Here is a 45379-nt window from a genome sequence, read left to right as displayed (position 1 = left end):
GGTGTTAATCCGCCCCCCCGATCTCCTACTTCACAAGAGGGCGAAGTCGACACTCCCTCCCCTGGCAAGGGGAGGGTCGGGGTGGGGTCATTGGCATGCTGACTCATAGCGCCCCCAGAAAATCGGTAAGCGGGCTGGAGGCTTGGGCCTGCAGGGCGCGGGCGCCGAGACCGGCTTCATAGGCGCTGCGCCCGGCAGTGCAGGCCAGCGCAAAGGCGCGGCCCATGGCGACCGGGTCGCCGCTCACCGCGATGGCGGTGTTGACCAGCACGGCATCGGCCCCCAGTTCAAAGGCGGCGGCCGCATGGCTCGGCGCACCGATCCCCGCATCCACCACCACGGGCACATTGGCCTGCTCGATGATGATGGAGAGAAACTCCCGGGTCACCAGCCCCTGATTGGAACCGATGGGGGCGCCGAGCGGCATCACGGCGGCGCAACCCACCTCTTCGAGCCGTTTGCACAGCACGGGGTCGGCACCGCAGTAGGGCAGCACCACAAAGCCCTCTTTCACCAGCTGCTCGGCGGCTTTGAGCGTCTCGATGGGGTCTGGCAGCAGGTAGCGGGGATCGGGGTGGATCTCCAGCTTCAGCCAGTTCGTCCCCAGCGCCTCGCGGGCGAGGTGGGCGGCAAATACCGCCTCGGCGGCGGTCTTGGCCCCCGAGGTGTTGGGCAGCAGCTTGACCCCGAGTTTCCGAAGGGGCGTGAGGATATCGTCGTGGGCCTTGCCCGGTTCGAGCCGCTTGATGGCCATGGTGACCAGCTGGGAGCCGCTCGCCTCGATGGCGGCGGCCATCAGTTCCGGGCGGGCAAACTTGCCGGTGCCGGTAAAGAGGCGCGATGAGAAGGTGTGATCGGCAATTGTCAGCATGTCAGCCTCCGGCCACTGCGATAAGAAGAGATGAGGCCCCGCCGCAAGGCAGAGCGCGCGAAGATGGGACTGCGAGCATCATGGATCAGCCTCCCGCGATGGCGGTGAAGAGGTGGAGTTCATCCCCGTCATTGAGACGGGTCTCGGCCCAGCGGCTACGGGGCAGCACGGCGCCGTTAAGGGCCACCGCTACCCCCTGAGGGGGAATCTCCTGCACCGCCAGCAGCTCAGTCAGGCGCTGGCCGGTGGGCAGCGTCAGCTCGATATCGTTCAATCGGATCTTCATGGTTAATTCTCCAGGGCCGGGTGGGTGCTGCCGCAAACCGGGCAATCGGGGTCGGGAGCCAGCGTGAGGGTCTGCCACTGATGGGTCAACGCATCGAACCGGCGCAATGTGCCCGCCACCGGGCTGGGGCGCCCGAGCAGCAGTTTCAGTGCCTCCAGCGCCTGCAAAGAGCCCATCACCCCCACCAGCGGGCCAGTGACGCCACTGGTCTCGCAGCTCTGGGAGAGCTTGGTATCCAGCGGATAGAGGCAGGCGTAGCAGGCGTGATCCGTGCTGGTGCGCGCCATCAGCTGCCCCTGCCAACCCACTGCGGCGGCACAGACCCAGGGCTTGCCCTGGGCCACGCAGGCGGCGTTGATGGCCTGGCGGGTGGCGAGGTTGTCGCAGCAGTCGATCACCAGATCTGCCTCGGCCACAAACTCCGGCAGGCTGGCGGCATCGAGTCGCTGGTTGATGGCAATCAGCTCCACCAGCGGGTTGTGGGCGGCCAAGCGCTCGCGGGCCAGCTCCGCCTTGGAGTGGTTGACCGCCTCGCTATCGAACAGGATCTGGCGCGGCAGGTTGCTGGAATCCACCGTGTCGCCATCGGCCAGCCACAAGGTGCCCACCCCGGCGCCGGCCAGATAGAGGGCGAGCGGCGAGCCGAGCCCGCCGAGGCCCACGATCAGCACGGATTTATCTTTCAGCCGCGCCTGACCGGCTTCCCCCACTTCCGCCAGCATCAGTTGGCGACCGTATCTGAGGTATTCCGCATCAGAGAGCATGTTCAGCCTCCCGTATAACGGTGGCCGAGCGCGGCTCATCCCCAGCCCCCACGGCGGCGAGCAGCCGCTCGGTCGCGCCCTGCCAGTCATCGCTCGCCGTGATGGCCGAGACCAGCGCAATGCTGCCGACCCCGCTTGCCTTGACCGCCGCCACCCGCTCCTCGCTGATGCCACCGATGGCCACCGTGGGCCACTGCGCCATCAGGGCGCGGTAGTGGTGCAGCCGCGCCAGCCCCTGGGGGCGCGAAGGCATCGCTTTGGTGTTGGTCGGGAAGATATGGCCGAGCGCGATATAGGAGGGGGCCAGCTCGCGGGCCCGCATCAGCTCGAAGTAGCCGTGGGTGGAGATGCCAAGGCGCAGCCCCGCCGCCTGAATGGCGGCGAGATCGGCGGTCTCCATATCCTCCTGCCCCAGATGCACGCCCCAGGCCCCCGCCTCGATGGCCTGCTGCCAATGGTCGTTGATAAAGAGCCGCGCCCCATGGCGGCGACCGAGCGCGACCGCATCACGAATGGCCGGCGCCACCTCTGTGGCGGGCAGATTCTTGATCCGTAGCTGGATGGTCTTGACCCCGGCCCCCAGCAGGCGTTTGAGCCACTTGACCGAGTCCACCACCGGATAGAGGCCGAGGTTGTGTTCGGTCGGCGCAAAGGGGCCCTGCGGCAGACGGGCGCTGCTTGTTTCATACAATCCGAAGCGGCGATCGAGCGGTGATCCCGCCAGCACGGCACGGGGGAAGTGGGCAAGATCGGCGGGCCAGCCCAGATGGGCGATGGGCCCCGGACCTGCGCCCACTCCTTGCGCCGCCGCCAAGCCCTGTTGCAGGTAGGCGCGCGCCAGGGTGATGGCGTCCTCCACCGGATAGTCCTGCGCCACCACGGCGGCGATGGCGCTGGCGTAAGCGCAACCGGTGCCGTGACCGTGGCGGGTATCGAGGCGCGGCGCGGCGAGCCAGAATTCGCGGCTCTCGTCCTGGTAGTAGTCGAGGCAGAGATCCCCGCCCCATTCAAGGTGGCCCCCCTTGACCAGCACGGCACGGGCGCCGAGTTCGCGCAGCCGCCGGGCGGCGAGGCGCACCAGCTCGGGACTGGTGGCGGGCAGGCCGGTCAGGGCTTCCAGCTCGGGACCGTTGGGGGTGATGAGCGACAGACGTGGCAGCAGGTGCTCGCGCACCGCCACCAGCATGCCGGGCTCCGCCATGGGGGTGCCGGTGCTGGCGATGGCCACCGGGTCGTAGACCACGAAGGGAGCCTCGACGGTCGACAACCTGCGTGCCAGCACCTCCACATGCAGCCGGGTCGGCAGCAGGCCGATCTTGATGGCGGCGGGTGGCAGATCCAGCCCCAGGGCATCGATCTGGGCGGCGAAGGTCTGCATCAGCACGGGGTCGACCATCTTCACCGCCACCGAGTTCTGGGCGGTGATGGCAGAGATGACCGAGCAGCCGTGCACGCCGAGGTCATGCATCGTGTGCAAGTCGGCCTGAATGCCGGCCCCGCCGCCGGAGTCGGACCCGGCGATGGTCCAGACCACGGGGCGGGCCTGCGTCACGGCGGACAGGTCGGCGGGGCTGACAGCCCCGCGCTCGCTGCTCACGCCTCCTCCCCTGCGGCCTGCTTCAGGGTCGCCGCCTGATGGTAGATCTCGCCGCCGGTCTCCTTGAAGGTTTCAGCCATGCGGGCCATGCCGCTCTCGACCTCGGCCACCACCCGCTCCTGCTGACCGTCCATGCCGACCAGCTTTATCTCTACGGCTTCCAGCTTGGCGGCGTAGTCGCGCACGTCCTGGGTGATCTTCATGGAGCAGAACTTGGGCCCGCACATGGAGCAGAAGTGGGCCACCTTGCCGGACTCCTGGGGCAGGGTCTCGTCGTGGTAGGCGCGGGCGGTGTCGGGATCCAGGGCCAGGTTGAACTGATCCTCCCAGCGGAACTCGAAGCGCGCCTTGGACATGGCGTTGTCGCGGATCTGGGCGCCCGGGTGACCCTTGGCCAGATCGGCGGCGTGGGCGGCGATCTTGTAGGTGATGAGCCCCTGCTTCACATCCTCCTTGTTGGGCAGGCCCAGGTGTTCCTTGGGGGTCACATAGCAGAGCATGGCGCAGCCGTACCAGCCGATGAGCGCGGCGCCGATGCCGGAGGTGAAGTGATCGTACCCCGGGGCAATGTCGGTGGTGAGCGGGCCCAGGGTATAGAAGGGCGCCTCGTGGCAGTGCTCCAGCTGCTCGGTCATGTTGCGCTCGATCATGTGCATGGGCACGTGACCAGGCCCCTCGATCATCACCTGCACGTCGTATTCCCAGGCAATTTTGGTGAGCTCGCCCAGGGTGCGCAGCTCGGCGAACTGGGCCTCGTCGTTGGCGTCATAGACGGAGCCCGGACGCAGACCGTCACCCAGCGACAAGCTCACGTCGTAGGCGGCGCAGATCTCGCAGATCTCGCGGAAGTGCTCGTAGAGGAAGTTCTCCTTGTGGTGGGACAGGCACCACTTGGCCATGATGCTGCCACCGCGCGAAACGATGCCGGTGAGGCGCTTGGCAGTCATCGGCACGAAGCGCAGCAAGACGCCTGCGTGGATGGTGAAGTAGTCCACCCCCTGCTCGGCCTGCTCCAGCAGGGTGTCGCGGAACAGCTCCCAGGTGAGATCCTCGGCGATGCCGTTGGTCTTCTCCAGCGCCTGATAGATGGGCACGGTACCGATGGGCACCGGGCTGTTGCGCAGGATCCACTCGCGGGTCTCGTGGATGTAGCGGCCGGTGGAGAGATCCATCACGGTGTCGGCGCCCCAGCGGGTGGACCAGACCAGCTTCTCCACTTCCTCTTCGATGCTGGAAGTGACCGCCGAGTTGCCGATGTTGGCGTTGATCTTCACCAGGAAGTTGCGGCCGATGATCATGGGCTCCGCTTCCGGGTGGTTGATGTTGCTGGGGATGATGGCGCGACCGGCGGCCACCTCATCGCGCACGAACTCGGGGGTGATGTTCTGGGGCAGTCTGGCGCCAAAGCCCTGACCCGGATGCTGGGTGCGCAGGAGCTCGGAGCGCACTCGCTCGCGGCCCATGTTCTCGCGGATGGCGATAAATTCCATCTCGGGGGTGACGATGCCTTGGCGGGCATAGTGCAGCTGGGTGACCCGGCGGCCCGGCTTGGCACGGCGCGGTTTCGGCAGATGTTCGAAGCGCAGGTGATCCAGCCCCTCGTCCGCCAGCCGCTCCTGAGTGAAAGTGGAGCTCAGCCCCTCCAGCGCGTCGGTGTCATCCCGCTCCAGCACCCAATTCTCCCGCAGGCGCGGCAGACCGCGGCGCACGTCTATGGGGGCGGCCTCTTCCCCATAGGGGCCCGAGGTATCATAAACCGGCACCGGCTCGTTGGGCTCGAACTGGGGAGCGTCCTTGGTGCCGCCGACGAAGGTATCGGCCAGCTGGATCTCCCGCAGGGGCACCCGGATATCGGCGCGGGAGCCTTCGATAAAGATGCGGCGGGAGTTGGGGTGAGCCATCCCCTTGAGGTTGTCGATAAAGGTCTGGGCGCTGGAGCGCTGCTCGCGGCGGCTGGATTTGGTGGTATCAGAAACATTGGTAGACATAGCAAAACTCACATTAACTGGTTGAAGTTATGGGTGTTTGCTTGTCTGGAGTTCGAGGAGAAGATGAACTTGCGGCGGGGTGTGCTCGGGGGAGTGAGTCGGGCATGGATCTTCCCTGCTCTGCCGTCCCTCTGCCCTGTGTGGCAGATCCGCAGGCCTGACGGCCCGGCGGGACAACCTCCCCCTGTGCGCCTGTGCCAGCCAGAGGCGGTCTGCCTCCAGCTGGCGGGAAGGTGTGCCTTCCCCGGCGCGGTAACCCGCAAGTTACCCTTGTTTCCCTTCGCAGGTCTTAACCTGATCAGGTTCCACGGATCCCGAATTAACGGTCTCAGCTTAGCGTCGTTCGACGGTCAGCACTCCGACAAGATGTGCGCCAGTATAAGTGGGGAAATTTAAAGTACAAGCCATTAACAAGGGGAAAGGGAGAGAGGTCTCACTCTTCGGCGTCGAGGGGATCCTCGGGGTCAGGAATGAGGATATCGGTGAGGCGGCCCTCTTCATCCCGGCTCAGCACCAGGCGGCGACCCGGTTGCAAATCGGCGGCGCTGCCGTTGATCCAGCGAGTGTCAGCATCAAACACCAGCACACCGAGATCCTGTAGCAGCAATGCCTGCTGATTATGGGTGAGCAGTCGATCCTCCGCCCGCCGCCAACTGGCCCCGAGCGCCGGATCCGGCACCCCGTCGAGCACCCGGATCGTCTCGGCGACGCCGTAGCGGCTCTGGATCGCGAGGTGCATGCCGGGCACGAGCCCGTCCGGCTGCGCCACGCCGTGCAGTTCGGCACTGCCGAGCTCCAGCTCAGCCCCCTGGAATTGCAGGCGCACCCCGTCGTTGTGCTCCAGCTCCACCAGCCAGAGCTCGGCGTCGTCGGCAAGGGTGCAGAAGGGCAACAGCAGCAGGCAGAGTGCGGTTCGGGTCATGGCAGGCGGTCCGGGGTCACGGGGTGAGGTTTAACTATGGCCCCGGACGGGCAATTTTTCCCGGTCCGCCCTGACCGATCAGTCATCCTCCCGGCACTGGCTCAGGCGCATGCCGTCAAACTTGCACTCCAGCTCCAGCCAGCGTCCCTCGAACGGGGAGAGGCTCCCATCCGAGGTGACATAACCCCAGATCCGCCCCCCTTCCACCGGCCCTTCCAGTTCCATCTCGTCCTCCTCTTCCAGCGCCTCCACCTCGCGAACGAGCCGCCGCGCCCCTGCCGCCGTCTCCTGCACGACCCCTTCCAGATCGACCCAGGTCCCGCCGAGATCGTCCTCATCCAGGCCATCCTTGAAGCGGGTGCGCTCATCGATCACGAAGGGAATGCCGTTGACCATCAACTGGCCAAGCTGCCAGGTGGTGCGGCCCGTGAGCTTGAACTCGGCCGCCTGCACCAGACCAAAAGGCAATAGAATCAATAACCAGAAGGCGCAGAGAGACTTCTTCATCGGGGATCCTCGGGGTTACACTGGCACACAGGATGACCCATCCGGTGTGAAATGGCCGTGAAATAGCGGCACAGACCAGGAGATCAGAGCATGAAAATACTGGTGGTGGAAGACAGTCCCCAGGTGGCGGAGACCATCATGGACTATCTGGCGCTGGCCGGGCACAGGGTGGACTGCGCCTATCATGGCCAGGCCGCACTGCAACTGCTGGCCCAGGAGCGCTTCGACGTCATCATCATGGACGTCATGATGCCGCGCCTCGACGGCCTGCGTACCGTGGAGCGGCTGCGTGCGGACGGCATCGCGACCCCGGTACTCTTTCTCACCGCCCGCGACAGCCTGGAGGACAAGCTGGCAGGCTTTCGGGCGGGGGGCGACGACTATCTGGTCAAGCCGTTCGCCATGGAGGAGCTGGAAGTGCGCCTGGAGGCCCTCAGCCTGCGTGGCCCCAGAGGGGACATGGGCGTGCTCTGCTTTGGCGATCTGACGGTGGATCCCGCCAGCGGCCGCGCCACCCGCGCCGGGGTGGAGCTCAAACTCGGCAAGATCCCGTTCCAGATCCTCACCCTGCTGGTGAAGCGCGCCCCCCAGCTGGTGACGCGCCAGGAGGTGCTCGACACCGTCTGGGGCGACGAGGAGCCCGACTCCGACGCCCTGCGCAGCCACATCTATGCCCTGCGCAGCGCCCTCGACAAGCCCTTCCCCACCCCCATGCTGGAGACCCTGCACGGCCAGGGCTACCGGCTGGTGACCCCATGACGAACCCGACGCCGCCCCTTGCCTCCGGTCTGCCGAGCCTGCGCCGGCGCCTGGTGCTGGCGCTGGGAGGGGCCGGTCTGCTGCTGCTGGTGATCCTGAGCCTGCTGATGGTGGTGGCCGAGAACAAGATGGAGGAGCTGAGCCTGCGCCACTGGCTGGAGGCGGAGGCAACCCGCTATGACGACGACTGGTTGCGCCTCGGAATGGCGGCCCCCGCCCCCAGCCCGCGCCAGTTCTCCAGCTACTGGACAGAGGCGGGCCGCCTGCCCGCCTGGCTCAAGGCCTACCAGAGCCCCGGCTTCTTCGAGCATCAGCTGGGCCGGGAGGACAAGCACTTCCTGGTACGCGCCCACCCCTCGGGTCAGGGGCTGCTCTATCTGGTGTTCAACGACGATGCGGACGACTACCTGGACCCTTACGAAGCCAAGCTGCATCTGGTGACCCGCCTCATCGGCCTGGCCCTGCTGCTGGGGAGCCTCGCCTTCGGCATCTGGCTGGTGCGTCACATCACCAGGCCGCTGGAGCGGCTGCGCCAGCGAGTCGCCCACCTCACCCCGGATCAGGGGGACTTCGTGCCCGATGCCCCCTGGCAGGAGCTGCGAGAGATAGAGCAGGCGCTGCTGGCGGGCAAGCACGAGGTAGCCGCCGTGTTTGCCCGTGAACAGGAGTTCAGCCGCTTTGCCAGCCACGAGCTGCGCACCCCCAACATGGTGATCCAGGGATCCGCGGCCCTGCTCGGCAAGGTGAATGACCTGCCCGCCCCGGCGGCCCGCGCCGTCAGCCGCATCCGCGCCGCCGCCGACGAGATGGCCCTGCTCACCGAAACCTTCCTGCTGCTGGGACGCAAGGAGGCCGTGGAGCGCCCGCCCCAGCAGGTGGCGCCGCTCATTCGCCGGGAGCTGACCCGCCTCGCCCCCCTGCTGCAACGGGAGACGCTGGACATTCGCCTGCAACTGGACGAGGAGAGCGAGGTGCAGGCCCCCCTCTCCCTGCTCGCCATCGCCCTCGGCAACCTCTTGAAAAACGCCCTGAGCTACGCCGAGGGGCACATCGAGATCACCCTGCACGAGCAGGTACTCACCATCAGCAACCCCACCGCCGCCGCGCCGGATCAGATCCTCGGCTACGGCTGCGGTCTCACCATCATCCAGCGCATCTGCGAGAAGCTGGGCTGGCAGATTGAGACCCATCTGGTGGAAGGGGTCTTCAGCGCCCGGCTGGTGATGATCCCCGGCGCCCCCGGGGCGGTATAACCCCCTCATTCCCGGCCCTTCTCCCCGGCTGTTCAACACAACGGGAGAAGGGAGACAGTTCCCGGCAAGCCCGCTGCCTTCCAGCCCCCCCCAGATAGCAACAAGGCGCCCGAGGGCGCCCTGTGTTTACCTGTCTGACACTCGTTTGGGCCTCATTCCGCCGGCTTGTGCTTGCGGCTCGCCTTGAGCTCGAGGAACTCGATGATCTTGCCCGCCACGTCCTTGCCGGAGGCAGCTTCCACCCCCTGCAGACCGGGGGAGGAGTTCACCTCCAGCACCAGCGGGCCGCGGGCGCTTCGCAGAATATCCACCCCGGCCACGTCCAGCCCCATGATCTTGGCGGCCTGCACGGCGGTGGCACGCTCTTCCGGCGTGATCTTGATGGCTTCGGCGGTGCCGCCCCGGTGCAGGTTGGAGCGAAACTCCCCCGGCTGGGCCTGGCGGCGCATGGCGGCCACCACCTTGCCGTTGACCACCAGGCAGCGGATATCGGCACCGTTGGCCTCGCGGATGTACTCCTGCACCAGGATGTTGTTGTTGGTCTGGATAAAGGCCTCGATGACGCTCTCGGCGGCCTTCTGGGTTTCGCACAGCACCACGCCAATCCCCTGGGTGCCCTCCAGCAGTTTCACCACCAGGGGGGCGCCCCCCACCATGGTGATGAGATCCGGTACGTCGTGGGTGCTGTGGGCATAGCCGGTCACCGGCAGGCCGATGCCGTGACGGGAGAGCAGCTGCATGGCGCGCAGCTTGTCCCGGGAGCGGGAGATGGCCACCGAGCTGTTGAGAGCCATGGTGCTCATCATCTCGAACTGGCGCAGCACGGCGGTGCCATAGAAGGTGATGCTGGCACCGATGCGCGGGATCACGGCGTCATAGCTCTCCAGCTCCCGTCCTTCGTAATGGATGGAGGGGCTGTGGGAGGCGATGTTCATGTAGCAGCGCAGGGTGTCGAGCACCTCGACCTGATGCCCACGGGCCCGGGCCACCTCGACCAGACGGCGGGTGGAGTAGTTGTTGGGCTCACGGGATAAAATGGCAATATTCATGGAAATGGCAGACCTGATAATCGGACTGGAGAGTATAAGGTGCCATGAACGACTGGCAACGCCAATCCTTTCCCCTCACCATGCGCGGTTCTGCAAGAACGGGCAAAAACCGAGAGTGCCGCACTCAAGAACGGACCGTTCTGCAAGACGGCGCCAGCCACCAGCCCTCATGCCGGATGGCGCACAGCGACGTCAATGGGGGCCGCGCAGCCCTTGCTGCAACTCAAGCAGCAGGGCGACCTCCTGCAAACGGCGCGCCGTGGTGCCGGCCCAGCCTCCCAAAGGCACGGGGGCCAGCAGGGTCTGGGCGATGCAGTGGCGATAGAGGGGCCCCTCATGTTGCCAGCCCCGCATCCCGTCGACGTCGTGATGGTGCAACCACTCCAGGTTGCCGCAGCGAAGCAGCTCGATGCGCCGCCCGTCCTTGAGGTGCAGGCAAAGCCCCTTCTTCTCCACCCCGGGACCGGCATACTTGTCGAGCCAGAGGGTCAGGGGCACCCCTGCCGCCTCGCCGCGCAGGCAGGCCCGCCCCTCGGCGGTCTCCAGATCCCCGCGCCGGATGGGCTGCCCCAGCCGGTCGCAGACGCCCTCCGCGATCAGGTGCAGGCGGTCGTCCCCACCCAGGGCCACCAGCAGCTCCCGGATCATCGCCAGCAGATGGGTACCGATGTCGAGGATCACCCCGTCTGGATGGCGCAGGACCCGCCGATCCGGCTCCCCGGTGGCGAAGTTGAGGGCATAGGGATGCCCCGTCTCGTCCAGGCCGCAGGGTTCCAGCAAAAAGCCCTCCACCGCGCTGATATCGGCGAGGGTGGCCAGCCCGCCCCCGGCGCCGTCTGATTCCCGAGGCTGCCAGCCTTCATCCAGTTTGCCGCTCAGCAGCAACTGCTGGACGGCATTGCGGGCCATCCAGTGATCCAGCGCCAGCACCCTGGCCGCGACCTCGGGGTCCGCCAGCAGGGCGCGCAGGCGATCGTGCTGGGCCAGGGTGGCCACCACGGGTTTCTCCACCAGAATGAGGGGAATGGCGCTGGCCAGTGCCTGCTCCAGCACGGGCAGATGCAGCAGGGAAGGCGTGGCGATCACCAGCCGATCCAGGGGTTCGGCCAGCAGGGCTTCCAGGGTCGAGGCGGACATGACGCCGGGCAGGGTGATGGCGGGATCAAAACCCCATATCTCGGTATTTTCCGCCAGTGCGGCGAGTGCAGGCAGATAGGCTGTCTGCACCACGGCCCCCAGACCGACAAATCCAATCTTCATGGCAACCTCGATATGGCGTGCGTACCCGGCGTCTGCCCCGCACCGCGTGAGGCGAGGCAGACGGGGATCAGTGCAGGTTGGGTCCCAGCCAGCGTTCGGCCTCTGCCAGGGTCATGCCCTTGCGCACGGCGTAGTCCTCCACCTGATCCTGCTGGATCTGGGCCACCGCGAAGTACTTGCTGTCGGGGTGGGAGAAGTACCAGCCGGATACCGCCGCCCCAGGCCACATGGCGTAGGACTCGGTGAGCTGCATGCCGATGGCCTGCTCCACGTCCAGCAGCTCCCAGATGCTCCCCTTCTCGGTGTGCTCCGGGCAGGCCGGGTAACCCGGCGCCGGGCGGATGCCACGATAGTTCTCGCGGATCAGCTCCTCGTTGGAGAGCGCCTCGTCCGGGGCATAACCCCAGTGCACTTTGCGCACCTGCTCGTGGAGGTATTCGGCAAAGGCCTCGGCGAGGCGATCGCACACCGCCTGGATGAGGATGGCGTTGTAGTCGTCGTGGTCCGCCTTGTAGGCCTTGGCGATGGCCTCCTCGCCGATGCCGCCGGTCACCGCGAAGGCGCCGATCCAGTCGGGCTTGCCGCTCTCTTTCGGCGCCACATAGTCTGCCAGACAGTAGTTGGGGAAGCCCTGCTTCTCGCTCTGCTGGCGCAGGTGGTGCAGCACCTTGCGCACCTGGGTGCGGGTCTCGTCGGTGTAGACCTCGATGCTGTCCCCCACGGCGTTGGCGGGGAACAGGCCGACGATACCGGCGCAGCGCACGCTCTGATCCTTCTCCAGCTGATCCAGCATGGCGTTGGCGTCGGCGTAGAGGCGCGTCGCCTCCTCCCCCACCACCTCATCTTCCAGGATGCGGGGGAACTTGCCCGCCAGCTCCCAGCTCAGGAAAAACGGCGTCCAGTCGATGTAGGGGCGCAGCACAGAGATGGGCACGTTTTCGAAGGTCTGCACGCCGGGCTCCCGGGGCGCCGGGGGCTCATAGCCCACCCAGTCCAGCTGATGGCGGTTGGCGCGGGCATGGGCCAGGCTGACCGGCTTGGAGCGCGGCTGCTTGCGGGCATGCTGATCCCGGGCAATCTCGTACTCCTTGTCGATGCGGGCGACGAAGGCGGGCTTGAGCTCCGGGCTCAGCAGGCTCTGGGCCACCCCCACGGCGCGGGAGGCGTTGGAGACATAGACCACGGGCTCGGAGTAGTTCTGCTCTATCTTCACCGCGGTGTGGGCCTTGGAAGTGGTGGCTCCGCCGATGAGCAGCGGCAGCTTGAACCCCTGACGCTCCATCTCTTTGGCCACGTGCACCATCTCGTCCAGGGACGGAGTGATGAGGCCCGACAGGCCGATGATGTCGGCGTTCACTTCCCGGGCCGTCTTGAGGATGGTCTCGCAGGAGACCATGACCCCGAGATCCACGATCTCGAAGTTGTTGCACTGGAGCACCACCCCGACGATGTTCTTGCCGATGTCGTGCACGTCACCCTTGACGGTGGCCAGCACGATTTTGCCGTTGCTGGAACCGCCGGACTTCTCCGCCTCGATATAGGGTTGCAGGTAGGCCACCGCCCGCTTCATCACCCGGGCCGACTTCACCACCTGGGGCAGGAACATCTTGCCGGCGCCGAACAGATCGCCCACCACGTTCATGCCGTCCATCAGCGGCCCCTCGATGACGTGCAGCGGCTTCTCGGCCTGGGCGCGCGCCTCCTCGGTATCCTCCTCGATGAAATCAGTGATCCCCTTGACCAGGGCGTGTTCGAGCCGCTTGCCCACCGGCCAGCTGCGCCACTCCTGATCCCGCGGATCCTCCGCCTGGGCACCCGCGCCGCGATACTTCTCGGCGATGGCCAGCAGTGCCTCGGTGGCGTTGTCGTTGAGGTTCAGCACCACCGCCTCGACCTTCTCTTTGAGCTCGGCCGGGATGTCTTCGTAGATGGCAAGCTGGCCCGCGTTGACGATCCCCATGTCCATGCCGTTCCTGATGGCGTGGTAGAGGAAGACAGCGTGGATGGCTTCGCGCACCGGCTCGTTGCCACGGAAGGAGAAGGAGACGTTGGAAACGCCGCCGGAGATCATGGCGTGGGGCAGGTGCGTTTTGATGTCCTTCACCGCTTCGATGAAGTCCACCGCGTAGTTGTTGTGCTCGTCGATGCCGGTCGCCACCGCGAAGATGTTGGGGTCGAAGATGATGTCTTCCGGCGGGAAGCCGACGCGGTCCACCAGAATGCGGTAGGCGCGCTGGCAGATCTCGAACTTGCGGGCCCGGGTATCGGCCTGGCCCACCTCGTCGAACGCCATGACGATGACGGCGGCGCCGTAGCGGCGCAGCAGTTTCGCCTGTTCGATGAATTTGTCCTCCCCCTCCTTCATGGAGATGGAGTTGACCACCGGCTTGCCCTGCACGCACTTGAGGCCCGCCTCCAGCACCTCCCACTTGGAGGAGTCGATCATCACCGGCACCCGGGCGATGTCCGGTTCCCCGGCGATGAGGTTCAGGAAGCGCACCATGGCCGCCTCGGCGTCCAGCATCCCCTCATCCATGTTGATGTCGATGATCTGGGCGCCGTTTTCCACCTGCTGCTTGGCCACATCCAGGGCCTCGTCGTAGAGCCCTTCTTTTATCAAGCGCTTGAACTTGGCCGAACCGGTGACGTTGGTCCGCTCACCCACGTTCACGAACATGGAGTCCGCCGTGATGATGAGAGGCTCCAGGCCCGACAACCGGCAGGCCACCGGCAGATCCGGCAGGGCGCGGGGCTTGATGCCCGCCACGGCGTCCGCCATGGCGCGGATGTGGGTTGGGGTGGTGCCGCAGCAGCCGCCCACCAGGTTGAGAAAGCCGCTCGAAGCCCACTCGCGGATATGCTCCGCCATCTCGACCGCGTCCAGATCGTACTCGCCAAACGCATTGGGCAGACCGGCATTGGGGTGGGCGCTGACATGGGTCTCGCTGATGCGGGACAGCTCCTCCACGTACTGGCGCAGCTCGTCCGGCCCCAGCGCACAGTTGAGGCCGAAGGAGACCGGTTTGACGTGGCGAAGGGAGTGGTAGAAGGCCTCGGTGGTCTGGCCCGAGAGGGTACGACCGGAGGCGTCCGTGATGGTGCCGGAGATCATCACCGGCAGGCTGTAACCCAGCTCCTCGAACACCAGGTCCACCGCGAAGGCGGCCGCCTTGGCGTTGAGGGTGTCGAAGATGGTCTCGATCAGGATGATGTCGGCACCGCCCTCGATCAGGGCGTGGGTCGATTCGGTGTAGGCGGCCACCAGCTCGTCATAGGTGACGTTGCGCTTGCCCGGGTCGTTCACGTCCGGCGAGATGGAGGCGGTACGGTTGGTGGGACCCAGAACCCCTGCCACAAAGCGCGGCTTGGCTGGCTCTTTGGCCGTCCACTCGTCCGCCACGGCGCGGGCCAGGCGGGCTGCCTCCCGGTTTATCTCGGCCGAGAGCGCTTCCATCTCGTAGTCCGCCATGGCGATGCGGGTGGCGTTGAAGGTGTTGGTCTCGAGGATGTCGGCCCCGGCGGCACAATACTGGTCGTGGATCTCGCGAATGACGGCGGGACGGCTCAACACCAGCAGGTCGTTGTTGCCCTTGATGTCGGTATGCCAGTCGGCAAACCGCTCCCCCCGATAGTCCGCCTCACCGAGTTTGTAACCCTGGATCATGGTGCCCATGGCCCCGTCGATGATCAGGATCCGCTCCTTGAGACAGGCTTCCAGCCTGGTTGTGACATCCGCTTTCTTGTTCGACTCTCTGCTCGACACCGCTCGTACCCCTTACATCCATGCAACTGCGTGATGCCCATCCTAGCAGCAATCAAATTAAATGGAAATCTAGCCGTCTATCTGTCCATGACAACGATTAAATATAACCATAAATAGGTAATGAGCATGATCTAACCCGGGAGTACCCTATGCCCGTCCTCAAGAGGGATACGTGCTTGCTGTTTACCAAAGAGAAAAATAACTATGAGCGTCTACTACACACTCTGCTTCCTGGCAGCGTTGGCGATCTTCATCGCCTTTGCCAACCAGTATGTTGTGAAGATCCAGACCACCATCGCCATCACTGCGGGCTCCATGCTGATCTCCGCGCTGCTGGTGCTGTTTGGCAAACTGGGTTGGTTCAATCTGGAGCCTCTCGCCATCAAGACCATGGAGAGCATCGACTTCCAGAACTTCCTGTTGAAGGGGATCCTGGGCTTCCTGCTGTTCGCCGGCGGCCTTGGCATCAACCTCAAGGCGTTGCGTAGCCAGAAGTGGGAAATCACCATTCTGGCCATAGCCGCCACCCTGCTCTCCACCTTCCTCATCGGCTACGGCTTCTGGTTCATCGCCAAGCTGCTGGGCTGGGATGTGCCGCTGGTCTACTGCATGTTGTTCGGTGCCCTGATCTCCCCCACCGACCCCATCGCCGTACTGGCCATCGTCAAGAAGATGAAGGCGCCACCCCAGATCGCCATCCAGATCGAGGGGGAATCCCTGTTCAACGACGGTGTCGGTCTGGTCATCTTCGCCACCGTGTTTGCCGTGGCCTTTGGCGGCGTGGAGCCCACCTTCGGCAGCGTGGCCGGTCTGTTCCTGCATGAGGCTCTCGGCGGCATCCTGTTCGGGGCCGTGCTGGGTCTCATCGCCCACGTGATGATCAGCGCCACCGACGACGGCTCCCTGGAGCTGCTGCTGACCCTCTGCATCCCGACCGCGGGCTTCGCCTTCGCCAACATGATCGGCGTCTCCGGCGCCCTGGCCATGGTGGTGACCGGCATCATGATCGGCAACTGGACCCGTCATTCCGGCTTCTCCGAGCAGAGCCAGCACCACCTGGATCACTTCTGGGAGTTGATGGATCAGTTCCTCAACGCCCTGCTGTTCCTGCTGATCGGTCTGGCACTGGTGCTGCTGGACCTCGACTGGCGCGACTGGATCCTGCTGGTCATCGCGGTGCCGCTCTGCCTGGCTGCCCGCTTCATCAGCGTCTCCCTGCCCTATGTGACGTTCCGCAAGTTCCGCAGCTACAACACCTTCTCGGTGCGCATCCTCACCTGGGGCGGCCTGCGTGGCGGTCTGGCCATGGCCATGGCCCTGGCACTGCCATCCGGTGTCATGATGATCCCGGAGCACAACGTCGATCTGCGCCAGGTGATCCTGGTGATGACCTACTCGGTGGTGATGTTCTCCATCGTGGTACAGGGCATGACCATTACCCCCATGATCACCGCCGCCAAGAAGGCCTGCGGCGACGCCTGAGCCCGTCCCTGACCGGCAATGAAAAGGGCTCCCTCGGGAGCCCTTTTGCCGTCCCCGTGGCCGTGAAAAACAGGGAATGACTGGGTGAACGCACAATTAGTGTTTGCTTTTTACACATTTCGAGGAGAGAATGCGCGCCGGCTAGTTGATCAGCCCTGATTATGTTCGCAATGCTTCACCTCACGATGAATCCTGCCAGTACCCGCATAACCTTCTTCTGATTTACTCGCCTTGAGAACCGTTCAGGCTGTCTGCCTGCGTTGCCCGGCTCTCACGGTGCAGACCCGATCTGCCCACTCCCAAGTAGCATCATGCATCCGCGTGGTCCTTGGCGCCTTCCTTGAAAGTGCAGACGCCCCTGAACCGGGCTGGGTATTCCTGCGCGCTCGTCCGCCATCGTGCTGACCGCGCCCATTGACCTGACATTTGCCAATACAAGGAGCAAACACTTAATTTATATAGAGAAATACCATGATGAAACACGTACAAATCCGCAAACCCCTGCGTCGCAGCAAACCCATCAACCTGCCCGTGCAAGAACACGACGACGATGCGTTCCTGATCCAGTTCAGCACCCGCTTCAGCGGCGGCTTCGCCATCTCCTGTGATGGTATCGCCGGCGAGTTCTCCATCGAAGAGCTCAACTGACTTTGCCTGCCCACCGGCAGAGCCCGATGCAGACAGGCCGCAACTCACGGCGGCCTCCTTGCCTGACGTCATAGTCTGCATGGTCCCACCACCCGAGCGATGACTAGACCCCGCAAGTCTCCTTGTCCGGCGCCTCCAGCAGCAGGCACTCCTCCTCGCCGGCTCCCAGCCTGACCCGTTTGCCCTGACTCAGCCCCAGCTTGGCGAGTAGCCGGACCGAGCGCTCATTGCCCGGGGTGACGATGGCGACCACCCGCTCGATACCGAGCCGTTCACGGCCATCTGCCATGGCCGCCCGCGCGGCCTCGATGGCATAGCCCTGGCCGCGCCAGGCGGGCAGGAAGGCATAGCCGATGTCTTCACAGGGCAGGGTATCGCGCTTGATCAGACCACAGATGCCGAGCCTGGCCCCGTCTTCCCGCCGCACCACCAGATAGAGTCCGTGACCGTGGCGGGCATAACTGACCGCAGGCCCCTGCTGGATATAGTTTTCGGCATCCGCCAGGGTACGCACCCCGCGATCGCCGATGTAGCGGTGAAAATCACCATCGTTGAGCAGTTCGAGAATGAAGGGGGCATCGACAATGGTCAGTTCGCGCAGTTCCAGGCGCTCGGAGAGGATCATGACATGGGCTCGTTCGGCAGAGAGAGTGTCCAAGACTGCTCCCGCCCCGCTTCCTTGGCAAGACCCGGACGATATTTTCGCCCCGGGAGCCGCGTCCCCGCTATACTGCCCACCCCATGGAACAGGCAGGAGAACGGCCATGACCGATACCCCCGAATTTTTTGATGAAGAGACACTGCTGGAGATGGTGGAGAACCAGCTCGCCGACGGCCATCCCCTCCAGGTGAAAGCGACCCTGATGCGCCTGGTGATGAAGGGCACCCCGCGGGAAGAGGCGCTGCAATACATCGCCTGCGCCCTGGGCGCCGAACTCATGGCCATGGAAGCCGAACAGGGCCCCTTCAACCTCGTCCGTTACGGCGAGTTTCTCGACAGCCTGCCCGAGATGCCCTGGGCCGAATGACCAGGGCCGATTAGGCAAGCCCCGGCGCCAGCCATTATCATTACTGCCACCACCAATGACGGGAGTATGGGGATATGCGCTGGCAAGATCGCCGTGAGAGCAACAATGTGGAAGACCGACGCCAGCAAGGCGGCGGCAACGGGGGCGGCGGCCTGCCCATCGGTGGCAAGGGGCGTCTGATCCTGCTGGTGGTGGTCATGGTGGCGGGGTACTACGGCGTGGACCTCGGCCCCCTGCTGCAGGATCCGGCCCCGCAGAGCCAGCCCCAGCGTCAGAACTCGTCCCAGGCTGCCAACGATCCCCTCGCCCGCTTCACCTCGGTGATGCTCGCCTCCACGGAGGACGCCTGGGGTGAGATGTTCCAGCAAAGCGGCAACCACTATCAGGCCCCCAGACTGGTGCTCTATCGCGGTGCGACCCGCACCGGCTGCGGCCAGGGGCAGTCGGTGATGGGGCCCTTCTACTGTCCGGCCGACAGCACCGTCTACATCGATCTCTCCTTCTATCAGGACATGCGCGACAAGCTGGGGGCCGACGGCGACTTCGCCCAGGGCTATGTGATCGCCCACGAGGTAGGCCACCACGTGCAGAACCTGCTCGGCATCTCCACCAAGGTGCGCCAGCAGCAACAGGGGCTGAGCCAGGTCGCCCAGAACCGGTTGTCGGTCAAGCTCGAACTCCAGGCGGACTGCTTCGCCGGGGTCTGGGGCCACTACATGGAAAAAGAGCAGGTGCTGGAGCGCGGCGATCTGGAAGAGGCGCTCAACGCCGCCCAGGCCATCGGCGACGACAGGTTGCAGCAGCAGGGTCAGGGCCGGGTCGTTCCCGACAGCTTCACCCACGGCACCTCGGCCCAGCGCCTCACCTGGTTCAAACGCGGTTTTGACAGCGGCAAGCCCGCCAGTTGCGACATCTTCGCCGCCCGCTGAAGGGGGCAAACGCAAAGGGGCCGATTCCTCACGGAGCCGGCCCCTTTCCTTTCTCACCCGAGGGGGTCTTCCCTCATTCGGGATCCTCCGCCAGCAGATCGGTGAAGACGAAGCCGTCCCGCAGCACCGTTTCCCCCACCCGGATGGGCAGGGGATGCAGGAACATGGGGCCGTCCCAGGCCAGGGTGTGAAATTCCCCGTTCTCGCCGCAGGGATCCACCCCGGCGGGCAGGGCAGCCAGCAAGGCCGGGCCGAATTCATGACCACCAAACCCGGCGTCCAGCTTGCCCGGATCCAGGGTGCAGACCCTGGCCTTGAGCCCGGCGTCGATCATCGCCTGCGCCAGCTCGGTCGTGTCGCTGCGCCAGAGCGGGAAGAGCGGCGTGATGCCGGTCCCCGCCAGTTGCCGCTCCCGATAGGCGCGCACATCCTCAAGAAAGAGATCCCCGAACGCCATGTGGTGAATGCCCTTGGCCTGCACATCGGCGATGAAGCCCGTCATGATGCGCCCATACTCCTCGTTGCTGCAGGGCCAGGGCAGGTCGATGGTGATCAGCGGCAAGCCCACGCACTCAGCCTGTGCCAACAACAACTGCTTGCGCACCCCGTGCATGGCCACCCGCTCGAACGCCTGGTTGAGGGTGGTGAACAGCCCCACCACCTCGATGGCCGGATCCTCGCGCAGGCGATGCAAGGCCCAGGCGCTGTCTTTTCCGCTGCTCCAGGAGAGCAGTACCTTTTTCTTCGTCATCATCTCTCCAGCTACTTGCCGCACCGTGCTGCAAGACAGTGTTGCGAATTGTGCGATTTACATTGCGGGACACAAAAGCATACCCTCGTGGGTGAGCGTATCCCCGCAGCACACCGGGGAGAATAACTAAAAAAACGATGGGAAACATAAGGATATGAGTAAAGTCAGCACATCGCACGACCACGGTCGCCCCCTCAATCGACAGGATTACAAAACCCTGAGCCTGGCGGCGCTGGGCGGCGCCCTCGAATTCTACGACTTCATCATCTTCGTCTTCTTCGCCGTGGTCATCGGCGAGCTCTTCTTCCCGGCCGACATTCCCGAGTGGCTGCGCCAGTTCCAGACCTTCGGCATCTTCGCCGCCGGCTACCTGGCTCGTCCCCTGGGGGGCATCATCATGGCCCACTTTGGCGATCTCATCGGCCGCAAGCGGATGTTCACCCTCAGCATCATCCTGATGGCCTTGCCGACCTTGCTGATCGGCCTGCTGCCCACCTACGCCGTGCTCGGCATCGCCGCCCCCCTGCTGTTGCTGCTGCTGCGGATCCTGCAAGGGGCCGCCATCGGCGGGGAGGTCCCCGGTGCCTGGGTCTTCGTGGCCGAACATGTGCCCGCCCGCCGGGTCGGTGTCGCCTGCGGCACCCTCACCGCGGGGCTGACCGCCGGCATCCTGCTCGGCTCCCTGGTGGCGACCGCCATCAACCGTGGCATGAGCCCGGGCGATGTGAGCGACTGGGGCTGGCGTCTGGCCTTCGTGCTCGGCGGCGTGTTCGGCATCGTCGCCATGTACCTGCGCCGCTGGCTGCACGAGACTCCGGTCTTCGCCGAGATGCAGGCCAACAAGTCCCTGGCCGAGGAGCTGCCCCTCAAGACGGTGCTGCGTGAACACAAGGGCAGCGTCGTCGTCTCCATGCTGCTGACCTGGCTGCTCTCCGCCGGCATAGTGGTGGTGATCCTGATGACCCCGACCTATCTGCAGAAGGTCCACGGCATCAGCCCGGCCGATGCCCTGACCGCCAACTCCCTGGCCATCGTCGCCCTCACCCTGGGCTGCATCGTCTATGGTCGCCTGATCGATGCCATCGGCAGCGGCCCTACCTTCATCCTGGGCTCCCTGCTGCTGGCCGGCGCCACTTATACCTTCTACCACAGCCTGGCAGTCGGCACGGATCAGCTGGTGCCCCTCTACATGCTGGCGGGCTTTGCGGTGGGGATCGTCGGCGCCGTGCCCTACGTCATGGTCAATGCCTTCCCGCCGGTGGTGCGCTTCTCCGGGCTGTCGTTCTCCTACAACGTGGCCTACGCCATCTTCGGCGGCCTCACCCCCATGCTGGTCACCCTCTGGATGAAGGAGGACGTGCTGGCCCCCTCCCACTATGTGGTCAGCCTGGCCGCCCTCGGTTTCGTGCTCGGCATCTGGCTCTGGCTGCGCCAGCGCGGCCAACGCCAGGCCACCCCGCAGGCCGCCTGATCCTTCCCAAGCAAGCCCCGCACTGTCGGGGCTTGTTCTTTGCGGATATCATCGACCGGGTGGCGGTCCGCTGCGGACCTGCCAGCTCACCCCAATCCGTCCACCTGCCCGAGGTCCACTATGTTCTTCCAGGTCGTCTTTCTCGCCTTGCTGGCCCTGCTGCCCATGGTCAACCCGCCCACCACGGCCACCCTGCTGCTGGGATTGAGCAAGGGCATGTCCCGCGAGCACATTCGCCGCCAGATCAACATGGCCGCCCTCTATCTGTTCGCCACCCTGTGCGTCAGCTTCTTCATCGGATCCTCCATCCTGGATCTGTTCGGGATCTCCATTCCCGGCCTGCGCCTGGCCGGTGGCCTCATCATCGCCTTCATCGGCTTTCGCATGCTGTTCCCCTCGCCAAACCAGTCTGCCGGGGTCGAGGCCAACCAGAATATCGCCTTCGTGCCCCTGACCATGCCCAGCATGTGCGGACCCGGCACCATGGCGCTGGTGATCAGCGGCGCGGCCCAGATCGCCGAGCTGCCGGCCGAGGCCGATCGCGTCGTCATCTATGCCGCCATGGTCACCGCCTTCGCCCTGATGAGCCTGATCAGCTGGGGTGTGCTCAAGCTGGCAGATCCCGTGTGCAAGATCCTGGGAGCCACCGGCATCGACGCCATGACCCGCATCATGGGTTTTCTGCTGGTGTGCATGGGTATGCAGTTCTGCATCAACGGCGTCAAGGAGGTGGCTCAGGATCCCGTCTTCCATGGCCAGGTGATGGAACAACCCGCTGCCGCCTTGCCGACCCATGTCGGATCTACCGCCCTCGATCATCTCGCCGTGCCGCGCCAGCCCTGATTGAAAACGGTGTCATTTTTCGTGCAAATCCCTCCTGATCTTGCGCCTGATCATATTGCCTTCATCTTGATGGGGTAGTCTGGTTTTTGTACAGGCAGGGTTCAGAAGGTTGCCGCTAGCGTGGCATGTGCTGACCCCATCACTTGAGGAGATATGCAAATGGAAAAGATGCTGACCGAGATTGGAAGCTACAGCCTGTTTCATGAGTATCTGAACGTGGTCGGTGCCGCCAGCCCCGCGCTGACCCGGATCAAGACAGGATGGGAGTTCAAGCGAAAGGATCGCCTGCTCGCCCAGATAAGGGTGGATGACCACGGCCACGCCCGCTTCTTCATCGACGCCCGCGCCATTTCGGTCAACTGACCCGACCCCTTTCCCAGCCCCGGCGCCTGCCGGGGCTTTTTATTGCTTGCGCGTTCCAATAAAAACCCCGGCGCCGGGCCGGGGTTTACAAAGGTGTGTGACCTTACTGGGTGCCGCCCACGGTGAGCTGATCCAGCTTGAGGGTGGGCTGGCCGACGCCGACCGGCACGCTCTGCCCCTCCTTGCCACAGACCCCGACCCCGCGATCCAGCGCGAGATCACGGCCCACCATGGAAACCTGGCTCATCGCCTCGGGGCCGTTGCCGATCAGGGTCGCCCCCTTGATGGGCGCGGTGATCCTGCCATCCTCGATCAGGTAGGCCTCGGAGGCGGAGAAGACGAACTTGCCGGAGGTGATGTCCACCTGACCGCCGCCGAAGTTGGGGGCATAGATCCCCTTCTTCACCGAGGCGATGATCTCCGCCGGATCGTACTGACCCGCCAGCATATAGGTGTTGGTCATGCGCGGCATCGGCAGGGCGGCGTAGGATTCGCGGCGGCCGTTGCCGGTGAGCGGCACCCCCATCAGGCGGGCATTCTGCTTGTCCTGCAGGTAACCCTTGAGGATGCCGTTCTCGATCAGCACGTTGTAACCCCCCGGCGTCCCCTCGTCGTCGATGGAGACGGAGCCGCGCCGACCCGGCAGGGTGCCGTCATCGACGATGGTGCAGTGTTTGGAAGCCACCTGCTCGCCGATGCGCCCGGCAAAGGCGGAGGAGCCCTTGCGGTTGAAGTCCCCCTCCAGACCGTGACCCACCGCCTCGTGCAGCAGCACACCGGGCCAGCCGGCACCGAGCACCACCGGCATGGTGCCGGCCGGGGCGTCGATGGCCTCCAGGTTGACCAGGGCCTGGCGCACCGCTTCGCGCACATAGCCAAACGCCCGGCTCTCGAGCCCGTCCAGCTCGAGGAAATGGTCGTAACCGAAGCGGCCACCGCCCCCCGCGCTGCCGCGCTCACGGCGATCCCCCTTCTCGGCGATGACGGTCACCGAGAGGCGCACCAGCGGACGCACGTCGGCGGCCAGGGTGCCATCGGTGGCGGCCACCAGGATCTCTTCATAGACCCCGCTGATGGAAGCCATCACCTGATTGATGGCGGGATCCAGACTTCTGGCGAACTTGTCCATCTGCTCCAGCAGGGCAATTTTCTGCTGCTTGTCGAGGGTCTGCAGGGGATCCAGCGCCGGGTAGAGCAGGTTTGCTTCGGTGCGAGCCCACGCCTTCACCTTGCCCTGCGCACCGGCGGCGGCGATGCCGCGAGCGGCAGTCACCGACTGTTGCAGCGCCAGCAGGCTCAGCTCGTCCGAGTAGGCGAAACCGGTCTTCTCGCCGCTGACGGCGCGCACCCCCACCCCCTGATCGATGTTGTAGCTGCCATCCTTGACGATGCCGTCCTCCAGCATCCAGGACTCGTGCCAGCTGCGCTGGAAATAGAGGTCGCCGAACTCCACCTGATGGCTCATCAGGCTGCCGAGCAGCTGTTGCAGCCGCCCTTCGTCGAGATCGTTCGGGGCCAACAGGGAGGCACTAACCTGGCTCAATAGACTCAAATCTTTCTCTCCACTCTCATGCGAGATGTCGTAACGGTTAAATCCACGGCCGCGGGCTCACAGCAGGCGGGCGTGTTGCAGCACCGGCATGGTGCGTTTCAATTCATCGATCAGGGCCCCATCCAGCGGCGCCAGCACTGTGCCCTGCCCCGACGCCCGACAGGCCAGCACCCGGCCCCAGGGGTCGATCACCATGCTGTGGCCCCAGGTCTGGCGCCCCGTCTCGTGGGTGCCCCCCTGGTTGGCGGCCACCACGTAGCACTGGTTCTCGATGGCACGGGCCCGCAGCAGGGGCTCCCAGTGCGCCTCGCCGGTGACGGCGGTAAAGGCGGCAGGCACCAGCAGCACCCGGGCACCGGCCCGGGCCAGCTGGCGGTACAGCTCGGGAAAGCGCAGATCATAACAGATAGAGAGGCCGAGGGGACCAAAGGGGGAGTCCACCAGCACAGGCTGATCACCCGGGCTGAAGGTCTCCGACTCCCGGTAGCGGCCGTGATTGTCCGCCACGTCCACGTCGAACAGGTGGATCTTGTGGTAATGCCCCTTGAGCTCGCCGTCGGGATCGAACACCAGGGTGCTGGTGTGGATGTGGTCGGCACCGGCGATGGCGGTGGGCATGGCCCCGCCCACCAGCCAGATGCCGTGGGATTTGGCCCAATCAGAGAGTTGCTGCTGGATTGGGCCATTTCCCAATGGCTCTGCCCCGTCCAGATACCCCTGCCGCTCGCCAAAGAGGGCGAAGTTTTCCGGCAGCAGCACCAGCAAGGGGCGCTCCCCGGGCAGACTCGCCAGCTCGGCGGCGATCCGCTCCCGGTTATCCTGCCAGGTACGACCCGAAATCAACTGCATGGCGGCTAGCCACATGACGCGCTCCTTCTGTTGGGCGAGCCGGTGGCAGAAGGCCTCCTCGGCTCGCAGGGCAATATCCGCACTCTTCTGTTGGGCGAGCCGGTGGCACAAGGCCTTCTCGGCTCGCAGGGCAATATCCGCACTCTTCTGTTGGACGAGCCGGTGACACAAGACCTCCTCGGCTCGCGGGGCAATATCTGCACTATGAGGGGTTTGGCGGCCGGGGGAAAGTCCCCCAGCCCGGCGCTGGCCCTCAGCGCTGACCCGAGCCCTGGTGCTTGGGATTGAGCAGGAAGGGGGTGACCTCCTTGGCGGGCAGGCCGGGCGCCACCGCATCCACCGCCTCCTTCTGCTGCTGGTTGAGCTTGATGCGGGCGCGATCCCGCCCCGCCTCCACCAGCTTGGGGGCGTCCAGCGGGCCGGAGACCCGAAAATCGATGCGGGTCACCACGTCCACCACGGGCTCCAGCAGCTTGGAGAGGGCCAGCACATAGAGCCCGGTGATGGGAGTCAGGGAGAAGGCCGCCACCACGGGCAGGGTGCCCCCCAGGTTCGGAGAGAAGCTCAGATCAAAGTCGAGCCGCCAGCGCACCAGATCCGCGATACCCTTGCCCCGCAGGTTGCCCGCGGCCCCCTTCATGTAGAAGTCGTTGTTCTCCACCACCCCCTGATGGACCTTGGCGGAGGCGGACATGGACTCGAAATAGAAGCCCTTGTCGAAGACGTCGCGAAAATCGAGGCGCAGCTTGCGCATCAGGGAATCGAGGCTCAGCAGGGAGAGCAGCCGGGCCCCCTTGTCGTTGACCTCTCGCAGGGTCCCCCCCTCCAGCTGGTAGTCGGCGCTGCCCGCCAGAGTCGGCAGGCTCAGGCGGTAGGGCACGTCACGCCAGTTCAGATCCAGCGCCAGCTTGCCCGGGGCATCCCCGATGGGCGAGGTGTAGCCGAGCCGCTTGAGCAGGAGCTCGCTGTTGCGGGTCTCGAGGTTCACCCTGGCACGGGTCTGCATCTGGCTGCCACGGGCCAGCCACTCGGCGCTGCCGCGCAGGGTGCTGCCCGCCAGGCGCATCTCCAGCCCCTTGAGATCCAGCCGGTTGGCCCCGGGCAGCAGTTCCCCCTTCACCTCCCCCAGGGGCAGCTCGCCGAAGCGGCAATCCACGCAACTGAAGGTGAGCCAGGGAATGGCGTCCATGATGGCCCTGTCCTGGCGCTCATCGGGATCCGGGCTGAGATCGGTCCCCTTGCCGGACCAGTAGATACGGGCAAACTTGGCATCGATGGGGCGCCCATCGGCCACCGGCACCCGCACCACCCCCATCACGTCGGGGCTGTCGATCATCACCTCGGTGGCCTGGTTCACCGGCCCCAGGGTGAAGTGCACCGCCTTGAGGCTGGCACTGCCGATGTCGGCACGGGCCAGCTGGCCATCTACCCACCACTCCTGGGGCAAGAAAGCGGGGCCCACCACCGCATTGCCCTGCGTCGCCTGCGCCTTGGCCGGCAGCCACTGCTTGAGACGTGCCAGCCAGCCGGCTACGTCCGCCTGCTGCTGGTTGATGGCGAGCAGCATGGGCTTGTCCTGCATCACCCGCGCCCCGGGCTGGCCGATGTTGACCCGCACCCGGCTGAGATAGGGCACGCCGTCGCCGTACACCAGGCGGCTCTGCATGTCGATGTCCGCCCCCAGTACGGCGCGGATGTCGGCGCTGCCATCCCGCCCACGGGCCGTCACCTTGAGGGGCAGCCGGGTACCCGCCGCCTTGGTCAGGGGCACGGGCAGATCCAGCCCCATGCCCTGCAGGTTGGAGTCCAGCGCCAGCTGGAAGCTGAACGCCTTGTTCTCGGGCAGGGTCAGCCCCAGGGTACCGGACCAGTTGCTGCGCCCCTGGAGCATCTCGAGGGCCGGTATATCCCGGCGCTGGCGACGGCTGTCCCACTGCCCCTGGAACTTGAGGTCGGCCTGATAGCCGTGGGGCAGTTGCCGCCCCTGATAATCCAGGGTCAGCGGCTGGTTCCACAGGCTGGCCTTGAGGTTGTGAATGCGCGTCTGCTCGTTGTCATACTCGAGCGTTCCTGCGACCCCGTCGAGGGGCAGATCCAGGGAGGCGATCCTCACCTTGTTGTCCTTGAAGCTGGCTTCCCCGCTGGCCTTGACCTCCCCCTCGCCATCCAGCGGTATGTCGAGCTTCACCGTGCCCTTCATGGGGCCGCGGATCTCCACCTCCCGCAGCGCCTGACCGACGGTTCCCCCCAGCGGCGAGTCCTGCAAATAGTCGCTGATGGCCTTGCCCTCGCCCTCAACCCTGGCATCCACGTAGAGGTGAGCACCCGGATAGAGGTCCGGGATCCAGGCATGCACCGAGTCGGAGCTGGCCTTGCCGAGCTGGGTGGCGCGGCTGTTCATGTCGAGGCTGGCGTTCTGGAACAGCAGATCGATCTGCAGGTCGGTCAGCGGCTGCCAGCCCGGGAAAAACTCGTAGGTGGCCTGTTGCAGCGGCACCGCCACCTGAAAGACGCCCTTGCCGTTGTCGTAGGGGAAGTCACGGAATTCGCCGTACCAGAGCAAGTCTGCACCCTTGGCCTTGCCCCCCTTGATGGCGCCGCTCAGGTAGCTCACCAGCCCCTCATCCATCACCGCCAGGGGGTAGTAGCGATCCGCATGGGCCGCGTTCTTGACGTCGATGCGCCCGGTCAGAGCAAGGAAGGGGTGCTCGAACAGCTCGAGGCGAAACCGGCTGGCGAGGCGCAGATCCGGGTTGTCCAGGGCAATGTCCTGGCCATAGAGCACCCAGCCTTGGGGCGCCCGCCACCAGTCGAGGGCCGCACTCAGGCTGTCCACCGGGATGGGTTCCTTGAAGTGGCGGGCCGGATCCACCTTGCCCTTGCCCAGGGTCAGGCGGGCACGCCCCCCGTTCGGGGTCAGCCAGAAGTCACCGTCCAGCTTTTGCAGACCGGGCACATCGTGCCAGGCCCGGGTCCCGAAGCCGCGCAGTTGCCCCTGCAAAGAGAGCCCCTGCCAGTCCTCGTCGGCTTGCAGGACCAGCTCCTGCAACTGGCCTCTTGGCCGGGTGCGTTTGAGGGTCTCGGTCAGCTCGGGATAGAGGCCGGAGACCAGCTGGCTCAGGTTGGCAATCTGGTCGAGATCGATGGCGGGCACATAGCCCTGGATGCGCGAGCCGATGCGCTCGAGCTGAAGGCGGCTGTGCAGCCAGGTGGCGCCATCGAGCTTGAAGGTGACGTCGTGGCTGGCGAGCTGCCACGCCTCGCCGTCCCGGCGCAGCTGGATCTTGCCTCCCTGCAGGTCGAGGCGATGCGGCTCCCCCTTGATCTCGTCCTTCCAGATCAGGTGGTTGTTGCCAAAGGCCAGCAGGGAGTTGCCGAGCCTGCCCTTCTCGAACTCGCTCCAGAGCTGGAAGTCGAGCTGGCCGCTCACCGGCGGCGCGCCGGCGTGGATCCGGGCCAGCATGGGGCTGATGTCCAGCTCCCGGGCCCCCAGATAGAGCTGGCCCTTGAGGCGGTCGAGCCGCACCTCGGGGGCATCCACATCGATGATGAGGTCCAGGGTGCTCTCCCCCACCCCGTTGATGAGATAGGCCTTGCCGACCCCCTGATGCCGCTTGCCGCGGTTCTGCCAGCGCAACTGGGCGATGTCGAGGGCGCGCACCTCCCCCAGTGCCGTGGTGAGGCTCAGGCGAGTGTCGTGAATGTCGAAGGTGGAGAGCTGGGTCAGCAGGAAGCGCAGCAGGGCCTCCTGCTGGTTCGCGCTCTTCCCGCTGACGGGGGTGGCGGGCTGGGTCATGTCCAGCGCGATGTTGCCGTCGCTCAGGATCAACTGGCCAAACACCGGTCTGAGTTCGTTGAGGGAGCGCCAGAAGTCGAGGTGGGCCCACACCTTGCCAAGGCGCAGGGAGAAACGCCCCGAATCGGGGGCGATGGCCAGTCCTTCCAGCCCGATTGCCGGGCCGCGGGGAGTCCACTCCAGCCCGACGTGATCCACGCTCACCTCGAGCTGGCTCTCCCCGAGCAGGGTCCCTATCACGGCCGCCCGGTGCTGGTTGAGCAAGGGGCCGCCCAGTCGTACCACGCTGACCAGAACAGCCAGCAGCACGAAGAAGACTCCGAGGGCCAACCAGCCCCGACTCAGCCAGCGATAGACCAATTACATCATCACCACATCGAACTGTTCCTGCCCACAGAGCGGCTCGGAGACCACCCTGACCTGCTTGCCGATGAAGACTTCCAGCTCCGCCAGACTGTGGGACTCCTCCCCCCGCAGGTAATCGGCCACCGAGGGGGCCGCATAGACGGTGAACTGATCCGCGTCGTAGGCGCGGTTGACCCGGATGATCTCTCGCAGGATCTCGAAGCAGACCGACTCCACCGTCTTGACCCGGCCGCGCCCCTTGCACTCGGGGCACTCGGCGCAGAGCACGTGCTCCAGGCTCTCCCGGGTGCGCTTGCGGGTCATCTCCACCAGCCCGAGCTGGGAGAAACCGTTGACGTTGGTCTTGGCCCTGTCCTTGGCCAGCGCCAGCTCCAGGCTGTGCAGCACCCGGCGACGGTGATCCTCGGACTGCATGTCGATGAAGTCGATGATGATGATGCCGCCGAGGTTGCGCAGGCGCAGGTGACGGGCGATGGCGGCGGTGGCCTCGACGTTGGTGTTGAAGATGGTCTCTTCCAGATTGCGATGGCCGACGAAGGCGCCGGTGTTGATGTCCACCGTGGTCATGGCTTCGGTCTGATCGATGATGAGGTAGCCGCCGGATTTCAGCTCCACCTTGCGCTCCAGCGCCCGCTGGATCTCGTTCTCCACATCGTAGAGATCGAAGATCGGCGACTCGCCGGTGTAGTACTCCAGCTTGTTGGCCAGCTCGGGCACGTACTCCTCGGTGAAGCGCTTGAGCTGATCGAAGCTCTGGCGCGAGTCGACCCGGATCTTGTCGAGCTCGGCACCGACGAAGTCACGCACCACCCTGAACGCCAGGCTGGGATCCTCGTAGAGGATCTTGCAGGGGGGGTACTTCTGCTTGCGCTCGAGGATCTTGCGCCACAGACGCTTCAAGAAGGCGGCGTCCTGCTCCAGCTCCTGCTCCCCCACCCCTTCGGCGGCGGTGCGGATGATGTAGCCGCCCAGTTCGTCCACATAGCCGGCCACGGTGCGCTTGAGGCGCTCGCGCTCCGCCTCGGATTCGATGCGCTGGGAGACCCCCACGTGGGCACTGCCCGGCATGAAGACCAGATAACGGGATGGCAGGGTGATGTCGGTGGTTAGGCGGGCCCCCTTGGTACCGAGCGGGTCTTTGACCACCTGTACCATGATGTCCTGCCCCTGGCGCACCAGTTCGGCGATGTTGCCGGCCTGGAACTGCTCCTTCTCCTTGATCGCCACGCACTCGGTATGGGGCACTATGTCGGAGGCGTGCAGGAAGGCGGCCTTGTCCATGCCGATGTCGACGAAGGCGGCCTGCATGCCGGGTAGCACGCGGCTGATCTTGCCCTTGTAGATGTTGCCCACGATGCCGCGCTTGGCCTGACGCTCCACATGCACTTCCTGCAGCAGACCGTTCTCGACCAGGGCGACCCGGGTTTCGGAGGGGGTGACGTTTACCAGCAGTTCTACCGACATAAGTTACCTTGCCTTTCTAGTTTTGAATTCTGGCACGACGAACAACGGGTAACTCAGCAGCGCACTGCTGACGAGAGGATTACCGGGTCTGCTCGAGGTGCTGCTTGATCAACAGGTCCGTCTCCAGCAGGGGCAGGCCGACCACGGCACTGTAGCTCCCCTCGAGGCGACTGACGAATTTGCCGGCAATGCCCTGGATAGCATAGGCGCCCGCCTTGTCGCACGGCTCGCCGGTGCGCCAGTAGGCTTCGATCTCGGCCTCGTCCAGCTTGCGAAACGCCACGTTGGTGGTGACCAGCCGCACATCGCACCGCTCCGGGGTGGCCAGGGCCACCGCCGTCATCACCTGGTGTACCCGCCCGGAGAGGGCTTCCAGCATGTCCTTGGCGTCCAGCAGGTCGGAGGGTTTCTCCAGCACCCGCTCCCCCAGCACCACTATGGTGTCGGCCCCCAGCACCGGCAGCGCCGTGGGCGCCGCGGCCACACCGGCCATCGCCTTGTCGCGGGCCAGCCGGCAGACGTAATCCTGGGGCTTCTCACCGTCGTTGCGCAGCTCCGGCACATCCAGCTTGAGGACCTCGAAACGGTAGCCCAGGCGGGTCAGAAGCTCGTGCCGGCGGGGGGAACCCGAGGCGAGATAGAGTTGCAGTTCGTTGTGCTTGTTCATACTTCACTCAATGAGACGATGCGCAGTTACAATGCGTTGTTTTTATTCACATTCACTTGATATTGAAGCGACGCCGCACCTTGCGCAAGACCATAAAAATCCAGGGCCATATTAACATCGTCGTCAACGTCGACCAAAAGTAGGCGAAGTTGAGGCTGGCCCGGCTGAACAGATGCTCCGCCCAGAACACGGTGATCTTCCCCACCAGGGAGAGCAGACCGATGATCAGCGCCTGCTGCCAGAGGGAGAAGTTGCGGATCTTCTGGAACTGGAAGGCCGCCAGGTAGGTGGTGATGGCCATGGCCATGGCCCGCACGCCGAGGGTGCTGCCGAGCAGCACGTCCAGCAGCAGGCCCGCCACCCAGGCGGTGCCGACGTTGGTCCGGTGCGGCAGCGCCAGCGCCCAGTAGATGAGCACCATGGCGAGCCAGTCCGGACGGAAGGGTTCGAATTGAAAGGGAAGCGGCAGGATGGAAAGGCACAGGGCCAGCAGGATCGAACACCAGATCCAGATCCTGCCGCTGGCGGGTTGCAGCATCAGCGCGTCGCCCCCGCCGCCGAGGTTGCCGTGGCCGCCGAGGCGCTCGCCGCAGGCTCAAGGGCATCCTTGTCGTGTACTTCCGGTTTCTTGTCGGTCCACAGCAGCAGCAGGTAGCGCAGACGATCCAGCGCCACCAGCGGCTTGGCCTCGATCTGGGCGAAGGGCTTGCCCTCCACGTAGTCGGAGCGGGTCACGGTCGCCACCGGATAACCTTCCGGGAAGCGGCCACCCAGGCCCGAGGTGACCAGCAGATCGCCGACCTGGACGTCGGTGTTGCGGGGCAGGTTGCGCAGCTCCAGCTTGTCCAGCTCGCCGCTGCCGGAGGCGATGGCGCGCAAGTCGTTGCGCAGCACCCGCACCGGGATGCCGTGGCTGGAGTCGGTGATGAGCAGGACGCGACTGGTGGTGGAGCCCACGTGGAGCACCTGACCGACCACCCCCTGATCGTTGATCACCGGCTGGCCGTTGTAGACGCCATCCAGCGCCCCCTTGTTGATCAGCACCTGATGGCTGAAGGGGTCGGAATCCACCGACAGCAGCTCGGCCACCATCTTGCGGGACTCCTTGTGTACCGGCGACCCCAGCAGCTCGCGCAGACGCTGGTTCTCGTGCTCCAGCTGATCCATCTTGAGCAGGCGCGAGCGCAGGGTGAACAGTTGCTGCTCCTGCTGCTTGGTCTGCTCGATGAGATCGGCGCGGGTCTGCACCTGGGTCGACATGGTGTCGAGCAGGGTGCCGGGGGCGTTGGCGATGTATTGCAGCGGGCTCACCAGGGAGCTCAGATAAACGCGGACATGGCTGAACACACCGAAGCGGGAATCCGCGACGATGGCAGCGACGGAGATGATGACGGCGAGAAACAACCGTAACTGAAGCGAAGGGCCTCTACCGAAGATGGGTTTCATGAGTCGTCAAAAAAGAGCCGGCGCTCGGCCGGCTTTGGGTCTTATTCGTAGTGGAACAGATCGCCACCGTGCATATCGATCAGCTCCAGCGCCTTGCCACCGCCACGGGCGACACAGGTGAGGGGATCTTCAGCCACGACGACCGGGATGCCGGTCTCTTCCATCAGCAGACGGTCGATGTCTTTGAGCAGGGCACCACCACCGGTCAGCACCATGCCGCGCTCGGAGATGTCGGACGCCAGCTCGGGCGGGGATTGCTCCAGGGCCACCATGACGGCGGAGACGATGCCGGAGAGTGGCTCTTGCAGCGCTTCCAGGATCTCGTTGGAGTTCAGGGTGAAGCTGCGGGGCACACCCTCGGCCAGGTTGCGACCGCGCACTTCGATCTCGCGCACCTCTTCGCCCGGATAGGCGGAGCCGATCTCGTGCTTGATGCGCTCGGCGGTGGCTTCCCCGATCAGGCTGCCGTAGTTGCGACGGACGTAGCTGATGATGGCTTCGTCGAACTTGTCGCCACCGATACGGACGGACTGGGAATAGACCACGCCGTTCAGGGAGATGATGGCCACTTCGGTGGTACCGCCACCGATGTCCACCACCATGGAACCGGTCGCTTCGGAGACCGGCAGGCCGGCACCGATGGCGGCAGCCATGGGTTCATCGATCAGGTAAACCTCGCGGGCGCCGGCGCCCAGAGCGGATTCCTTGATGGCGCGACGTTCCACCTGGGTGGAGCCGCAGGGTACGCACACCAGCACGCGCGGGCTGGGGCGGAAATAGTTGTTGTCGTGAACCTGTTTGATGAAGTGCTGCAGCATCTTCTCGGTCACGTAGAAATCGGCGATCACGCCGTCTTTCATCGGGCGAATGGCAGAGATGTTACCAGGGGTACGACCCAGCATCTGCTTGGCGGCATGACCGACAGCAGCGACCGATTTGGCGTTCCCGCGCTCTTGGCGAATGGCGACAACTGAGGGTTCGTTAAGGACGATCCCTTGATCTTTTACATAGATCAGGGTGTTGGCAGTTCCCAAGTCGATCGACAGATCGTTGGAAAAGACGCCTCTGAGCTTTTTGAACATGGCTACGGGAAATCCTAAGAATTTGGAGGTGCAGAAAACCGGCTAACTTTACCAATGCCCACCCCAATGGGCAAGCGCTCAAACTGTCGCCAATCAATCAGGCGCGACAAAAATGCGAGTCATCACTCACCCGCTCAGGCCGACAAACACTACGAAACAAGGAGATAAGACGCCACTGTACAGCAATGCGTCTATCTCCCCGTGTCAGCCCGGGTGTCAGGGCATCACTTCGCGGCGATAAATAATTCTGTCATTACCCCGATCCCGGCCAAAAATGGCCTCTCCCAGCAGGTGATCCGCCGTGGCCGGATCCGCCAACCAGACGGGTTGGGATGGCTGTTGCTCCAGCACGATCCGATAGGGAATGCGCACCGCCTGATTGGGTGGCGCGAAGTGGAACCGGGTCTCGCCTGCGTCGAAACCGACCTGAGTACCGCCCGGAGCCACATTGCCGAGACCAAGGCGAATGCGGGTACCGTCTTTGAGGATCAGATCCCCCGTCGCGGAGTCATAGCGTTGCTCCGCATCGGTAAAGACGATACCACCTCCCGCCAGGGAGATCTGGGTACAGATATCTTGCGAATTGGCTCGCCTATCTTGCGAATTGGCTCGCCACAGGCCCCCTTCGAAATATTGCACCTGCAGGGGCAGCGCCAGCGGGGCGCTATCGACCCCCTGACGGGTGCTGGCGAGCAGCCGGCCGTAGTAGGCGATCATGGTATCGTCCGATCCCTTCGGAATGGAGAGCTGTTTGGCGGTGCAGTTCACCCCGCTCTGGCAAGTGCCGCTGACGGACGGATTCATGTTCCGTCCGCTGAGGAAGCTGGTCTCAGGAGTCTCACCGTCCGTTACTCTGAGCCCTAGTCGCAGGAGCGGCAAGGGCTCTTCCGGTGCGGTCAGGCTAGGGGTCAGTTCGCGCAGCCGCATAAAGCGGGTTTGACCTGACTGCTTGCCTGTTCCTTCGGTCCAGCTGGCGGCCAGCGGCGCCAGCCGATTGGATCTGTCCACCCCATCCTGATTGTTGGCGGCCACCAGGGTGAGGGCCCCCCTGGCAAAGGCATCACGGTAGTTCCTCGTGACACTCCCTTCCTTGTTGCGCGCCTCCACCACCGTCTGTACCCCGAATGGCTGGCTCATATAGCTGAAACCACCGCAGGCCGGGGTGACGGTGCCGCTCGTCATGTTGAAGTCCCAGGGTACGAAGCGCCCCAGCGGCACGCTGGTGGCGGGAGGGATGGTGTAACCGAAATAGCCCGTTGATACTGTGCTTCCCTCTGGCGACGTAGCCGCCGGTGGCGTCGCCTTGATCCTGAAGACCCCGACCTCGTTGAGGCTGAGGGCGGGTGTATTGAGGCTGGCACTGGCTGCAACGTGGCTGTACCTGGTCGGAGTGACCTGAGCGGCCACGCCCCCCTGAGGGGCCACCAGCTCGCTGGTCAGGGCGATGTCGGACAACACGAAGTTGGGGGTGGTGCCATTGCCGGTGCAGATATCCCCATCGCTGTCGCTCTGCCACGCCATGGCCTGGATATTGAGCGAGAAGCTGTCTCCCGTCCTCTTGAACACAGGGCAGGTGATATCACCTGCCGCGCAGGCCCCCTGGGTGGGCGTGATGCAGAGCCCCACCGGGCGGCTGACGAACAGATCCGACCCCGTCATCACCAGCCCTGCGGTATCCCCGCTGCCATCGTGGCGGGCATTAAGCCGCATCTGGCCTGCATCCGGATAGCGAACACTCTTCAACGTCGCCTTGCCTTGACCATCGAAGGTCAAATTGAGGGTTGTCGCCGCTGGCGAGACTACATTGGCGGCATAAGTCGAAATCGTCTTGCCATCTATCGCCATCTGACTCCCGGCAGAATTGTCATTCGGGGTGACATACGTTCCCCAGAAGCCGACCGAACGCTCACCGGTAAAACCGGGGACACACTGCTGGGTCGCATTGTCCTTTTTGACGGCACTGATCACTACATCTTGGGGCCTGTTGGCCAGGGTATCCGGCACATTGAACAGGAAGCCGCTGTCGGCAAAGCTCAAGGTACAGGCGGCGGCGCTCAGGGCACCACTGCCGGCGCGGCACAGGGTGGTGCTCAGGGGTTTGGTGGACGGCGTCGAGCCGCTCACCCCCACTGTGATGGCCGTCGCCAGATTGTTGCGTAGCTGCAAGGTGGTCGTGCCGCCGCTGAAATTCACGGTGGCCGTGTTGCCGTTGTAGCTCACCTGGCTGTCGGCTATCCAGCCGTTGCTGCCATTCTTGAGGGGGGTCAGGATGGCGCTCACCGGGTCCGTGAACAGTTGGCTGCAACTGGCGTTGGCGCAGGCCCGTATGACGAGGGTCTCCGGGTTGCAGGTCAGGGCCTGACCGGAGTGATCGAACTCGAAGTGATCGATCTGGGTGCCCACCGGATTGGATTTGAGGGCGCAGATCCGGACGTTGTCGAGCTCATGGTAGTTCGTCACAGAACCGGTGGAGCCGGTGAGCGACAGCAGGAAGTTGGCGGGCACCGCCGCCTGCCCCGTCTGGTTCACCATATTGATGGGCCCCACCAGCATGGTGTAACCCGAGCCCGTGTTCCGCTCAACCGACGCAAGTGAACTGCCGGCAGTGCGCGAGTCAATGGTGATGCGGTAACGATGGGGGCGGTTGCCATTGGTTCCGCTGTCCACTGCCGGGCTCAGGTTGCTCGCCGTTCCCGCCAGATACCGATAGCCCGAGGTCCCCGAGCTGGCACCGGAGCCACGAATGGAAACGGCCTGAGGACGAGACCCGGGATTATAGGAGCCCCCCTCGTTGGCATAGTTGCCGTATTCGTCGATACCGACCCCCATCCAGCCGCCGGCAAAACCGCTGATCCCGGTCTTGAAGCCATAACCCAGCGGGCCACCGAAGGCGCCGGGCTGGGGCGTGATCGTCGCATCGGAGAGCACCACCGCCATGCCGTCCGCCCCGCTCGAGCCGGAGGTCTTGTAGGCATACTGATCAAACTCGATAGTCACCAGATTGCTGGCCCCCGGGAAGAGGCGCTGGAAGGTCGCAGAGGTGGCCTGGTTGGTCGTATTCTGGGTCAGCCGCAGGCGACCGTTTTGCAAAGAGGGCAAGGTACTGCCATTGCGTTGAGCCACCACCCAGTCGCTGCCAAGGGTGCTGGCGGAGAAGTCGTCGCTGAAACAGGTCAGTGGGTCTTCACACATGCCTGGCCAGTCGCCGTTGAAGGGCTCGTGGATCACTTGGCTGTTGTTGGTCATGGAGACGTTCACCGCCGACACGGCACCGGTCAGCACGGCCTGGCCACTCATGGCCAGATCCCCGGCGTTCACATAGAGAATGGCGTTGAGTTTGGTGTTGCCGCTCATGGTGACCTTGCCGAAGTGATACATCATCAGGTCGTTGGCCTTGCCCCCCGCATTGACCTCCATCTGGTCGCTCAGGGCCAGATCGCTCTTGATGTACAACCTCGCGGCACTGCCGCTGTCAAAGATCAGCTTGTCGTTCTGGCCGAGCTCCATCTTGTCTATCCAGTGGTTGCCGCCACGAAAGTAGAAATTGATGTTGGAGGTGCTCTGGTGTTTGAACGTCTTGAGGTAGCGGGCCTGCAGATACCCGTTGATGGTGCCGTTGCCGCTCACCTCCAGGGTCTGGTGAAGCAGAAGCGTCAGATCGCTGCGACTCCCTGCAGCGGAGATCCGGCTCTCGTTTTCCATCTTTAGCCCATAGACGGCGAGGGAGCTCTGTCCCTGGAAGGTCATGGCACTGTTGCTCTTCATCCCCAGGCTTTTGATGAACCAGTCCCCTGCCCCCATGAGCACGCTCTGGCCACTGGTAGAGACCTCCATGGTGACCTTGTCCAGGTAGTGCGGCTGGAAGACGGCGGTCCCGGTATTGCCATTGCCCGAGACCTCAAGGGTGCTGTAGACGGTGACCCTGGCGTCATTGAGCTTGCCCTGACCAGTCACCGTCAGATCGTTCACATGAAGGTCTCCCGACCCGGTGACGCCACTGTTGTAACCATTCTTGATGGTCATCTTCTGGGCATAGACGGTCGCACCGTTGAGGTTGATCATCGCCCCTTCGCTGATAGACAAGGTATCGAAGCGATAGGTCTGGCCCGATTTCAGGGTCGCCACGCAGCTGTTGCCCCCCCACGAGGCGTTCTTGTAGTCACCGGCAGCAGGAGAGATGGCCCCGTCGCAAGCGAGATCATTTTTCCCGCTGTAGGAGGGGAAGCCCCCCGGGTTGGCCGGAAATGCGTCGGGGTCGCTGATGAAGGTCACATCCTTGAGCACACTGGCAAGGGTGCCGCTGACGTTGCAATTGGAGACCCAGGTGCCGTTGTTCCAGAAGCCACCGTTGTTGCAGTTGGCGTTGGGCTGGATTTTTTGGGTCAGGAAGGGGTAACTGGCCCCCACTGTGGTGCTGATGATCTTGCTTTCATTGTTCATGCTCAGCACGCCGGGGGAGGCGTGGCTCTGCACCGGGAAAAGGAAGGCTTCTGTACACTGGCTGGCGGCCTGCACCGAGGTGGATCCCAGCAAGATCCACAACAGGGCGCCGCGAAGAGGCTGGCTGGACTTCATGGGGTCTGGCTCCTTGGCAGGGGGCTCATGGCGTCGCTCCATCAAAGGCTTCCGCCACCAGGGTGCGGCTGACGGCAAAATCGGGGTTCGGGCCGCTGCCGGCATCGGGCTGGCCACAGCGCCCTTCGCTGCTGAATCGGTATCCAGTTTGGGTCCCTCCGGCCGCACTCACCGTCACCCTGTTGCAGGTGATGCTGGCCTGACACCCGGCAAGCCCGGGCTCGGTGAAGTCGAGCGCTATGGGGACGCACCGGCTGGCCTGCCCCTGCCACTCCCCATTGGGATAGAGCCGGTACAGTGCAACTTCGAGCCCGCTCTGGGCCGCCATCAGGGCACGCACGCCGCGCACCTCCACCGTGTGCTTCTCGCTGCTGTCCACCAGGAAACGCCCCATGGCCGCCGCCAGCAGGGCCATGATGACGATGACAAAGAGGGCGATCAGGATGGCGCTGCCCCGCTGGGACCTCACCATGGTGGGAGTGTCAGGGCACATTGAGGGTCTCCAGCTTGTGATGGAAGACGACGCGCTCGTCGCGCTGCTCGAACTCCAGCCGCAGCCCCACCTCGCTCTGGTTGAAGGCGGCGGGTTCCCGATAGAAGTAATAGGCGGCGGGACGAATATGCTCCCCCATCAACCGGGTGGTCTCGCTGCTGCTCAGGGTGTCGTCGAGGGACTTGGCCATGCGCCAGAGGTTGCCCCCTCTCACGCAATAGAGCACCTGCTGGTTCGCAAAATAGATGCGCTGGCCCGGCGAGTCCTTGGCGAGCGCACCAGCCAGGGTCAGCGGCACGGCCCCGGAGACGGGAGTTCCTACCTCGGTCACTCTGGCAGTGCAACGCCCCTGCACACACCCCTTGTCCAGCGTGATGGTACTGCCAGAGGTCGTGTCAGGCAGCGGATAGATGATGGCCGTATCTTCCTTTGCCGGCATGGTGACTGGCTCGACGATGCGAAGCACGGTGCTGCTCGCCGTCTCCAGGTAGCGGCCAGCGGTGGCGATGGGCCAGAACCGCAGACAGGCCCCCTGCTCCTGGGCACCGCCCCCTTCGTCCTCGACCCGCACCGAACCGGGGACGGCGTCACGCACCTCGCGATTGAGCCGCTCCAGGGCGAAACGGGCATCGCTCATCAGTTGCTCACGGCGGCTGGCATCTCCGTAGATCTGGGTACCGATGCCGATAAACTGGCTGGAAAATGTCGCCATCACCCCGAGCAGCAGGATCACCATCACCAGCTCCACCAGGGTGAAGCCCCCCTCACGCCCGGGTCGGACGCGGTCACGGGAGAGTCTGGCACATGGGTATTCCCACGCGGCCTCACGGGAATGTGGCTTGTCCATCAGTAGTTCCCCCGATAGAGGCCGAAGACCAGCTCGCTCCCGTCCGGCAGGCGCACGGTCAGGGTGATGCGCTTGCCGATGGACTCGCCCCCCAGCCCACTGCTACCAAACAGGGTATCCGGGGTGACGGCGATCCTGATCTGATAGTGGCGATACTCCTGGTCACTGACACCCTCGGCATCCGTCTGGGTAAACTGGTTGGCGTCCACCCAGTGACCCCCGGTGTCGAAATCGTCCACGTCGTTGAAGGCATAGGGGCGGGTCTCGCCCCCCTCCGGGCCGTAGTCGGCGACCGAGGTGCAGGGGGGATAGACCACGGGAGGCGTGCCGGCGGTCTCACCGCAGCGAAAACGGCCGCCATTGTGATCCGAGTGCTCATCGAAGGATTTTTGCAGTACCTCGCTTAAGATCCGCTGGGCCAGCTGGGCGGCCCGTACCTGCTGCACCGGATCCACCGCCTGGGGTGCCTGATTGATGAGAAGCCCCAGGACGCCGGTCAGGGCGATGGCCAGCAGCACAATACCGACCACGAACTCGATCAGGGTGAAGCCGCACCGGGCCTTAAGGGAGGGCATGGATATAACCTTCCGGCTCGATGCGCAGCCGGGCGCTCTCCTGCCCGCTGCTCACCGCCAGATTGCAGCCATTGACGCAGGTTGAGGGTGAAAGCGGACGGCCGCTGCGCTTGTCGAAAGAAAAGCTCCCTTGAGGCAGGGAGAGGCCGCCGGAGGCGGTGATGACTCGCCCCCGGCTCTGCTCGTCCGCACTCCAGCCGGAGATGGGCTTGGGGGTACAGCTGCCAAGCAGGGTCAGATGACCGAACCGGCTCGGCTCCACCACCAGTTGGGTGCAGCGCGCGTCCCCTTCCTGCATGTTCATGGTCTGCACCAGCCGCAGCCGGGCCACCAGCTCGTCACGCAGGGTATGGGTTTCAAAGCCGCCTTTGCCCAGCCATTTAGGCACGGCAAAGGCGGCCAGAATCCCGAGTAACAGGATCACTATCACCAGTTCTATCAGGGTGAAACCACGACTTATTGTCATCGCAACCTCAGTAGAAAAAAGAAGCGAGGCTCAGAGCCTCGCGTTCTCTAACAATGAATACGTTATTTTCCGCACTCATCATTTACAGTAATGCTAGGCACATCGCCAGAATTCACGATCGCACCTTCATTGTCATACTTCACTTCGCACTTGCTGTTTGGTTCGTTACTCGGTTTGAAGGTCCCCGGAGTACCAGACACTTCACTCCAACCATCCAGTGCGACTGTTTTAGCAGCATCAGCATTTACAGGGTAACCAAAACGTGTGTCGATAGTTTGGCCAGCTACAGAGACAGCACCTGAGGAGCTTTCAATACCCTGAATAGCAGCCTTGCTGTAGACCAGCTGTGAAGAGCTTTGCAGGGAGGCCTTCACGCCATTGGCGGCGGCCAGACGCGCATCATCCTGCAGATTCAGGAACTTGGGTGCGGCGGTGACCGCCAGAATGCCCAGGATGATGATCACGATGACCAGTTCGATCAGGGTAAAGCCCGATTGCTTTTTCATTACGTCTTTCCTCGGTTTATCAATTGATATTGGTGGTCACCTGGCCGGAGGCCGGGCGATAACTGAAACTCATAAACGCATCCGTGCTCCCTTGCGGGTCCTGATAACGTCCATCACTTCCCTTGCTCAGGCTGTTGACCAGATAGTAACGGCAGACCGAATCCAGTCCATTGTTGCTCACCGTGGCATAGAACTTCAGGTCATTGCCGCTACCGCGCACCTCGTCAAAACGGGCAGTAGCCTTGGGAGGATTCTGCAACAACCCCTCCCAAATATTGAGGCAGCGGGCCGCCGTCAGGCTGGCCGGATCCACATCGGGCGTGCCGCTTGCTGCCGTGTCCATGGGATACCCGGGAGAGAGCTCGCCATTGCTGACCTGGCTGTCGGTCGGCGTGGTCAGATAGAAACGCGAGCCGTCATAGAGCACGGTGTTGAGTCCATCCTGCCTGGCACGCCCCTCGGCCTCCCACTGGGCCCGCACCAGGGACACCCCGGTGGCGAAACCGCCGGACACCCCTTCCACGCTCGCCTTCTTCGCCTCGTCGGTCACATCGAGAAAACGGGGCAAGGCGGTGACGGCCAGGATCCCCAGGATCACGATGACGATCACCAGCTCAATCAGGGAAAAACCGGCCATCTGACCGGGCCCCTGGCCGGGTATCACTCTCTTTGTTGCCATGCTGCCTCCGTAATGTTCCGCATTATTTCATGCAGATAGAAAAAAATCATGTCGCCGAGACGCTAGAACGATACTGTTCAAGATTTGTTCAGCAAACTGCCGTCGGCGAAGCGATAGATCAACCAGTTAGCCTCCCAACCAAATTCGCATCCCTCCCCATCCGGGCTAGCCAGCACCTGCAGGGTGGGCATCGACAGCGCCTCCTGGCCGAGCAAGGCCGACCAGAGCCCGCGGCAGTTCTCGGACGGTGACTGTAGCGGCAACACCGCCAGCGGCCAGCCCCGTCCATCAAACTGCCAGGCCCGCCCCTCTGCATACAGCACGGCGGGGCGCCGCTCGTCGAGCCAGCGTCCGTGCAGGCGCTGGGCCCGCTGTGCGAACTGCTCACCGAGCAGGCTGGCGCTGATGGCCAGCGCCTCTTCCCTGTGGCTGCGATAGCTCAGGGCCAGGGTGGCAAGGATGACCAACAGCAGGATGCAGGCGATCAACCGCCTGTAGCCTCCCAGCCAGCGCTCATCCTGCTCGGACTGTCTGCTCATACCTCTCCCGCATCCTGTTTGGCAGTGAAAATAGCCCAGCTCATCACTGCCCCCGCACCGCTCTCATCATGTCCCCCACCAGGAGGAGTGAAGATACCGTCTATTGACCACGCACGGCCCGCATCATGTCCCACATGGGCGTAAAGATGCCGAGCGCCAGCACCAGCACCATGACGGCCACTATGCCGATCAGGATGGGTTCGATGCGGGCGGTGAGGCTCTTGAGGTCGTAATCCACCTCCCGCTCGTAGTATTCGGCCGCTTCGTGCAGCAGCTCGTCCACCTGACCGGTCTCCTCCCCCACCGCGATCATCTGCATCACCAGAGGGGTGAAGAGGCCGCTGGCCCCGGCGGTGCGCAGCAGGCTCTCCCCCCGCTCGATGCCGCCCCGCATGTCGCGGATCTGCCCCGCCATCCAGGCGTTGTCCACCGCATCGGCCACCAGGGTCAGCGCCGTGTTGAGCGGCACGCCGGCCTTGAGCATCATGGAGAAGCTGCGGGCAAAACGGGCAAGCAGGGAGCGCTCTATGATGGAGCCGACGATGGGCAGCCGCAGCTGCCATCTGTGCCAGGCCAACCTGCCTTTGGTGGTGGCGACCCAGCGTCGCCAGCCGACGACGGCGCCCACCAGGATGGCGAGCAGCAACCACCAGTAGTGAACGAAGAAGTGGGAGGTGGCCAGCAGGATCCGGGTCGCCAGCGGCAGCTCCACCCCGAACTTGGCAAACATCCCGGCAAAGACGGGGATCACCATGATGTTGAGGATCACCATGGCGACGGCGATGGCAATCAGCACGAAGGTGGGGTAGCGCATGGCGGTCTTGATCCGCTTGCGGGTCTCCAGCTCCAGATCGAAATAGTTGGCGAGCTGCAGGAAGGCCTCCTCCAGCTGACCCGTGTTCTCCCCCACGTGGATGATGGCCACGAAAAGGCTGCTGAACACCTTCGGGTGCGACTGCATCGCGCTCGACAGCGGCCGGCCGTTGGCCAGATCCTCCCCCAGGGCGTGAAGCGCCCGCTTGAGGGGCTTGCTGTGGGCGCTCTCCTCCAGCCCCGCGATGGCGCGCAGGATAGGGATGCCTGCCCGGGTCAGGGCATACATCTGGCGGCTGAAGACCACCAGCTCCTCCAGCTTGACGCTCCCTTCCAGCAGCAGCGACCAGTCGATGCTGGCAGACCTGGCCTTGCCGGCCTTCAGCTCGGTGGGCATCACTCCGCGGCGCATCAGCTGCTCGGCGGCGGCCAGCTCGCTCACCGCTTCCACCACGCCGCTGACGGCCTGGCCCTGGCTGTCACGCCCCTTGTAGGCAAAACGATTCATGGGCGACCCCGGCAGAGTGATTCAGTACGATCCAGATGCCTCATGCGTTACCCCAGGTCCTCGGCCAGCCGAAGCACCTCGTCCACCGAGGTGATCCCCTCGCGGGCATAGTCGAGCGCCGTCAGGGCCAGGGGACGGTAGTGCTCGTGCGCCCGTGCCGCCCGGGCAAACCCCTCGGCATCGTTGCGGCGCAGGGCATCCATCATGGGTTGATCCAGCTCCAGCAGCTCGTACACCCCGATCCGGCCCGCATAGCCGGTGAAGTTGCAGCTCTGGCAGCCTCGTCCCTTGCGATAGCGATGCTGCCCCGGCGCTTCACCGGAGAGCACCGAGAGCCAGGTGGCCTGCCCCTCGTCCGGCGCCGTCTCGCAGGCGCAGTGTTCACACACCCGCCGCACCAGGCGCTGGGCCACCACGGCCCGCAGGGCGCTCGCCACCAGATAGCCGGGCGCCCCCATGTCGATGAGACGCAGGGCGCTAGTCACGGCGTCGTTGGTGTGCAAGGTGGTCAGCACCAGGTGGCCCGTGATGGCGCCGCGCAGGCCGATCTCCACCGTCTCGTTGTCCCGCATCTCCCCCACCAGCAGGATGTCCGGATCCTGGCGCAGGGTGGAGCGCAGCACCTGGGAGAAGGTGAGCCCTATCTTGGGATTGACCTGCACCTGGCTGATGCGGGGCAGACGGTACTCCACCGGGTCTTCCACCGTGATGATCTTGTGGCTGGCCTGGTTGAGCTCGGAGAGGGCGCCGTAGAGCGTCGTGGTCTTGCCGCTACCGGTCGGCCCCGTCACCAGGATCATGCCGTGAGGGCGTTTGAGCTGACGACGGAAGCGGGTCAGGATGGCGGGGGGCATCCCGGTCTCGGCGAGCGACAAGATGCCGGAGGATTGATCCAGCAGCCGCATCACCACGGACTCGCCATACTGCACCGGCATGGTGGACATCCGCACATCCACATCGCGGCCGCGCACCTTCATATTGAAGCGGCCATCCTGGGGCAGACGCTTCTCCGAGATGTCGAGCCCGGCCACCAGCTTGAGGCGCAGCACCAGCGCCTGGGCAATGCGCACCTCGTTGAGGATGTTCTCGTGCAGCACGCCGTCGATACGCTGGCGAATACGCAGCACCTTCTCGTCCGGTTCGATATGGATGTCGGAGGCACCCACCTGTACCGCGTCCTCGAACAGGGAGCGCAGCAGCTTGGCCACCGTCGCCTCCCCCTCGTCGGTTGCGGCATTGAGGCTGCCGGCCCCCAGCTCGAAGCCGGTCTCCTGGTGCTCTTCGTGCAGTTGCACCGCGAAGTTCTCTATCTCCCGGGTGCGGCGATAGAGGCGGTCGAAATACTCCAGCAGCTGGCCTTCCCGGGCCACGGCCAGCACCAGCTCCCGCGGGCTGAGCAGGGCAGCGATGGCGTCGAGGGCGCTCAGGTCCGCCGGATCCGACATCACCACGGTGACCTTGTCGTCGCTCAGGTTGACGGCCAGCGCCCGGTAGCGGCGTGCCTGCACCTCGGGCAACAGCGCCACGGCCGAGACGTCGATGGTGAGGTTGTTGAGATCGAAGAAGGGCACATCCAGCTGACGGGCGAGGAAGGTCAGCAGTTGCACCTCGCTGATGAAGCC

39 protein-coding genes and 1 riboswitch (1 of these 40 cut by a window edge) are annotated in these 45379 nt (G+C 64.4%); of the genes, 9 read left to right on the top strand and 30 right to left on the bottom strand.

Features of this window, described 5'->3' with window-relative positions:
* Positions 1 to 103: 103 nt before the first annotated feature.
* The 7 genes from AB5Y51_RS17130 to AB5Y51_RS17100 form a co-directional block, all read right to left on the bottom strand.
* On the bottom strand, positions 104 to 871 hold the full coding sequence (locus AB5Y51_RS17130) for a thiazole synthase (protein ID WP_368178783.1): 768 nt from the start codon (positions 869 to 871) through the stop codon (positions 104 to 106).
* Positions 872 to 956: 85 nt separating this feature from the next.
* On the bottom strand, positions 957 to 1157 hold the full coding sequence (gene thiS, locus AB5Y51_RS17125; protein ID WP_041212233.1) for a sulfur carrier protein ThiS: 201 nt from the start codon (positions 1155 to 1157) through the stop codon (positions 957 to 959).
* Positions 1158 to 1159: 2 nt separating this feature from the next.
* A complete protein-coding gene (locus AB5Y51_RS17120) occupies positions 1160 to 1921 on the bottom strand; it encodes a ThiF family adenylyltransferase (protein WP_368178781.1) in 762 nt (253 codons plus the stop codon).
* Complete coding sequence (gene thiE, locus AB5Y51_RS17115) at positions 1911 to 3518, bottom strand: thiamine phosphate synthase (RefSeq protein WP_368178779.1); 1608 nt, start codon at positions 3516 to 3518, stop codon at positions 1911 to 1913. Before thiE ends, AB5Y51_RS17120 begins: the two co-directional genes overlap by 11 nt.
* Positions 3515 to 5506: a phosphomethylpyrimidine synthase ThiC gene (gene thiC, locus AB5Y51_RS17110; protein ID WP_368178778.1), complete on the bottom strand. Its 1992-nt coding sequence runs from the start codon at positions 5504 to 5506 to the stop codon at positions 3515 to 3517. The genes thiE and thiC overlap by 4 nt, the downstream gene beginning before the upstream one ends.
* 257 nt (positions 5507 to 5763) lie before the next feature.
* Positions 5764 to 5877, bottom strand: a riboswitch (TPP riboswitch).
* 62 nt (positions 5878 to 5939) lie between these two features.
* On the bottom strand, positions 5940 to 6428 hold the full coding sequence (locus AB5Y51_RS17105) for a hypothetical protein (RefSeq protein ID WP_368178776.1): 489 nt from the start codon (positions 6426 to 6428) through the stop codon (positions 5940 to 5942).
* Between the two features lie 78 nt (positions 6429 to 6506).
* A complete protein-coding gene (locus AB5Y51_RS17100) occupies positions 6507 to 6935 on the bottom strand; it encodes a hypothetical protein (RefSeq protein WP_029313554.1) in 429 nt (142 codons plus the stop codon).
* A gap of 90 nt (positions 6936 to 7025) precedes the next feature.
* Between AB5Y51_RS17100 and AB5Y51_RS17095 the strand changes: the two genes are divergently transcribed.
* Together AB5Y51_RS17095 and AB5Y51_RS17090 are read left to right on the top strand one after the other, a co-directional pair.
* The gene (locus tag AB5Y51_RS17095) at positions 7026 to 7694 is read left to right on the top strand and encodes a response regulator transcription factor (protein ID WP_010672659.1); all 669 of its coding nucleotides are present in this window, start codon (positions 7026 to 7028) and stop codon (positions 7692 to 7694) included.
* Positions 7691 to 8947, top strand: coding sequence for a HAMP domain-containing sensor histidine kinase (locus tag AB5Y51_RS17090; RefSeq protein ID WP_223932002.1), 1257 nt, complete (start codon positions 7691 to 7693; stop codon positions 8945 to 8947). Before AB5Y51_RS17095 ends, AB5Y51_RS17090 begins: the two co-directional genes overlap by 4 nt.
* Before the next feature lie 152 nt (positions 8948 to 9099).
* On the opposite strand, the gene rimK is transcribed toward AB5Y51_RS17090, so the two are convergent.
* The 3 genes from rimK to metH all read right to left on the bottom strand — a co-directional run bounded on the left by rimK (position 9100) and on the right by metH (position 15019).
* Positions 9100 to 9996 carry a 30S ribosomal protein S6--L-glutamate ligase gene (gene rimK / locus AB5Y51_RS17085; RefSeq protein ID WP_010672657.1) on the bottom strand — a complete coding sequence of 299 codons (897 nt, stop codon included), beginning with the start codon at positions 9994 to 9996 and terminating at the stop codon, positions 9100 to 9102.
* Positions 9997 to 10188: 192 nt separating this feature from the next.
* Positions 10189 to 11256 (bottom strand): Gfo/Idh/MocA family oxidoreductase, encoded by a 1068-nt coding sequence (locus AB5Y51_RS17080; RefSeq protein ID WP_368178775.1) that lies wholly within the window; start codon positions 11254 to 11256, stop codon positions 10189 to 10191.
* A 67-nt stretch (positions 11257 to 11323) separates the two neighbouring features.
* Complete coding sequence (metH, locus tag AB5Y51_RS17075; protein WP_368178774.1) at positions 11324 to 15019, bottom strand: methionine synthase; 3696 nt, start codon at positions 15017 to 15019, stop codon at positions 11324 to 11326.
* Between the two features lie 204 nt (positions 15020 to 15223).
* Between metH and AB5Y51_RS17070 the strand changes: the two genes are divergently transcribed.
* The gene (locus AB5Y51_RS17070) at positions 15224 to 16501 is read left to right on the top strand and encodes a sodium:proton antiporter (protein ID WP_041214319.1); all 1278 of its coding nucleotides are present in this window, start codon (positions 15224 to 15226) and stop codon (positions 16499 to 16501) included.
* A 474-nt stretch (positions 16502 to 16975) separates the two neighbouring features.
* Complete coding sequence (locus AB5Y51_RS17065; RefSeq protein WP_176698562.1) at positions 16976 to 17149, top strand: hypothetical protein; 174 nt, start codon at positions 16976 to 16978, stop codon at positions 17147 to 17149.
* 103 nt (positions 17150 to 17252) lie between these two features.
* Here AB5Y51_RS17065 and AB5Y51_RS17060 read toward each other — a convergent pair whose 3' ends face one another.
* The gene (locus AB5Y51_RS17060; protein WP_010672652.1) at positions 17253 to 17774 is read right to left on the bottom strand and encodes a GNAT family N-acetyltransferase; all 522 of its coding nucleotides are present in this window, start codon (positions 17772 to 17774) and stop codon (positions 17253 to 17255) included.
* A gap of 139 nt (positions 17775 to 17913) precedes the next feature.
* Between AB5Y51_RS17060 and AB5Y51_RS17055 the strand changes: the two genes are divergently transcribed.
* Positions 17914 to 18177, top strand: coding sequence for a hypothetical protein (locus AB5Y51_RS17055; protein ID WP_039040440.1), 264 nt, complete (start codon positions 17914 to 17916; stop codon positions 18175 to 18177).
* Positions 18178 to 18251: 74 nt separating this feature from the next.
* Entirely contained in the window at positions 18252 to 19106 is an 855-nt protein-coding gene (locus AB5Y51_RS17050) for a neutral zinc metallopeptidase (protein WP_201926590.1), read from the top strand.
* A gap of 73 nt (positions 19107 to 19179) precedes the next feature.
* Here AB5Y51_RS17050 and AB5Y51_RS17045 read toward each other — a convergent pair whose 3' ends face one another.
* Complete coding sequence (locus AB5Y51_RS17045) at positions 19180 to 19857, bottom strand: ATP-binding protein (RefSeq protein ID WP_368178773.1); 678 nt, start codon at positions 19855 to 19857, stop codon at positions 19180 to 19182.
* 154 nt (positions 19858 to 20011) lie between these two features.
* Between AB5Y51_RS17045 and AB5Y51_RS17040 the strand changes: the two genes are divergently transcribed.
* The 3 genes from AB5Y51_RS17040 (at position 20012) to AB5Y51_RS17030 (ending at position 22534) form a co-directional block, all read left to right on the top strand.
* Positions 20012 to 21328, top strand: a complete 1317-nt coding sequence (locus AB5Y51_RS17040; RefSeq protein ID WP_103259375.1) for an MFS transporter — start codon at positions 20012 to 20014, stop codon at positions 21326 to 21328.
* A gap of 120 nt (positions 21329 to 21448) precedes the next feature.
* Positions 21449 to 22171: a MarC family NAAT transporter gene (locus tag AB5Y51_RS17035; protein ID WP_368178772.1), complete on the top strand. Its 723-nt coding sequence runs from the start codon at positions 21449 to 21451 to the stop codon at positions 22169 to 22171.
* Positions 22172 to 22330: 159 nt separating this feature from the next.
* Entirely contained in the window at positions 22331 to 22534 is a 204-nt protein-coding gene (locus AB5Y51_RS17030) for a hypothetical protein (protein ID WP_041212219.1), read from the top strand.
* Positions 22535 to 22637: 103 nt separating this feature from the next.
* Here the strand turns inward: AB5Y51_RS17030 and tldD are convergent, their stop codons facing one another.
* From tldD to mshE, 18 genes are all read right to left on the bottom strand, one after another.
* Positions 22638 to 24086 carry a metalloprotease TldD gene (tldD, locus tag AB5Y51_RS17025; RefSeq protein ID WP_041212218.1) on the bottom strand — a complete coding sequence of 483 codons (1449 nt, stop codon included), beginning with the start codon at positions 24084 to 24086 and terminating at the stop codon, positions 22638 to 22640.
* A 57-nt stretch (positions 24087 to 24143) separates the two neighbouring features.
* Positions 24144 to 24950 (bottom strand): carbon-nitrogen hydrolase family protein, encoded by an 807-nt coding sequence (locus tag AB5Y51_RS17020; RefSeq protein WP_368178771.1) that lies wholly within the window; start codon positions 24948 to 24950, stop codon positions 24144 to 24146.
* 238 nt (positions 24951 to 25188) lie between these two features.
* Positions 25189 to 29091: a YhdP family protein gene (locus tag AB5Y51_RS17015; protein WP_368178770.1), complete on the bottom strand. Its 3903-nt coding sequence runs from the start codon at positions 29089 to 29091 to the stop codon at positions 25189 to 25191.
* Positions 29092 to 30561: a ribonuclease G gene (gene rng, locus AB5Y51_RS17010; RefSeq protein WP_010672637.1), complete on the bottom strand. Its 1470-nt coding sequence runs from the start codon at positions 30559 to 30561 to the stop codon at positions 29092 to 29094.
* A gap of 79 nt (positions 30562 to 30640) precedes the next feature.
* Positions 30641 to 31228: a nucleoside triphosphate pyrophosphatase gene (locus AB5Y51_RS17005; RefSeq protein ID WP_010672636.1), complete on the bottom strand. Its 588-nt coding sequence runs from the start codon at positions 31226 to 31228 to the stop codon at positions 30641 to 30643.
* 52 nt (positions 31229 to 31280) lie between these two features.
* Positions 31281 to 31766, bottom strand: coding sequence for a rod shape-determining protein MreD (mreD, locus tag AB5Y51_RS17000; RefSeq protein ID WP_010672635.1), 486 nt, complete (start codon positions 31764 to 31766; stop codon positions 31281 to 31283).
* Entirely contained in the window at positions 31766 to 32674 is a 909-nt protein-coding gene (gene mreC / locus AB5Y51_RS16995) for a rod shape-determining protein MreC (protein ID WP_029313545.1), read from the bottom strand. Before mreC ends, mreD begins: the two co-directional genes overlap by 1 nt.
* A gap of 41 nt (positions 32675 to 32715) precedes the next feature.
* Positions 32716 to 33756 carry a rod shape-determining protein gene (locus AB5Y51_RS16990; RefSeq protein ID WP_005308111.1) on the bottom strand — a complete coding sequence of 347 codons (1041 nt, stop codon included), beginning with the start codon at positions 33754 to 33756 and terminating at the stop codon, positions 32716 to 32718.
* A gap of 216 nt (positions 33757 to 33972) precedes the next feature.
* Complete coding sequence (locus tag AB5Y51_RS16985; protein WP_368178769.1) at positions 33973 to 38331, bottom strand: DUF6701 domain-containing protein; 4359 nt, start codon at positions 38329 to 38331, stop codon at positions 33973 to 33975.
* A gap of 25 nt (positions 38332 to 38356) precedes the next feature.
* Positions 38357 to 38824, bottom strand: a complete 468-nt coding sequence (locus tag AB5Y51_RS16980; protein WP_039040430.1) for an MSHA biogenesis protein MshP — start codon at positions 38822 to 38824, stop codon at positions 38357 to 38359.
* On the bottom strand, positions 38814 to 39671 hold the full coding sequence (locus AB5Y51_RS16975; RefSeq protein WP_368178768.1) for a PilW family protein: 858 nt from the start codon (positions 39669 to 39671) through the stop codon (positions 38814 to 38816). The genes AB5Y51_RS16980 and AB5Y51_RS16975 overlap by 11 nt, the downstream gene beginning before the upstream one ends.
* Positions 39671 to 40246 carry a prepilin-type N-terminal cleavage/methylation domain-containing protein gene (locus AB5Y51_RS16970; protein WP_368178767.1) on the bottom strand — a complete coding sequence of 192 codons (576 nt, stop codon included), beginning with the start codon at positions 40244 to 40246 and terminating at the stop codon, positions 39671 to 39673. The genes AB5Y51_RS16975 and AB5Y51_RS16970 overlap by 1 nt, the downstream gene beginning before the upstream one ends.
* Positions 40233 to 40712 (bottom strand): prepilin-type N-terminal cleavage/methylation domain-containing protein, encoded by a 480-nt coding sequence (locus AB5Y51_RS16965; protein WP_128271409.1) that lies wholly within the window; start codon positions 40710 to 40712, stop codon positions 40233 to 40235. The genes AB5Y51_RS16970 and AB5Y51_RS16965 overlap by 14 nt, the downstream gene beginning before the upstream one ends.
* A gap of 62 nt (positions 40713 to 40774) precedes the next feature.
* Positions 40775 to 41218 carry a prepilin-type N-terminal cleavage/methylation domain-containing protein gene (locus tag AB5Y51_RS16960; RefSeq protein ID WP_069652315.1) on the bottom strand — a complete coding sequence of 148 codons (444 nt, stop codon included), beginning with the start codon at positions 41216 to 41218 and terminating at the stop codon, positions 40775 to 40777.
* A 19-nt stretch (positions 41219 to 41237) separates the two neighbouring features.
* Positions 41238 to 41897 carry a type II secretion system protein gene (locus AB5Y51_RS16955; RefSeq protein WP_041201421.1) on the bottom strand — a complete coding sequence of 220 codons (660 nt, stop codon included), beginning with the start codon at positions 41895 to 41897 and terminating at the stop codon, positions 41238 to 41240.
* A 77-nt stretch (positions 41898 to 41974) separates the two neighbouring features.
* Positions 41975 to 42436, bottom strand: coding sequence for a hypothetical protein (locus tag AB5Y51_RS16950; RefSeq protein ID WP_323901720.1), 462 nt, complete (start codon positions 42434 to 42436; stop codon positions 41975 to 41977).
* A gap of 100 nt (positions 42437 to 42536) precedes the next feature.
* Positions 42537 to 43757, bottom strand: coding sequence for a type II secretion system F family protein (locus AB5Y51_RS16945; RefSeq protein WP_048208884.1), 1221 nt, complete (start codon positions 43755 to 43757; stop codon positions 42537 to 42539).
* Positions 43758 to 43804: 47 nt separating this feature from the next.
* Positions 43805 to 45379: the 3' portion of an MSHA fimbrial ATPase MshE gene (gene mshE, locus AB5Y51_RS16940; RefSeq protein WP_069652318.1), read on the bottom strand. It continues 138 nt past the right edge of the window; the window shows 1575 of its 1713 coding nt (coding positions 139-1713); the start codon falls outside the window, past its right edge; the stop codon is at positions 43805 to 43807.

Origin of the sequence: Aeromonas sp. R7-1, from assembly GCF_040908115.1 — a bacterium.
Classification (GTDB): domain Bacteria; phylum Pseudomonadota; class Gammaproteobacteria; order Enterobacterales; family Aeromonadaceae; genus Aeromonas; species Aeromonas caviae.
This window is presented reverse-complemented; position numbering and strand designations above follow the sequence as displayed.

Coding starts and splice junctions, on each gene's coding strand:
- AB5Y51_RS17130 (WP_368178783.1), bottom strand. CDS start 871: ATGCTGACAATTGCCGATCACACCTTCTCATCGCGCCTCTTTACCGGC.
- thiS (WP_041212233.1), bottom strand. CDS start 1,157: ATGAAGATCCGATTGAACGATATCGAGCTGACGCTGCCCACCGGCCAG.
- AB5Y51_RS17120 (WP_368178781.1), bottom strand. CDS start 1,921: ATGCTCTCTGATGCGGAATACCTCAGATACGGTCGCCAACTGATGCTG.
- thiC (WP_368178778.1), bottom strand. CDS start 5,506: ATGTCTACCAATGTTTCTGATACCACCAAATCCAGCCGCCGCGAGCAG.
- AB5Y51_RS17105 (WP_368178776.1), bottom strand. CDS start 6,428: ATGACCCGAACCGCACTCTGCCTGCTGCTGTTGCCCTTCTGCACCCTT.
- AB5Y51_RS17100 (WP_029313554.1), bottom strand. CDS start 6,935: ATGAAGAAGTCTCTCTGCGCCTTCTGGTTATTGATTCTATTGCCTTTT.
- AB5Y51_RS17095 (WP_010672659.1), top strand. CDS start 7,026: ATGAAAATACTGGTGGTGGAAGACAGTCCCCAGGTGGCGGAGACCATC.
- AB5Y51_RS17090 (WP_223932002.1), top strand. CDS start 7,691: ATGACGAACCCGACGCCGCCCCTTGCCTCCGGTCTGCCGAGCCTGCGC.
- rimK (WP_010672657.1), bottom strand. CDS start 9,996: ATGAATATTGCCATTTTATCCCGTGAGCCCAACAACTACTCCACCCGC.
- AB5Y51_RS17080 (WP_368178775.1), bottom strand. CDS start 11,256: ATGAAGATTGGATTTGTCGGTCTGGGGGCCGTGGTGCAGACAGCCTAT.
- AB5Y51_RS17070 (WP_041214319.1), top strand. CDS start 15,224: ATGAGCGTCTACTACACACTCTGCTTCCTGGCAGCGTTGGCGATCTTC.
- AB5Y51_RS17065 (WP_176698562.1), top strand. CDS start 16,976: ATGAAACACGTACAAATCCGCAAACCCCTGCGTCGCAGCAAACCCATC.
- AB5Y51_RS17060 (WP_010672652.1), bottom strand. CDS start 17,774: ATGATCCTCTCCGAGCGCCTGGAACTGCGCGAACTGACCATTGTCGAT.
- AB5Y51_RS17055 (WP_039040440.1), top strand. CDS start 17,914: ATGACCGATACCCCCGAATTTTTTGATGAAGAGACACTGCTGGAGATG.
- AB5Y51_RS17050 (WP_201926590.1), top strand. CDS start 18,252: ATGCGCTGGCAAGATCGCCGTGAGAGCAACAATGTGGAAGACCGACGC.
- AB5Y51_RS17045 (WP_368178773.1), bottom strand. CDS start 19,857: ATGACGAAGAAAAAGGTACTGCTCTCCTGGAGCAGCGGAAAAGACAGC.
- AB5Y51_RS17040 (WP_103259375.1), top strand. CDS start 20,012: ATGAGTAAAGTCAGCACATCGCACGACCACGGTCGCCCCCTCAATCGA.
- AB5Y51_RS17035 (WP_368178772.1), top strand. CDS start 21,449: ATGTTCTTCCAGGTCGTCTTTCTCGCCTTGCTGGCCCTGCTGCCCATG.
- AB5Y51_RS17030 (WP_041212219.1), top strand. CDS start 22,331: ATGGAAAAGATGCTGACCGAGATTGGAAGCTACAGCCTGTTTCATGAG.
- AB5Y51_RS17020 (WP_368178771.1), bottom strand. CDS start 24,950: ATGTGGCTAGCCGCCATGCAGTTGATTTCGGGTCGTACCTGGCAGGAT.
- rng (WP_010672637.1), bottom strand. CDS start 30,561: ATGTCGGTAGAACTGCTGGTAAACGTCACCCCCTCCGAAACCCGGGTC.
- AB5Y51_RS17005 (WP_010672636.1), bottom strand. CDS start 31,228: ATGAACAAGCACAACGAACTGCAACTCTATCTCGCCTCGGGTTCCCCC.
- mreD (WP_010672635.1), bottom strand. CDS start 31,766: ATGCTGCAACCCGCCAGCGGCAGGATCTGGATCTGGTGTTCGATCCTG.
- mreC (WP_029313545.1), bottom strand. CDS start 32,674: ATGAAACCCATCTTCGGTAGAGGCCCTTCGCTTCAGTTACGGTTGTTT.
- AB5Y51_RS16990 (WP_005308111.1), bottom strand. CDS start 33,756: ATGTTCAAAAAGCTCAGAGGCGTCTTTTCCAACGATCTGTCGATCGAC.
- AB5Y51_RS16985 (WP_368178769.1), bottom strand. CDS start 38,331: ATGAAGTCCAGCCAGCCTCTTCGCGGCGCCCTGTTGTGGATCTTGCTG.
- AB5Y51_RS16980 (WP_039040430.1), bottom strand. CDS start 38,824: ATGTGCCCTGACACTCCCACCATGGTGAGGTCCCAGCGGGGCAGCGCC.
- AB5Y51_RS16975 (WP_368178768.1), bottom strand. CDS start 39,671: ATGGACAAGCCACATTCCCGTGAGGCCGCGTGGGAATACCCATGTGCC.
- AB5Y51_RS16970 (WP_368178767.1), bottom strand. CDS start 40,246: ATGCCCTCCCTTAAGGCCCGGTGCGGCTTCACCCTGATCGAGTTCGTG.
- AB5Y51_RS16965 (WP_128271409.1), bottom strand. CDS start 40,712: ATGACAATAAGTCGTGGTTTCACCCTGATAGAACTGGTGATAGTGATC.
- AB5Y51_RS16960 (WP_069652315.1), bottom strand. CDS start 41,218: ATGAAAAAGCAATCGGGCTTTACCCTGATCGAACTGGTCATCGTGATC.
- AB5Y51_RS16955 (WP_041201421.1), bottom strand. CDS start 41,897: ATGGCAACAAAGAGAGTGATACCCGGCCAGGGGCCCGGTCAGATGGCC.
- AB5Y51_RS16950 (WP_323901720.1), bottom strand. CDS start 42,436: ATGAGCAGACAGTCCGAGCAGGATGAGCGCTGGCTGGGAGGCTACAGG.
- AB5Y51_RS16945 (WP_048208884.1), bottom strand. CDS start 43,757: ATGAATCGTTTTGCCTACAAGGGGCGTGACAGCCAGGGCCAGGCCGTC.